63 protein-coding genes and 1 tRNA gene (1 of these 64 only partly in view) are annotated in these 43,589 nt (G+C 36.4%); 17 read left to right on the plus strand and 47 right to left on the minus strand.

The genetic code is table 11. From position 1 onward, the window contains the following. The 7 genes from clpB to ACFX5D_RS13930 form a co-directional block, all read left to right on the plus strand. Positions 1–897, plus strand: partial view of an ATP-dependent chaperone ClpB gene (clpB, locus tag ACFX5D_RS13900; protein ID WP_379858807.1) — the end only. The gene continues 1,707 nt to the left of window position 1, outside the view; only the last 897 of its 2,604 coding nucleotides appear in the window; its start codon lies off the left edge, out of view; the stop codon is at positions 895–897. 527 nt (positions 898–1,424) lie between these two features. Then, a complete protein-coding gene (locus tag ACFX5D_RS13905) occupies positions 1,425–1,628 on the plus strand; it encodes a hypothetical protein (RefSeq protein WP_379858808.1) in 204 nt (67 codons plus the stop codon). A gap of 31 nt (positions 1,629–1,659) precedes the next feature. Then, a complete protein-coding gene (gene tnpA / locus ACFX5D_RS13910; RefSeq protein WP_379858809.1) occupies positions 1,660–2,121 on the plus strand; it encodes an IS200/IS605 family transposase in 462 nt (153 codons plus the stop codon). Positions 2,122–2,277: 156 nt separating this feature from the next. Beyond that, positions 2,278–2,877, plus strand: a complete 600-nt coding sequence (locus ACFX5D_RS13915; protein ID WP_379858810.1) for a nitroreductase family protein — start codon at positions 2,278–2,280, stop codon at positions 2,875–2,877. 245 nt (positions 2,878–3,122) lie between these two features. Beyond that, the gene (locus tag ACFX5D_RS13920; protein ID WP_379858811.1) at positions 3,123–3,368 is read left to right on the plus strand and encodes a hypothetical protein; all 246 of its coding nucleotides are present in this window, start codon (positions 3,123–3,125) and stop codon (positions 3,366–3,368) included. Further along, positions 3,368–3,661 carry a type II toxin-antitoxin system RelE/ParE family toxin gene (locus tag ACFX5D_RS13925; RefSeq protein WP_379858812.1) on the plus strand — a complete coding sequence of 98 codons (294 nt, stop codon included), beginning with the start codon at positions 3,368–3,370 and terminating at the stop codon, positions 3,659–3,661. Before ACFX5D_RS13920 ends, ACFX5D_RS13925 begins: the two co-directional genes overlap by 1 nt. A gap of 178 nt (positions 3,662–3,839) precedes the next feature. Beyond that, on the plus strand, positions 3,840–4,487 hold the full coding sequence (locus ACFX5D_RS13930) for an HAD family hydrolase (RefSeq protein ID WP_379858813.1): 648 nt from the start codon (positions 3,840–3,842) through the stop codon (positions 4,485–4,487). 35 nt (positions 4,488–4,522) lie between these two features. Here ACFX5D_RS13930 and ACFX5D_RS13935 read toward each other — a convergent pair whose 3' ends face one another. Then, on the minus strand, positions 4,523–4,990 hold the full coding sequence (locus ACFX5D_RS13935) for an OsmC family protein (protein WP_379858814.1): 468 nt from the start codon (positions 4,988–4,990) through the stop codon (positions 4,523–4,525). A gap of 201 nt (positions 4,991–5,191) precedes the next feature. Between ACFX5D_RS13935 and ACFX5D_RS13940 the strand changes: the two genes are divergently transcribed. Continuing rightward, positions 5,192–6,070 (plus strand): DUF808 domain-containing protein, encoded by an 879-nt coding sequence (locus ACFX5D_RS13940; RefSeq protein ID WP_379858815.1) that lies wholly within the window; start codon positions 5,192–5,194, stop codon positions 6,068–6,070. A gap of 460 nt (positions 6,071–6,530) precedes the next feature. On the opposite strand, the gene ACFX5D_RS13945 is transcribed toward ACFX5D_RS13940, so the two are convergent. The 22 genes from ACFX5D_RS13945 to ACFX5D_RS14050 all read right to left on the minus strand — a co-directional run bounded on the left by ACFX5D_RS13945 (position 6,531) and on the right by ACFX5D_RS14050 (position 22,915). Next, complete coding sequence (locus tag ACFX5D_RS13945) at positions 6,531–7,169, minus strand: thymidylate synthase (RefSeq protein ID WP_379858816.1); 639 nt, start codon at positions 7,167–7,169, stop codon at positions 6,531–6,533. A gap of 185 nt (positions 7,170–7,354) precedes the next feature. After that, entirely contained in the window at positions 7,355–7,738 is a 384-nt protein-coding gene (locus ACFX5D_RS13950) for a hypothetical protein (RefSeq protein ID WP_379858817.1), read from the minus strand. 77 nt (positions 7,739–7,815) lie between these two features. After that, a complete protein-coding gene (locus tag ACFX5D_RS13955) occupies positions 7,816–8,454 on the minus strand; it encodes a hypothetical protein (RefSeq protein ID WP_379858818.1) in 639 nt (212 codons plus the stop codon). 10 nt (positions 8,455–8,464) lie between these two features. After that, entirely contained in the window at positions 8,465–10,234 is a 1,770-nt protein-coding gene (locus tag ACFX5D_RS13960; RefSeq protein ID WP_379858819.1) for a hypothetical protein, read from the minus strand. 2 nt (positions 10,235–10,236) lie between these two features. Next, positions 10,237–11,046 (minus strand): hypothetical protein, encoded by an 810-nt coding sequence (locus tag ACFX5D_RS13965; protein WP_379858820.1) that lies wholly within the window; start codon positions 11,044–11,046, stop codon positions 10,237–10,239. Continuing rightward, complete coding sequence (locus tag ACFX5D_RS13970; protein ID WP_379858821.1) at positions 11,043–11,507, minus strand: hypothetical protein; 465 nt, start codon at positions 11,505–11,507, stop codon at positions 11,043–11,045. The genes ACFX5D_RS13965 and ACFX5D_RS13970 overlap by 4 nt, the downstream gene beginning before the upstream one ends. After that, complete coding sequence (locus tag ACFX5D_RS13975) at positions 11,497–12,360, minus strand: nucleotidyltransferase (RefSeq protein WP_379858822.1); 864 nt, start codon at positions 12,358–12,360, stop codon at positions 11,497–11,499. The genes ACFX5D_RS13970 and ACFX5D_RS13975 overlap by 11 nt, the downstream gene beginning before the upstream one ends. Then, positions 12,360–12,650: a hypothetical protein gene (locus ACFX5D_RS13980; RefSeq protein WP_379858823.1), complete on the minus strand. Its 291-nt coding sequence runs from the start codon at positions 12,648–12,650 to the stop codon at positions 12,360–12,362. Before ACFX5D_RS13980 ends, ACFX5D_RS13975 begins: the two co-directional genes overlap by 1 nt. Beyond that, on the minus strand, positions 12,643–12,981 hold the full coding sequence (locus ACFX5D_RS13985) for a hypothetical protein (protein ID WP_379858824.1): 339 nt from the start codon (positions 12,979–12,981) through the stop codon (positions 12,643–12,645). The genes ACFX5D_RS13980 and ACFX5D_RS13985 overlap by 8 nt, the downstream gene beginning before the upstream one ends. 2 nt (positions 12,982–12,983) lie before the next feature. Next, positions 12,984–13,490, minus strand: coding sequence for a hypothetical protein (locus ACFX5D_RS13990; protein WP_379858825.1), 507 nt, complete (start codon positions 13,488–13,490; stop codon positions 12,984–12,986). Beyond that, positions 13,491–14,462: a hypothetical protein gene (locus ACFX5D_RS13995; protein ID WP_379858826.1), complete on the minus strand. Its 972-nt coding sequence runs from the start codon at positions 14,460–14,462 to the stop codon at positions 13,491–13,493. It lies immediately after the preceding gene. Beyond that, on the minus strand, positions 14,463–15,125 hold the full coding sequence (locus ACFX5D_RS14000) for a DUF6046 domain-containing protein (protein WP_379858827.1): 663 nt from the start codon (positions 15,123–15,125) through the stop codon (positions 14,463–14,465). It lies immediately after the preceding gene. Next, positions 15,125–17,113, minus strand: a complete 1,989-nt coding sequence (locus tag ACFX5D_RS14005) for a phage tail tape measure protein (protein WP_379858828.1) — start codon at positions 17,111–17,113, stop codon at positions 15,125–15,127. The genes ACFX5D_RS14000 and ACFX5D_RS14005 overlap by 1 nt, the downstream gene beginning before the upstream one ends. A gap of 155 nt (positions 17,114–17,268) precedes the next feature. Then, positions 17,269–17,592 (minus strand): hypothetical protein, encoded by a 324-nt coding sequence (locus tag ACFX5D_RS14010; RefSeq protein ID WP_379858829.1) that lies wholly within the window; start codon positions 17,590–17,592, stop codon positions 17,269–17,271. 56 nt (positions 17,593–17,648) lie between these two features. After that, positions 17,649–18,062, minus strand: a complete 414-nt coding sequence (locus tag ACFX5D_RS14015) for a hypothetical protein (RefSeq protein ID WP_379858830.1) — start codon at positions 18,060–18,062, stop codon at positions 17,649–17,651. A gap of 10 nt (positions 18,063–18,072) precedes the next feature. Continuing rightward, the gene (locus tag ACFX5D_RS14020) at positions 18,073–19,266 is read right to left on the minus strand and encodes a DUF2586 family protein (RefSeq protein ID WP_379858831.1); all 1,194 of its coding nucleotides are present in this window, start codon (positions 19,264–19,266) and stop codon (positions 18,073–18,075) included. After that, positions 19,266–19,688 carry a hypothetical protein gene (locus tag ACFX5D_RS14025; protein ID WP_379858832.1) on the minus strand — a complete coding sequence of 141 codons (423 nt, stop codon included), beginning with the start codon at positions 19,686–19,688 and terminating at the stop codon, positions 19,266–19,268. Before ACFX5D_RS14025 ends, ACFX5D_RS14020 begins: the two co-directional genes overlap by 1 nt. A 5-nt stretch (positions 19,689–19,693) precedes the next feature. Further along, the gene (locus tag ACFX5D_RS14030) at positions 19,694–20,173 is read right to left on the minus strand and encodes a hypothetical protein (protein ID WP_379858833.1); all 480 of its coding nucleotides are present in this window, start codon (positions 20,171–20,173) and stop codon (positions 19,694–19,696) included. Further along, entirely contained in the window at positions 20,170–20,631 is a 462-nt protein-coding gene (locus ACFX5D_RS14035) for a CHAP domain-containing protein (RefSeq protein WP_379858834.1), read from the minus strand. The genes ACFX5D_RS14030 and ACFX5D_RS14035 overlap by 4 nt, the downstream gene beginning before the upstream one ends. After that, the gene (locus ACFX5D_RS14040; RefSeq protein ID WP_379858835.1) at positions 20,628–20,939 is read right to left on the minus strand and encodes a hypothetical protein; all 312 of its coding nucleotides are present in this window, start codon (positions 20,937–20,939) and stop codon (positions 20,628–20,630) included. The genes ACFX5D_RS14035 and ACFX5D_RS14040 overlap by 4 nt, the downstream gene beginning before the upstream one ends. A gap of 74 nt (positions 20,940–21,013) precedes the next feature. Beyond that, positions 21,014–21,910, minus strand: a complete 897-nt coding sequence (locus tag ACFX5D_RS14045) for a phage major capsid protein (protein WP_379858836.1) — start codon at positions 21,908–21,910, stop codon at positions 21,014–21,016. A gap of 6 nt (positions 21,911–21,916) precedes the next feature. Beyond that, positions 21,917–22,915: an HK97 family phage prohead protease gene (locus ACFX5D_RS14050; protein ID WP_379858837.1), complete on the minus strand. Its 999-nt coding sequence runs from the start codon at positions 22,913–22,915 to the stop codon at positions 21,917–21,919. Positions 22,916–23,111: 196 nt separating this feature from the next. Here ACFX5D_RS14050 and ACFX5D_RS14055 point away from each other — a divergent pair, with 196 nt between their 5' ends. The 6 genes from ACFX5D_RS14055 to ACFX5D_RS14080 all read left to right on the plus strand — a co-directional run bounded on the left by ACFX5D_RS14055 (position 23,112) and on the right by ACFX5D_RS14080 (position 28,586). Then, positions 23,112–23,666, plus strand: a complete 555-nt coding sequence (locus ACFX5D_RS14055) for a phage terminase small subunit-related protein (RefSeq protein WP_379858838.1) — start codon at positions 23,112–23,114, stop codon at positions 23,664–23,666. Beyond that, on the plus strand, positions 23,666–25,186 hold the full coding sequence (locus ACFX5D_RS14060; RefSeq protein WP_379858839.1) for a hypothetical protein: 1,521 nt from the start codon (positions 23,666–23,668) through the stop codon (positions 25,184–25,186). The genes ACFX5D_RS14055 and ACFX5D_RS14060 overlap by 1 nt, the downstream gene beginning before the upstream one ends. A gap of 3 nt (positions 25,187–25,189) precedes the next feature. Further along, entirely contained in the window at positions 25,190–25,345 is a 156-nt protein-coding gene (locus ACFX5D_RS14065) for a hypothetical protein (RefSeq protein ID WP_379858840.1), read from the plus strand. A gap of 97 nt (positions 25,346–25,442) precedes the next feature. Then, entirely contained in the window at positions 25,443–25,805 is a 363-nt protein-coding gene (locus ACFX5D_RS14070; protein ID WP_379858841.1) for a hypothetical protein, read from the plus strand. Beyond that, positions 25,738–27,045 (plus strand): phage portal protein family protein, encoded by a 1,308-nt coding sequence (locus tag ACFX5D_RS14075; protein WP_379858842.1) that lies wholly within the window; start codon positions 25,738–25,740, stop codon positions 27,043–27,045. The genes ACFX5D_RS14070 and ACFX5D_RS14075 overlap by 68 nt, the downstream gene beginning before the upstream one ends. Before the next feature lie 185 nt (positions 27,046–27,230). Further along, entirely contained in the window at positions 27,231–28,586 is a 1,356-nt protein-coding gene (locus ACFX5D_RS14080) for a phage head morphogenesis protein (protein ID WP_379858843.1), read from the plus strand. Here ACFX5D_RS14080 and ACFX5D_RS14085 read toward each other — a convergent pair. Next, positions 28,579–28,857, minus strand: a complete 279-nt coding sequence (locus ACFX5D_RS14085; RefSeq protein ID WP_379858844.1) for a hypothetical protein — start codon at positions 28,855–28,857, stop codon at positions 28,579–28,581. The genes ACFX5D_RS14080 and ACFX5D_RS14085 overlap by 8 nt on opposite strands. A gap of 56 nt (positions 28,858–28,913) precedes the next feature. Here ACFX5D_RS14085 and ACFX5D_RS14090 point away from each other — a divergent pair, with 56 nt between their 5' ends. Together ACFX5D_RS14090 and ACFX5D_RS14095 are read left to right on the plus strand one after the other, a co-directional pair. Next, positions 28,914–29,441, plus strand: a complete 528-nt coding sequence (locus ACFX5D_RS14090; protein ID WP_379858845.1) for a hypothetical protein — start codon at positions 28,914–28,916, stop codon at positions 29,439–29,441. Further along, a complete protein-coding gene (locus ACFX5D_RS14095; RefSeq protein ID WP_379858846.1) occupies positions 29,438–29,893 on the plus strand; it encodes a hypothetical protein in 456 nt (151 codons plus the stop codon). Before ACFX5D_RS14090 ends, ACFX5D_RS14095 begins: the two co-directional genes overlap by 4 nt. Here ACFX5D_RS14095 and ACFX5D_RS14100 read toward each other — a convergent pair. The 22 genes from ACFX5D_RS14100 to ACFX5D_RS14205 all read right to left on the minus strand — a co-directional run bounded on the left by ACFX5D_RS14100 (position 29,890) and on the right by ACFX5D_RS14205 (position 41,381). Beyond that, the gene (locus tag ACFX5D_RS14100) at positions 29,890–30,138 is read right to left on the minus strand and encodes a hypothetical protein (protein WP_379858847.1); all 249 of its coding nucleotides are present in this window, start codon (positions 30,136–30,138) and stop codon (positions 29,890–29,892) included. The two genes, ACFX5D_RS14095 and ACFX5D_RS14100, sit on opposite strands and share 4 nt — an antisense overlap. A gap of 107 nt (positions 30,139–30,245) precedes the next feature. After that, complete coding sequence (locus ACFX5D_RS14105) at positions 30,246–30,710, minus strand: hypothetical protein (RefSeq protein WP_379858848.1); 465 nt, start codon at positions 30,708–30,710, stop codon at positions 30,246–30,248. 19 nt (positions 30,711–30,729) lie between these two features. Then, a complete protein-coding gene (locus tag ACFX5D_RS14110) occupies positions 30,730–30,903 on the minus strand; it encodes a hypothetical protein (protein WP_379858849.1) in 174 nt (57 codons plus the stop codon). 167 nt (positions 30,904–31,070) lie between these two features. Next, positions 31,071–31,367 carry a hypothetical protein gene (locus ACFX5D_RS14115; RefSeq protein WP_379858850.1) on the minus strand — a complete coding sequence of 99 codons (297 nt, stop codon included), beginning with the start codon at positions 31,365–31,367 and terminating at the stop codon, positions 31,071–31,073. Then, the gene (locus ACFX5D_RS14120; RefSeq protein WP_379858851.1) at positions 31,354–32,316 is read right to left on the minus strand and encodes a reverse transcriptase domain-containing protein; all 963 of its coding nucleotides are present in this window, start codon (positions 32,314–32,316) and stop codon (positions 31,354–31,356) included. Before ACFX5D_RS14120 ends, ACFX5D_RS14115 begins: the two co-directional genes overlap by 14 nt. Before the next feature lie 214 nt (positions 32,317–32,530). Beyond that, entirely contained in the window at positions 32,531–32,902 is a 372-nt protein-coding gene (locus ACFX5D_RS14125; protein WP_379858852.1) for a hypothetical protein, read from the minus strand. 11 nt (positions 32,903–32,913) lie between these two features. Then, entirely contained in the window at positions 32,914–33,372 is a 459-nt protein-coding gene (locus tag ACFX5D_RS14130) for a hypothetical protein (protein WP_379858853.1), read from the minus strand. Positions 33,373–33,402: 30 nt separating this feature from the next. After that, on the minus strand, positions 33,403–33,849 hold the full coding sequence (locus tag ACFX5D_RS14135) for a hypothetical protein (RefSeq protein WP_379858855.1): 447 nt from the start codon (positions 33,847–33,849) through the stop codon (positions 33,403–33,405). Next, positions 33,846–34,178, minus strand: coding sequence for a hypothetical protein (locus tag ACFX5D_RS14140; RefSeq protein ID WP_379858856.1), 333 nt, complete (start codon positions 34,176–34,178; stop codon positions 33,846–33,848). Before ACFX5D_RS14140 ends, ACFX5D_RS14135 begins: the two co-directional genes overlap by 4 nt. Then, positions 34,175–34,324: a hypothetical protein gene (locus ACFX5D_RS14145; RefSeq protein WP_379858857.1), complete on the minus strand. Its 150-nt coding sequence runs from the start codon at positions 34,322–34,324 to the stop codon at positions 34,175–34,177. Before ACFX5D_RS14145 ends, ACFX5D_RS14140 begins: the two co-directional genes overlap by 4 nt. 317 nt (positions 34,325–34,641) lie before the next feature. Next, positions 34,642–35,001 (minus strand): hypothetical protein, encoded by a 360-nt coding sequence (locus ACFX5D_RS14150; RefSeq protein ID WP_379858858.1) that lies wholly within the window; start codon positions 34,999–35,001, stop codon positions 34,642–34,644. Between the two features lie 2 nt (positions 35,002–35,003). Continuing rightward, on the minus strand, positions 35,004–35,231 hold the full coding sequence (locus ACFX5D_RS14155; protein ID WP_379858859.1) for a hypothetical protein: 228 nt from the start codon (positions 35,229–35,231) through the stop codon (positions 35,004–35,006). 22 nt (positions 35,232–35,253) lie between these two features. Then, positions 35,254–35,323 (minus strand) — tRNA-OTHER (locus tag ACFX5D_RS14160). Positions 35,324–35,340: 17 nt separating this feature from the next. Continuing rightward, positions 35,341–35,550 (minus strand): hypothetical protein, encoded by a 210-nt coding sequence (locus ACFX5D_RS14165; RefSeq protein WP_379858860.1) that lies wholly within the window; start codon positions 35,548–35,550, stop codon positions 35,341–35,343. Positions 35,551–35,663: 113 nt separating this feature from the next. Then, positions 35,664–36,374, minus strand: coding sequence for a DUF3164 family protein (locus ACFX5D_RS14170; protein WP_379858861.1), 711 nt, complete (start codon positions 36,372–36,374; stop codon positions 35,664–35,666). A 27-nt stretch (positions 36,375–36,401) separates the two neighbouring features. After that, positions 36,402–36,698, minus strand: coding sequence for a hypothetical protein (locus tag ACFX5D_RS14175; protein ID WP_379858862.1), 297 nt, complete (start codon positions 36,696–36,698; stop codon positions 36,402–36,404). Positions 36,699–36,832: 134 nt separating this feature from the next. Beyond that, positions 36,833–37,234: a hypothetical protein gene (locus ACFX5D_RS14180; protein ID WP_379858863.1), complete on the minus strand. Its 402-nt coding sequence runs from the start codon at positions 37,232–37,234 to the stop codon at positions 36,833–36,835. Between the two features lie 14 nt (positions 37,235–37,248). After that, complete coding sequence (locus tag ACFX5D_RS14185; RefSeq protein ID WP_379858864.1) at positions 37,249–37,887, minus strand: hypothetical protein; 639 nt, start codon at positions 37,885–37,887, stop codon at positions 37,249–37,251. Beyond that, complete coding sequence (locus tag ACFX5D_RS14190) at positions 37,868–38,326, minus strand: hypothetical protein (RefSeq protein ID WP_379858865.1); 459 nt, start codon at positions 38,324–38,326, stop codon at positions 37,868–37,870. The genes ACFX5D_RS14185 and ACFX5D_RS14190 overlap by 20 nt, the downstream gene beginning before the upstream one ends. Then, positions 38,316–39,170, minus strand: coding sequence for an AAA family ATPase (locus ACFX5D_RS14195; protein WP_379858866.1), 855 nt, complete (start codon positions 39,168–39,170; stop codon positions 38,316–38,318). Before ACFX5D_RS14195 ends, ACFX5D_RS14190 begins: the two co-directional genes overlap by 11 nt. A gap of 52 nt (positions 39,171–39,222) precedes the next feature. Further along, on the minus strand, positions 39,223–40,824 hold the full coding sequence (locus ACFX5D_RS14200; RefSeq protein ID WP_379858867.1) for a hypothetical protein: 1,602 nt from the start codon (positions 40,822–40,824) through the stop codon (positions 39,223–39,225). 383 nt (positions 40,825–41,207) lie between these two features. After that, positions 41,208–41,381 (minus strand): hypothetical protein, encoded by a 174-nt coding sequence (locus ACFX5D_RS14205; RefSeq protein WP_379858868.1) that lies wholly within the window; start codon positions 41,379–41,381, stop codon positions 41,208–41,210. A gap of 108 nt (positions 41,382–41,489) precedes the next feature. Between ACFX5D_RS14205 and ACFX5D_RS14210 the strand changes: the two genes are divergently transcribed. After that, complete coding sequence (locus ACFX5D_RS14210; RefSeq protein WP_379858869.1) at positions 41,490–42,188, plus strand: LexA family transcriptional regulator; 699 nt, start codon at positions 41,490–41,492, stop codon at positions 42,186–42,188. A 923-nt stretch (positions 42,189–43,111) separates the two neighbouring features. On the opposite strand, the gene ACFX5D_RS14215 is transcribed toward ACFX5D_RS14210, so the two are convergent. Continuing rightward, complete coding sequence (locus ACFX5D_RS14215; protein ID WP_379858870.1) at positions 43,112–43,261, minus strand: hypothetical protein; 150 nt, start codon at positions 43,259–43,261, stop codon at positions 43,112–43,114. Positions 43,262–43,589 lie beyond the last annotated feature (328 nt).

The following is a 43,589-nucleotide window of genomic DNA, read 5'->3' on the forward strand; positions in this document are numbered from 1 at the left end:
GGACAGGAAGAAGCCATTCAGGCGGTAAGTGATGCTGTGCGCAGAAGCCGTGCGGGATTGCAGGATATGAAAAAACCAGTGGGAACCTTTCTTTTCCTTGGCACAACGGGTGTTGGTAAAACCGAATTGGCAAAAGCCTTGGCCGAATACCTATTTGACGATGAAAATGCGATGACGCGTATTGACATGAGCGAATACCAAGAACGCCACAGCGTAAGCCGTTTGGTGGGTGCGCCTCCGGGATATGTGGGATATGATGAAGGCGGACAATTGACCGAAGCCGTGCGTAGAAAACCCTATTCCGTGATATTATTGGATGAAATTGAAAAAGCGCATCCGGACACGTTTAATATCTTGCTACAAGTCTTGGATGAAGGACGTTTGACCGATAACAAAGGGCGTTTAGCCGATTTTAAAAACACGATTATCATCATGACTTCTAATATGGGAAGCCAAATTATTCAGGAGAAATTCGAAAATCTAAAAGAAAGTGTGGAAGCCGCAACCGAACTCGCCAAAGTCGAAGTGCTGGGGTTGCTAAAACAAACGGTTCGTCCTGAATTCATCAATCGTATTGATGAAATCGTAATGTTCACGCCATTGACTAATGAAAATATTGCTCAAATTGTAGGGTTGCAACTGAAAAATGTGACCAAAATGTTGGCGCAACAAGGCATTACGATGGATGCTACTCCGGAAGCTATTGCCTACTTATCTGAGAAAGGATACGATCCGCAATTTGGAGCGAGACCCGTGAAAAGAGTGATTCAAAGAGACGTGCTCAATGAATTATCCAAAGAAATTCTATCGGGAAAAATAACTACAGACAGTATCGTTTTGATCGATGCATTTGATGGAAAATTGGTTTTTAGGAATCAAACCGAGTTGGTGGGTTAAAGAGGCCAGTAAAAAGCTTTGCTAAAGTTCAAAACTTTGGTGAAGCTGATAGAAAACATCAGTCGAAAGCTGGTGTTTTTTTTATGTCTTTTTTTAGGAGCAGAACATTTCTAATTTTTCAAGACGTGCTGTCCCGCTGTCCGCAGTATCTTTTTTTAAACGCAACCCTATCGCATTTCAAAACTCTGAAAAGGTTAAAAGCGTTTATAAAAAAGGATACTTGCTTCCATCGGGGCTAAGTGACAACAACCTTTTTCCAGAATAAAATTTTGATAAGCAAACTACTTTGGTAACTATTTAGATCTTTTATTAACCCTTTCCAAATAAACGGTTACGTAATAATTTGTAGTATATTATTTATATCTTAGCAAAACTATAAAAAGGGTAATTTTGGAGGAGTACTGATATGGGCCGAGCCGATGGCTCTTTATGATGCTGGAGTTTCTTTATGTCAACTGGACTAAAGTCCAGCCTTACAAAATGAGTCGAGCCGATGGCTCTGAGACGTATGAAGAAGTTCCATAGGAATGGTACCTATTGTAGCAAGGGATTTTAATCCGTTGGTATTAAAAACAGAACAAAACGCATCCAAAAGCTCCATAGGAACGGCTCATATTGTAGCAACGGATTTTAATTCGTTGATGTTAAAAACAAAACAAAACACATGCAAAAGTTCCATAGGAACGGCTCATATTGTAGCAACGGATTTTAATCCGTTGGTATTAAAATAAAAACGAATAAAGATTCAGCTAAAAATATAAAATGGCAAATACCTATCATCAAGTTTACATTCAAGCAGTTTTTGCAGTAAAGTATCGAGAAGCCGTTATTAGTAAGGAATGGAAATCTATATTAATGGGAGTAATTGGTAATTTGATTAATGAAACTGGGTGCAAAACCATTATTGTTAATGGCGCTGAAGACCACGTGCATTGTTTCTTTGGATTGAAGCCAGTGGTTTCTATTTCAGAATTGATGAAAACCGTTAAAGCAAAATCATCCAAATATATCAATGACCACCAACTGACAAAATCAAGATTTGAATGGCAGGAAGGTTATGGTGTTTTTTCGTATAGTCGTTCCCAAGTTGATACTGTTTATAAATACATTGCCAATCAGGAAGCGCATCATAAGAAACAATCCTTCAAAGAGGAATATTTAGTATTTTTAGATAAGTTTGAAGTGCCGTTTGATGAAAGGTATATTTTTGAACATCTTACATAACTCAGGCTAGGCGAAGTCTCATGTACGAATTCTCAAGACTTCGTACCATTGCAAAATGCAAGTTCACTACCAACTCAATCAAATTACATAACCCTATTATTACCTTAACTTTGCAGCTATACTTAATCCTATTCCAACCATTTAAAAAATAGAGTCATGAATATTTTAGAATTAATAAAAAAAAGATATACAGCAAAGAAGTACAATGCTGACAAAGCAATACCACAAGAAAAAATTGAAGATTTGAAAGAGGTTTTACGCCTCACTCCTTCCTCAATAAATATTCAACCTTGGAAATTTACATTTGTTCAAAATCCAGAAATTAAAGCAAAATTAGCTTCTGTTTCCATGCATAATGAAGAAAAAATAAATCAAGCGCAACTATTAGTTGTATTTAGTGTAGCCGATGATTTGGATGCTTTTCAAAAAGTGGTAGACACCGAATTACCGCAGGCCAGAAGGGATTGGTACAATCAAATGAAAGCAAGTATGCCAGAAGCCGATTTGAAAATATGGTTGTCTAAACAAGTGTACATCGCCTTGGGAGTTGGTTTGACGGCTAGTGTTGCATTAGGTTTGGATTCGACAGCAATGGAAGGTATTGAATCGGATAAATACAGGGACATTCTTAATATGACAGCTTACATAGCACTCTTTGCAATGGCCGTAGGTTACGGTTCGGAAGATGATTTTAACCGAATTGAAATAACACCAAAATCCAGAAGATTACAAGAGAGTGTAATTGAAACTATTTAAACAAAAACGGATTAAACCATATGTATATTCTAAGATAAAAAATAATTCCCCAACTGTTCGAAGTCTCCATACTTCGGACAGTTGGAAAATTTAAAATTCTTATGCTTCGAACTTTTTATATTTAAAAAAAATCCGAGAATTACGGTTTAAAACTACCTCAAAGTAGTTCGAGTTTATTTCGCCTAAAAAACAAAAAAATATACAAACCAAATAACTACCTTTGAGAGACTAAAAACAATGTAATCATGGGAGCTTTAGAGTTAAGAGATAGCATTTTAGAATCTATAAATACTGCAGATGAACGTCTTCTGAAGGTCGTTAAAGCGGTTATAGAAAGCTATCAAGAAGAGGAAATAGTAGCTTTTACAGTTGACGGGGAACCAATAACCCGAGCGATGTATAAATCGGAATTAGCAGAAGCAAAAGCAGAAATAAAACGAGGAGAATATAGTACGCAGGAAGATTTAGAAAAAGAATCTGAGAATTGGTAATGGATAAATTAAAAATTATCTGGACAAAAACAGCCAAAACACAATTAAAAACCATCTTCGATTATTATAATGAAAAATCAGCACAAGGAGCAACGAATGTAAAAGATGAGATTCTAAAAGTAACAAGAGAACTTCGTTATATAGAACAATATCAGAAAGACAAAATAGAACCTGAGTATAGAAGAATCATTGTAAGAGATTATAAATTGCTCTACAAAGAGGAAGAAAAAGGAGTTGTATTTATAGCAAGGATGTTTTGCACTAAACAAAATCCAAATAAACAGTTAGAATAAAAAAGAGTTGAAAGAGACTCTTTTTTTATGAAATAACATCTATGGATTAAAATTATTAATCGAACTTAGGCTATAAATTTGTAATAGAACAAGAGACTAAAACAATATCCTATCTTTGGGCAGGATCTTCAAACAAGAATCGAAATGCTGAATTTTTCGATTCCTATAAAAATATAAAATGAAATTTAAAGGAATTATTTTTGATTTAGACGGAACACTGGTGAATTCTCTGGAAGACATTGCAGATGCGATGAACAGTGTCCTTCAAAGCCTCAACTTCCCTACTCACAGTTATGATGCTTATCAATATTTCATTGGCAGCGGCCTCAGAAATTTGGTCACTAAAGCCTTGCCGGCAACACATAATGAGGAAACACAAATTGATCAGTGTTACCATTTGATGGTTGCAGTATATCGTGATAATTGTACGCGTAAAACAAAAGCCTATGAAGGGATTTTCGAATTATTAGACGAATTAAAATCACGCAATATAAAACTAAGCGTATTCTCGAATAAAGCAGATGACCTGACAAAGGAAATTACAGCAGCCCTATTTCCTGATTATTTTAATCCAATACTAGGTTTGACGACAGAATCACTAAAAAAACCGAATCCATTTAAAACAGTGGAAATAAGTAAACACTTTGGATTAAAAGCCGAAGAAATCATTTTCATAGGGGATTCCGGCATTGATATGCAAACGGCAACGAATGCCAATATGTGTGCCGTAGGGGTTTCATGGGGCTATAGACCAGAAGAAGAATTGATTTCGAATGGCGCAAAATATGTATTAAACCAACCAGCTGATTTAATTGCTATTTTATAATTATTCTCCAAAAAAAGTAAATAGGCACAACCCATTTAATTTGTAGCTGCAATTTCACAAGTTGGAAAGTGTACAATTTGAAAATTACACGAATTGGCTATAAAACAGAGTTGGTTTGCTTTTTTATGCAAGCTAAGTGCCTCCGCTATTTTTTCTTTGTTGCTGATACGCACTTTAGGATTTAGTTTAATTTCAATAAAACGTCCGCTACCGTCGGCCAAGATCTCCAGAGTTGCCTCCGCTTCGTCTGTATAAGACACCACATCGATGCCATTTTGCTTACAAACATATAAATACGACATCATGTGACAGGAAACCACACTGCTCAATAACAAATCTTCAGGATTGTACAAAGCAGGATCTCCTTTGAATGCTTTAGCCGCCGAAACGTTTAAAACAGCCTTACCGTCAATCGTTATGGTATGACTTTTAGTATACGTCGCCGCTTCGTTTTTAGAAAAAAGCCAATCTAATTTGGCTATAAATACATGTTTGAATCCCATAATTTTTTTATTTCAAAAGTAAATATAAACAGTACTGCTAATACCGAAAGGTTTTAGTTTAATATTAACTAAAAATTCACCTGTTTTATAAATAGAGTAAATAAAAAAAGTTTTAGCTTCGCATCAATAAACAATCAAAACGCGTAAATTAAATTTGGGTAAAGCAATACCAAAATCAACGCAGTTTAAAAAACAATTAAAATGGCATCAGGTTTTTTCGCACTATTAGATGATATCGCAGCAATCATGGATGATGTTGCAGTAATGAGTAAAATTGCAGCCAAAAAAACGGCAGGTATTTTAGGCGATGACTTGGCCGTAAATGCCGAAAAAGCTTCCGGATTTATTTCATCAAGAGAACTTCCTGTATTGTGGGCAATTGCAAAAGGTTCTTTCCTTAATAAAGTAATCATTTTACCCATCGCCTTTCTGTTGAGTGCTTTTTTACCTGTGGCTGTTATCATAATCTTAGTGCTAGGCGGACTTTATTTAGCCTACGAAGGTGCCGAAAAAATATACGAGTACTTCTTTCCACACGAGAATGCAAAGCACGAAATTTTAATGGAACCGATGACCGAAGAACAAATATTAGCTTTCGAAAAGGGAAAAATAAAATCAGCCATCGTAACCGATTTTATTTTATCAGTAGAAATCGTAATTATTGCACTGGGTACCGTAATTGGAAAGCCTATTTCATCACAAATACTTGTTGTTTCTATCATTGCAATAATCGCAACAGTTGGTGTTTACGGCATTGTAGCCTTAATTGTCCGAATGGATGAAGCAGGTTTAAAACTGATTCAACTGAGTTCCAAAGAAAAAAGTTTTACAAAAACAATCGGTACTGTTCTGGTACAAGCACTGCCAAAGGTCATCAAAAGTTTATCCGTAATAGGTACTATCGCCTTGATTTTAGTGGCAGGTGGCATATTTGTACACAATATCGATTTCTTACATCATGCATTACCGCAATTACCGGCCATCGCAACCGAATTTATAATCGGACTTCTAATCGGGGGAATTGTTTTGGGAATTGTAACCCTGTTCAAAAAGATCATTGGCAAAGTAAGCAGCAATTGAATACATTTTAGCCGTATATATAATTCAAAAACTAGGAGAACATCAGTCGAAAGGCTAATGTTTTTTTTATGCCTTTTTAGGAGCAGAACTATTCTAATTTTTCAAGACGAGTTGTCCCGCTGTCCGCAGTATCTTTTTATAAACGCAACCCTAACGGGTTACATTATAAAAAGGATACTTGCTCCCATCGGGGCTATTTGACAGCGCGTTTTTTCCAGAATAAAGTTTTCGAAAACAGTGCTTTATTAAAGTTAGATTCTGTTATAAATCATATTGAAATAAAAAAGTTGAATACTAATTTGTAAGAAAATTTTAATATATTTTATAATCGGCACAACGAAAAATACCAATTTACCGAGCGAAAAGTATACAATTGAACATGTCCCCACAATTACTAATCACCCATTTAAACATTGATTAAACACCATTTAAAAAGCCTCATTTGGGGCTTTTATCATTACTATGCCACATTCAGATTAAACTTAGCATCATTACCATCCAGCAAAGCCTTTGTATTGTCTAGGTTATTCTCATAAACATGAACATTGCCCAGAAACAAATTAATACTCTTGAGTGGTATGTCAATCTGTTTACTTATCAAATATAAGTGATAGATGTCTGACGGCAAACCTAGATTAGCATCAGAACTACGTTGATACGCACTCACCACAAGCTTACCATTTTCTATCTGGAACTGTATTAAACTCAAACACGGCTGTTGATTGCTTTCAGTGTTGTTAGACCCTAGAAACAAAACATAATTCTTTGACGTGCGCTTCTCTTTATTGATTTTCTCCAATAGCTTTGGCAATTGCTCAAAGTACGTTGGATAACTATTTACTAAAATAGGGCCGCAATAATCCCACCAAGTAACACCTATATCCCTGTAGGCTTCCGTGGAGCGCTCTCCTGCCATAAATAAACCCAATTCGTCTCTTAACTTCTTTTTTGCAACTGCGTGGCTCTCAAACAAAATCAAGAGGTCCAAAGGTTTGAATTCTAGTGATTGATTTAAAAGATAAGTAATTGAACCTTTTTTGTTTTGTTGTAGCTTACCTTTAGCAAGGATTTTACTAAGCATTCCATGATACTTGTTCATTTTTAATTCGATTTTTGATTGATGATTGATTATATTTGCACCTCTCACGGAATTTATAAAATATAACAAAGCCAGCACTAGAAGACTTATGTCCTCCAACGCTGGCTTTGTGCTAAATATAAATTACCGTGAGAAGTTTTTTTATTTGTTGGAGGACTATTTTTTACGTCCCATCCTCCTGAGAACTACATTAAAATCCGATAATCTTTTTCAAAATTTATCATTTGTTGGCCGGTGATGTTACCCCGTTTATAATTCGCATACATCACATGCAGCGTGCCAATTAATTTCAACAAAAAGAAGTTTACCCAAGACAATTGACCTCTTCCGGTTCGCTCCATTTCTTTAGCGTACAGCCAATCTCCTTTCCATTTAGTGTAATAATCCGCTGCGATGTTGTAAACGACACAATGATAATCGTGAAGCATTGCGTTGATATCCAGTCCGGGTATATGGCACAAATCTTTTACAAATGTTGCACCGTCGTAATCACTTGGATTTTGACAGAAATAATCAAACGCTCTCAAATAAACCTCCCGCTTTACAACATCATATCGCTGTGACTTCATATAGAGCACAAGCTCTATTCTACACTTTTTAAGCGTGTCCGGATGTTGTAAAAAGTAAGTAGATTTTGAGCCTAGCATTACTGTAAATTCATTAAGATTAATTCTCTTACCGTGATATCAGTGCCGAAAACAAGATTATTAAAAACTGCATTAATATCAGGATCAGTTTCTCCATTTATGGCAGTTACTAAATTGGTTTTCTTTCCCGTTTTTAGGTAATAATCATAGTGCTGTGTGTATCTGGCGTAAAGCAGCGCATACAAATTTGGGTTTTTAGCTTGCAAATAATCGTCTGCATTGTATCGCTCTGTTTTCAGTATTTGCCTTTGTTTTTGGCTTGAAAAACCAACAACCGTCTCGGTACCATCACCCACAAACACTGGCTGTAAATCAAAATACTCTGGTTGCTTATTTTTGGTGTAAGCGATTTCACCCGCCCAGTCCAAGTAATGAATGGATTTACCAACGCCTATAAATGTGTTTGGCCATGCAACACCGTTATGTGTGTGAATCCCGTATAATTTATCATACGTTATCCTGATGGCTTCTTTGTCTTTTTCAGCATAATAGGATTTTGAAACCCATTGACCTTTCATGTCGATAATTTTCTCTTTTGTGGTAAAAAAAGAAAGGTTATCAAAATTTAGATCTGTCAAAGTATTACCAAGCGTTTGGAACTTTTCTAAGAAATGATCTAATACTATTTGTGCGCTCATAATTTTATTTTTAGACTAATTCAATGTATTTTATATCAATCATATTTTTACCCTGTACACCGAAAATCAAATAAACGTCGGATGTAAGACTATTAAATGCCCCGCTATGGGTGTGTTTTAAAACACCGTTATAGTACATTGTCCAAACACCTCCTGCATACCTCCATTTTACTTCTTGAAATTGAGTTTGGTTAAAATCAAATGCCGAAATAATATATACATCGTCAACATAAAGGTCATTGTAAGGCCCTGCTGATTTGTTATAAAACATTCTTTTGTTATCTCCTGCCCTCATAATTTGCAGAGTCATGGCGTTACTTGAATTTGCACCCAAAGGGCTAATAACAGGTTTATATCTTATTTCAAAATTCTTTGTACGGTCTAATATTTTATTCCATTGTGCATAGCCAAGTGATCCGTAATTTTTAGTAAGTACAGAACCACTTGCGAAATCAATAGGCTGTGTGATATTGATCCAATCAGTAATTTCAGGCTTGTAAACTGTCCCTAAAACGATCAATAAAGCGTTATTAAAAATAGCTTCGATGCCATTATTTAGAGTGACCGCATAACTTCCTTCAGTTGCCCCTGTGGTTACGTTTACCAAAACTAAATTGTCGCTTTTGAAAGTGATGTAGTTTACAGTTTGTCCTGCAATAGCAACGGTCATGGCCGGTGTAAAAAATGCTCCTTTTAACGTGAAATTTGTGGTCGTACTTGGCATTGTAGAGTCAGGAATCAAAATTTCCAAATACGGAGCCGGTGCCGTTGCGATGGTGTACATTTTCAAGTTTCCGTTTGCATCAGTGCTTAGAACTTTATTAGTTGGCAACTGCCCATCATTTCTTGTGTTTGGGTAGTTACTTAGTTTTAGGTCTTTATTCAAGAACTCAGTAACTTCCAAAACGTCGGCGGCAACAATAGCCGGTTGTCCAACTCCAAAACTTCGACCTCTTAAATTCAATTGAAAAACCCTGCCCGTATCGGTGGTTGTATATTTTACAATTTCACTTCCTCCAACCACAAGAACCGGTGTAAGCGCATTGATGTAAGTTACCATACCCGCCACATTTTGGCTAGCTAATGCCGTTGAGAGAATTGGTTTAACCGTTGTTGCAATACTTCCTAATCCCGCAAGCTTGGTAATTTCAGCGGCATTTATTAGGCGTTCGCCTGCAACTTTATCTACTTTGTTCCCTACAACAGTTGTCAAAGAATCAATCAAACCTTTCAAGATCTTACCCATTTCGGCCGTCAACGCTTTCGTGGTTCCGCCCGTGGTCAAGTCATTAACCAAGATGGTACTTAGCGAAGTTTGCACGGTTTTTATAGCATCAACAAGTTCCTGAACGTTGTCCAGGTTAACATCATTAGAGGTCAATATCGTATTGATGGAATTGATTTGAGTTTTCAGCGTTTTAACCGTTTCAGCACTTGCCAAAGCCGTTGCACCTCCGGTAACTAAATCATTAACAATGTTTAAATACTCACTGGCAAGTTTCGAAAACTCATTCAAAGGAGCATACCCAAGTGCGGAACCTCTTTTGCTTTTATCTTCTTTGCCTAAAAACAAATCAGCGTGAGCCGTTTCATCGGTCAAGTGATGGGCTAACACTTCAGCATCCGCTTTGTCAGCTAGAATATTTTCAATATCATCTATAGCGGTAATCGGTATCTTTTCATCCTTATGAAAATAAGAATCAAACAAAGCCCAGAATTGCGCCTGTGTCGGTTTTAAACCAGTTTTAAACCAGTTTTTAAGTGTGTTTTTATCTGCCATTATTATAGAGGAATTAACATGTATTCGAAAGTTAAATTTTGTACTACTCCGGAAACTTCTCTCAGGGTTAATTTAAAGGAGGTATTTCCTTTTTCACGCACCATCCATATTACGTCATTGTCTGCATCAAAATTGCTTCCGGCAGATACCATGCACCCAACAACCATATAATTGTTAGTTCCTACATCGGCAAACGTTACCGTTCTAATCGAATCAGCCGTTATTGCATCGCCAATATTAAAAGTTCCTTTCGCGAGACAACTTATGGTTGATGGCTTATTTTTAATAAAATCATCTTTAGTATCATCTGCTTGGCTCCAGTTAGGCTGTACGTTTTTCTCCGCACCTTGTTCAATCGTGTTTAACTTTTCAAGCATCAAAGCCACCGCATCGGCAATAGCCGTAACAATGGAATCATCGGCTTTTAATGCGAGAGCTCCTAACAGGTTCTTGGTTTGGTACCCACGTTTAAAATCTACCCAGTTTATCGCACCCACTCCGGTTCCAAAAGTGGCATAGCGGGTTTTGACAACCGGATAAGAGTTTCCGTTTTCAAAAAGTAAACTTTCGGCATCTTCTTTAATGATAACTTTGGTTTGGGCTAAACCGCCTCGAAACTCTAACACTTCACCATTGATATAAACAACACCGTTGCCTACATTGGTTCCTGCAACGTCACATCCTGAAATTATGGTCAATTCTCCAACAATATTGCCCAAAGCATTAAAGAGGCTAAAAGCCGTTTGAAGCTTTGCCAAAATAGTAGTAGAGAGTGGAAACCCGCCAACCTGATTAAAATTTATTGTATTCATATCGCCAATAGTTTATAGCTTTTGCCTGCCAACTTATAGAAGTTGATCGTTGCCGTTATTTCGTTTATTTTATCATTCAATAGTTGTCCCGGTACATTGACAAGAAAGTCAACAATAGAATTACTATAATTAAAATCTTGCTCCAGATACATGATGCCTAAATACACATCGAGATTCTCAGCAGGTGTGTAGATATAATCTTGAGTCGTGTCAAGCGTGCCATCAATAGTGATTCGTCTTAAATCAGGGTCATACTTATCATTCAATGCTTTCCGCAAATAACACCTTTGGCTGTTGTACGATAGCTTTACCAAGTTATCATCCCTCATGCGTGACCACTTATAATGCAAACTGGCAATAGGAGTAATCAATGCCCGGACATAGCCAAACAATACCGGCTTTCGCAAAAAAGTAGGCAGCAGTAAAAGAACCAGTCGGTCAAAATCTACCTTATACCACATAACTCACATTGTCAAAGTTTGGAATTGTAAAATAGCCACTCACCGGAACGGTTTTTACATTTATCGGTTCAGCGTCCAGATACTCATTCGTATTAATATCAATGGCCTGCGATTCTGCATTTATAATGTGCGGTATTACGACCCCTTCTGCTTTTTGAAGCTTATCAATGAAATGTGCAAGAACCAATTCGCCATTAAATGGCAATTCCTTCATATATTCATTGATGGCATCCTGTACAGGATAATTCCCGTTTAAAATACTCATTCCGGTAGAGTCCAAAACCAACGGGTCTCTAAATATTTGCAGATTCAACAATAAAATATCAGGCAAATGATTGACAACAATATACTTGACACCACAATCCGCAATTTCAAGAATGTAAGCATCAAATGAGGCTTTTTGCTCGGGCGTAATGGGTGCCAAAACTCCCGCAGCTTCAGTGGCAATCTTAATCAAGATTTGTCCCGCACTTGGCGTTACCGCCGCATACTTTATAATTTTGGAGTTCAAAACCTGATCATCCGTATAACCGGTATTGTCATAGTTATCGGTGTCCGTTATCAAAGCAAAGCCATATTGGAACGATTTCGCCTTAGTTCGGTACCACGATGGGCGGTGTGGCATTTTTGCCTCAATGATGTCGTCCACTTCTTTTTTATGGGTGTCGAAAAGGTTTTCGATTATAAAAAGAGAAAAGGAAACAATATCAAATAATATGTTTTCTATAGAAACTTTTGAAAACTCACTTTCAAACAACGCTCCATCTGTAAATCCGTAAGCATCCTGAATAATAGCATTACTCATAAAAGAGGACGTAATTTCTTGTTTTATAACTGTTGTTGCTCTTGCCATTATCCTACTATAAAAGTTGTTCCTATTCTCATGTGTCCTATTCCTTTATTCTCAATCTCTGTCAATTGTTCTTGAGTCAATGCAGTTGCAGGCTTATTAAATTCATTAAAAAAAGAAGCCGTATTTGGCTTATTAACTTCCGATAATTTTAAATTAACACCGATTACTACATCTTCAGTAATTGACAATCCGTTTAATAATGCCATTTCAAAAGCATTATTAACATCTCCTGTACATTCAAGCACTTTATCCAAAAATGATTGACCGCCTATAACTATTTTTTTATTCATAAACAGCATCTATTAATAATGGTTTCCCTTCTGACAATTGCAGTGACTTAATTACTAAGCCATCTTTTGTAAAATGTTCTCGAATTCGGTGTCTAAATCGCAAATAGTCATCATCCAAAATCAATTCATCTATAGCCACTCCTATGGTTGGCGAAAAATGAAACTCACCCGGATTAGCAACTAATATCAAAGCCTGATTTTGATTCATAGTATTACCCACAACTATTCCTTGCGTTATTAATCCATTAGCATCACGCACAACTTCTATTTTCAAGTCAATGCTTTGAATCCCACCGTTTCCATCAGTTAATTGAATTGCTCTATCTTTCATGTTTAATCACTATTTAAAATAGTATTAAAGGCTGTTTTTATTTGTGCTAATTGACCTTGTGTAATCGGGTTAATTGTTCCTGGACCACTAGAGGTAATAATTTGAGCGGAACTTATCGTATCAATCAGACTATTTATTAAAGTCCCAAAATTGGCAGATCCTTTTTTTAAGGTTACTTTTCCAAGTGTGCCATCAACTTCAAATTCAAAAACTCCTTTTTTATATTGTATATTCTCGACACTATCAACCTTAATAACCATCAAACCCGAAAGCTCTCCCGTTTGACTCATTAATATAACTTCGCTATTCACTTTTGGAATAATCAAAAAGCCGTCAGAGTCGTCAGAAATTGTGGCTTTAAGTCTCACATCAGATAGAACCAACTCACTCAATAATTTTACAGTACAAGTGTCATTTTCAACTGAAAGTACTGTGGCGGTTATAGGTAAGTTTGGATTTACTCCCAAAGCTTTAATTAATGCCCTCTTTATTTCTGCAGCTGTATCCATTTATACACTTAGTTTTACTCCTAATTTTACAGTGCGTTTTGCACCACTTTCATTAATTGCAGTTGTTACCCCGGTTACGTAATATTTACCGTCCTTTTCAGGGTAATCCTCATCTTTAATTTTTGCTGAGTAAGTGGGTTGCACAAATGGAACTAACCACGTGTCAATACTTCCCTCGTACATATCAGCACTATGGCGCAATAATTCGGCATTGGCTATTGTTGATAAATCCTTTGCACTAACAGAACCCACCTTTAACGTTATCTTTTCACCTCCAGTTGTTCCAGCTGTGAAGCTTTCAACTTTACCTTTTACGTTAGTACTTTCAACCGTTACTTCAACTTTTCTATCGATAGCTTTTTTGTACTCTAATGAACTTTTTTCAATATTTACTTGCATCGAATAAATTACTTCACCACCTTTTTCTAAATAAGGAGCATGGACGTGAAGCTCTTTTTTATTTGTATTGAAATAAATATTAGCTTTCGTTTCTTCAGCTAGTTTTTTCAAAACATCGTAGCCCGTTGCTTGATGGATGACAAACTTTTCATAAGCAATGTCATAATCGCATACTAACTTAAATGTTGGGTCAATTTGGTCGATTAATGTTTGAGCAATTTTAGCTAATGATGTTGGTTTTAACTCTACATTTTTCACGCCTTTTCTAAACAGAAACAAAGCATCTTCACATAGAATTTTCAACGAACTATCATTTGTAACGATATCCTGGACAAAACCTACAAACTCCGTTTCGAGCTTGTAATCATATCCTGATTTAATAATTACTTCAGAACCTCTTTTTACTTCATTGCCAATATTCAAAACCTGATTCATAACCGCCTCAGGCAATGTAATCGTTGCTGTATCTGCAAGATTATCAACCGAGCAGTCAACATCAATACTAGCAACCGTTTGTAGGCTGTAAGTGACACCCGCTGTTTTAAATTTTATATCCCAAATAATATTATACATCTAGAATTCTTCTTTTATCAACAGGTTATAGGAGAAGTCACTACATAATTTTAAATCATAAGCCTGTACATTTTCTCCTTTTGTAAAAGGAAAACTGTAATCATCCACAACCACTTTTGTAACACCCATTATTTCCAAAGGAGCACAATAGATATAGAATTCTTTATTGTATTTCAAAAATTCAAATAGGGATTCCATTTGCTTTTTAGGAAAACAGTCTGCAACGGATCCTTTCAGTAAGCTACCTATCAAAACACCAGTAACTGAAAATTCAAAATCTTTTCTACTCCATCGCTCTTTGATCGTTCCAATCAGTTTATCACCCTGTTTAGCAACATTCCGTTTAACAATGTTATTACCAGAACCAATATTAATCATCGGCTCATAGGGGAATAACCATTTTTGACCGCCTTCAGTAAAACTAAAAGACAAAGGAAAAAACTGTTGTTCTTCAGGTGTTGGAGCATCCGCCTGGTTCAATCTAAAACTAGGATTTACAGCTGTGTAATCAATTTGTTCCTCATTATGCAATGGTAAAAAAGGAATTTTAGGCAAAACGTGTTTGCTTAATTCATCTTGAACCAATTGGGTACGTTGATAAGTAGCAACTGAATTGCTACCCATTAAACTCGCAAAAATTATATCTTTATTTGTTAAATCCATTATCCGGTTGCTGTTGTTGCCATGGCTAAAACTCTCAATAATTCATCAGCCACTTCGCTTCCTGCCTTATTACTGGCATCTTTTCCACCGCTGATACTTTCTGTTTTAATGCCTATTAATTCTTTTAAGTTTATCGTGATATAGGTATGTTTCGTTCCTCCGGTCGCAACGGCTTCATTTGATTTTTTTGCACTGGCAGAACCTCCACCGGCTCCAGAACCACTTGCGCCACCCTGACCAAAATCAGTTCCGGCAATGGCGGGATCAGCGATGCCGTCTTTTACTCCTTTTTTAGCTTCTTTTTTCCATTTTACCGAATCATAAGCGGCCTTAAACTCCATTGCAGCACCTGAGGCACTTGCACCGGCTTTTTTATATCCGGCACTTATTGATTGTTTACGAGCTTCAACCTCTGCATTAAGCTTGGCTATTTCTGAATTATTAGCTGATTTATCTCCTAAACCAACTACATTTTTAAATTTATACCATGCAATTTGAATCTTGTTTATTCCTATCATAAAACCGTTAACTACGGTATTAAACTGAGCTTTTATCGTGTCAACATAAGCTGTAAACAATAACTTTGCACCGGTCACTGTATGCTTCCATGCATTACCCCATCCTTCTGTTTTAGAAACTACCCAAGTTATTGCTGCCGCCAAAGCTAAAACACCTAATACAACCCATATAACTGGATTCATAGCCATAACAACATTAAATGCGGCTTGAACGCCAGTCCATAGACTAGTTGCACCGGAAACAATTCCCGTCCAAAGAGCTTGCATTTTAGTTGCGCTGGTTAACGTTTTAAAAACCGTTCCGGCTCCGCTAAATATTGGCATTAGATTTCCAAAATCTCTGGCGGTATTACCCGCTACATTTGCATAACCCAACCAACCCGATGTAGAGTTAAAAAGAGTTATTTTGAAATCTTCAACCTGAGCCTGTAGTCTTTTGTTTTTTTCTAATGGAGACTCCATTATTGTTGCCGCTTGCTCGTAAGCCGTTTTAGTATTTTGTACTGCTCCGGTCAAACGTCCCATTTCAGTTGTGCCAGAAATAAGAGCGATTGCAGCTGCATTATTTTCTTTTCCAAATAATTTGGTAACAAGTGCTTGATCGTTCATTATTTTCTTTAAAGGCTCTAATCGTTCCTTTAAAGTCTTAGTGCGATCACCAAGCGCATTAATATCAATTCCCGCAGATGTCAATTCTTTTTTAACATCTTTCGGTAAAAACCGACCCTCTGAAAGTGTGGCCAATACGTTACGTAAAGCAACACCGCCTTCAGCTCCTTTTTTACCATTCTTATCAAGCACCTGAATAGCGGCATTAGTTTCCGCAAAACTTACATTTGCCGTTTTCGCTGCTAAACCGGATTGCTCTAATGCTGATTTTATTTGTGGTAATTCCGCAGAACCTTCTTTAGCAGAGGCCGCCATGATATTCATCATAGAGGACATGTCTTTTGAAGCTTTCAAAGGATCAACTAATGAAACCTGATATTGATTCATGGCAGTTGTCAGAACCTCAGTTGCTGCAACTGTATCACCTCCCATTGTTTTTGACAATGTAGAAACTGAATTACCCATTGCTTCTAATGCTTTGGGTTGTTTTGCGATTTCAGGAGTAAGCTGTGAAAGAATCAATTTATACGCTTCTACACCTTCTGCAGCAGAACCTCCAAAAGTTTTTGCGTTTTGGCGGGCATAGCCTTCAATCTCTTTTAGTTTATCTCCAGTAGCTCCGGTTATAGCCGATAAGTCGGCAAGGTTAGAACTTAGTTTTAAACCTGGTTCATTTAATGAGGTTAAACCATCGGCTGCTGAACTAATGTTTTGGATTAAATTATTTAATCGCAAGCCATTTAATTGTTTTTGAACTTTATCTATACCTGTATATACGTTACCCTGAAACTTATTAAATGAGGAATTTACCTTATCAAAGTTGTCATTAATCTGTATGATATAGGATAAGGTATTGCTCATTTAAGTGTTTTCTTTTTTTCTTAGGAATTCAAGTTCTTTGTATCGCTGTCCCCACTCTTCATCTGATAAGTCATCAGGATTGGCTATATGAAAATAATAGCGCAATTGGGCATTTGTGATGCGAAACCAGTCGTTTTCATCAACTACCGATGACTCTAGTACTTTACTAGCTCTGCTTTTTTAAACTCAATAACTTGGTCAAGTTTTGAAGAGGCTGCAAGAAACAAACTGTCGTCTGTTAATATTTCAGGGTCGCCGCCAAGCCAACAGTTTTTAAGAATTACTTCATTAAATTTCATTGGGTCAGAACCTACCTGCGAGGCAAAGCTTAAAGCCTTGCGGTCTGGTTTCTTTAAATAGCAAACTTTGTCCTCAATTACAATTCCGAAAAATTCGCCATGTTGTGCTTTCCATTCTGCGATTTGCTCTGGTGAAGCCGTGTGTGTTGATGTTGCTGTTGTGTTTTCTTCTGTAATCATTTGATTGTTGTTTTATTAAAATAATCCCGATTGCTCGGGATTATTTGATTTTAACTTTATACGTTTTTCTTAAATCCAGTTGCTAAAAATGGCAATGTAACCGGCATGAATTTATCACCTTGTTTGGCGGCCTCTTCGGATTCACCTACTGAAATATTCAAAATTTTATTAGTTCTTATAACATCCCCATTTGCAGGATTACCATAAGAAACTAGAATATCAAATCTAGCAGTGGTTATATCGCCTCCGGCTGCATCTTCCAAAGCATCGAAGCCTGACTTTAAAAGCTCTAATTCTCCTTCGTATGAAGAATTACCCTTTTGAATAGCATAAGGTTCTCCTCCTTTAGCATAAATAGGTTCTTGCTCTACTTTCTTTTTACACTTTACCGCTCTGATAGTCAATAAATCTATCCCTCCCGCAATAACAGTTATATCTGACCACTCGTATTCTCTACTATTGAAACTCATATCTTTTTAATTAAGAGTTAAGATTATAGCCAATGGTAAACTCTAAGAATCTGCCGTAGCCTTTTGGTTTTACGCTAATTTTACCTTTAATAATTCCGGTTGATGCCACATTATTTGTAATGTCAACCAGAACTTTTACACCTGTATCATTAGCTTTAGTAACATCAATGGAAAGCTCGCCTTTAACACTCATTTCCTGAGCAATCGTTCTTTCAATTGCTGCCTCAATAGTTCGGGCATCAATTGGAGAAAGCTTACCGCCATCAACTAAATTAAAGTCATCCAGAATATAATTTGTCAAAGTTGAATTTGCTAAAACAAAAGCTTTGTCAATTACACGTCTGCGAGTGATAAAGTGGTAATCATCTTCAACCGTACAGGCTAAGTGGTCATCTACAATGTAATACCCTGATTTACCCACATGCGTACAAGTAGTAATAAATCCTTTGTCATATAAAGCATCGATATTGACTTGCTCAACTGGTGTGTCCAGGATAAAGAATTGAAGCGCTTTTAACGCACCGTCTTTTACACGTCCTGCGTTTACATGGACTTGATTTTTTGCCAATCTACCTCCAAGAACTCCAACCGCTGCACCTTTTGATGCTGTAGCTCCCGTTCTAGTTTCGGTATCGCCAATCATTACTGCAACACGGTTATAAGTAGTGATTCCAAAACCAATAAGATCTTGTGCAATGCCTGTATAATTATAACCTTCAATAATAAAAATAACTGGATGGATTTTGTTTTCCGTGAAGTCATCGGCAATTGCTTGAGCCGCTGCTAATGTGGCAGGTAATCCCGTTCTTATTCCTGCTGCTACAACTACTTCAGCAACCGAGGGTGCATATTTGCAAATCACAAAACGAATACGTCTATTTGAAGCCATTAACACGGCTTCGCTCTCCGCAATTAACTCATCTAGCGTAAGTGTCTTTGCAACACCATAAATCCAAAGCTCAGTGCCTTCTCCAGCTTCTGCGTAAAATTCCTTGATGGTTTTATGCAATTCATAGTTGGCAATACCGGCAATGATGCCTAAAGTTTCTGCCTCTTTCAAACTAAATACCGTATAAGGAGTATCTAGAGCAAAAGAACCGTTAGCTGTTGCACTAGCAACAATTACGGAAATTCCGTCAGGACTTGTAGCGACAACCCCAAGGTTGCCGTTTTCAAATCCTATATTTACTTTTGGTCTAGACATTATTTACCTTTTTTAGCAGTGGTTGTTTTTGCGAATAAATTCTTTGCCGCTTCTTTTTCGGCTGCTTCTTTTTCAGCTGCTTCTTTTTCGGCTACTTCTTTTTCAGCTGCTTCTTTTTCGGCTGCTTCTTTTTCGGCTGCTTCTTTTTCAGCTGCTTCTTTTTCGGCTGCTTCTTTTTCAGCCGCTTCTTTTTCAGCTGCTTCTTTTTCGGCTGCTTCAAATTCTGCTAATCCATTTACATCAGCTGAAACATCTTCTGCGTCGTTCACTTCTAAAAAAGCTTCATTATAAACCGTTTCTACCGATTTATCTTTTAAAGTTCTTCCGTGATTTTTAGCGTCATTTTCTTGGTAGAAAGCTTCACCATCAGAAGTAACAAAACACTTTTGTAAGTGTGGGTTGGTTTTAAAAATGTGGTTCATATCTTTTAAAGTTTAGATTTTATAAATACCCATGCGCCAAACAACAAGGTTAAAACGGCATAGATCCTAAAGATGTTAATTTGTGCTTTTTGCCAATCTGTTAGCTTATTTACTTCAACAGGTGGCGGTATTTCCTTTATATAATTAGACTCGTAAGTATCTTTCCATCTAGCGAATAACTCTTGAGCTCTTGCCTCACAATCTACTTTGAGCAGATTGTCTGCAAGGCGAACCTTCGGGATTTTTAATATGCTCCCCGGTTCGCTTTGGACAATACTTTTAATAACAACTTTACCGTTTTGACATTCTAATAATGCCTGGTACGAACTGCTGTCTTTTTCAATTCTAAAAACAGTATCGTGTACCGTTTCAAGTTTGGTAATAATTTGTGTTTTGCTTTCGGTCATGGCGGGCTTCGAACTTCCGCAGGAAGCCAGTACCATGAGAGAAAAAAACAACAACACAATGTGTTTTAAATTTTTCATACTCTTAAAAATGCTTTTATCGTGTTTGTTTTTCTTCCATTTGGTTTTCGGCACACTTCATAACCTTCACGACTTCCATCGTCGTTAGAGTTGCCTTCCACCGTTTGTATTGTATTAACTTCTGCTTCATTTACAAATCCAATATGTCCTTGGCCTCCGCCAAAATCCATAATAAATAAATCTCCTTTTTGTGGAGTTTTAACGACGTATTTTTTACTATTATTCAACTGATCTAATACACCGGCTGTTTTCTTCAATGGATTTACAACTCCTAGTTCTTTACCGGCTTCACTATAACACCAATAAACAAATGCTTCACACCAAGCGTACCCTTTTCCAAGTCCAACAGACTTTAAGTACTTTTCAACAGCAGGACCAGCATTAGAACCTCGTGGAATTTCTTGAACTCCAAGTTGTTTTATTGCTATTTCTAGCGCTTTTAATGATAATGGGCTCATTCTTGCTTACCGTTAAGTTGCTTGTATTTTCTTAATTCACCAGTCAGGATTTCCATTTCTTCAATCAAATGCTCAATTCTGTCATCCCTTTCTTTAATTCTAAGATCACGCTTTTCAATAGCGACAATAGACTCTTCGAGTCGTTTACTCATATCATCCAAAAGGTTTTGATAAAAAGTAGCCGATTTGATTTCATTATCTATCTCGGTCGACTTGATAGTTGCTTTATCTTTATTCCACTCAAGAATTTTCATTCCAAGTGCAGTAAAAAAAGAGGCAATGACAGGAAATAATAGGGTTTCTAACATGATGGGATTTTTATAAAAAAGGCTACTGACTAATGTCGCAGTAGCCTTTTTTTATTTTCTAGTTCAATATATTTCTAGTAGATTGCTGCAATGAATCTGCTTTCAAATGGTATCGCCATAAAGTAATGACGGTAGTTTAAAAGGTTCGCTTGGTTTGCAGTGTCAGAGCTTGCAGGCTCAAAATACTGTTTTGTCAAACCTGTTTTTTTGGCAATTCCACCAGTCCAGAAAGCAACAGAACCTTCACGGTCTCCTGCAGCTACAACAGCTCCAAAAGCTTTTTTAACTCCGGCACTTGTAAACAATGGGTTTCCATTGTACTGGAACAATTCAAATCCTGCAATCATTGGCGCAGGCATCCCCGTGTTATAATTGACTAATTTGTCTCCAAAGTTTTTACGGTCAATAAGCAAGTCGTTCCAATGCTTAGTTGAAAGCACGATACGTCTTCCCGATGGATCAACTTCATCAGCGTCTAATCTGCCTTTTAAGGCAACTAAATCCTCATAAGTCAAAGTGGCTACACCATTAACTACCGGTCCCGTTGCTGCAATTACCGGAGTAGCAGCTGCGTCAGAAGTTGGAGCAATAGAGTGAATTGCTTTTTTGAATTTTTTAGTCAAGATTGCTCTTGTATGGCTACGAGTTGTAGCATCGATTTTATCGTATGCAGAACCAATGATTTGGTCATCTGATACTGAAGTGGCTTTTGTTTGGTATTTGTCTAATGACAAAACAACACTATCGTCTGTGTACGCTTGCACTGGAATAGGATACACGCTATTGTTTACCAATACATCGGGATTAAAATTCGCACGTGGAATATTAATAACGGTTAGTTCTGATGCGGAACCTGCCTCAAGCACGGTTACATCTGCATCAAGTTCTGGAATTCCGTCTAACCAAGGAGCAACGCTCTGATTGGTTAAGTTCTGAATTACTCTGGCTACCCAAATTTCTGGAAAGTTCATATACTTTTATTTAATTGATTCTACAATTTTTTTGTACTCCTCTGGGTTGTCATTTTTGAATGACAATTGAACGGCAACGCTCAATTTTTGAAATTCCTCCATTGTTTTCACTTCAACTCCTCCATTTCCACCTTGGGGTGTAATACCCAATCCGTGAACTGTTTTTGCAGGGATGGCGTTTAAAGTTGTTTCCAATACTTCTGGAGAAGTAATTCCAAGTTGCACGAAGGCATCTTTTTTGTCTGCAGGGATTTTACCTTGTGTAATTGCTAAATCTACTTTTTGAGTAGCAGCTAATTTTACAGAGGTCTCCTGAGCTTCTTTGGCTGTTTGCGCAGCCAACTTCAAGCCTTCATTTTCAGAAGTCAAAGAGGTTAGTTTACCGGATAGCTCCAATACTTTGGCTTCAACATCTTGAGTATCCATACCGTCAGCCGGTTGGTCCTTAAAACCTAATGCCATAAGTGTAGCTACACTTAAAATGATTTTTTTCATAGTTGTATTAATATTTAAATTTTCTGGAATTGAGTTCAGTTTTTCTGAAACCGAAAGACAAAGCGACTTCACATCCTCTTCTTTTAAGACTTCGCTACCATCAGCACTATAAATAGCTATGGCGCCTTTGTTGGATGGTACCGGAATAATTGAACCTTCAGCAAGTTCACACTCCATCATAATTAAGCGGTCACCTACTTTTTGGATAGAGTCCCAGTTGGGAATAATTCCCATACTGCAACCTTTCAAATAGCCACGATCTACTTTGCCGGCAACGTCTTTGCCTAGATTAGTTTCTTCATCGAAGTGTGGTTTTAGTTTTAATAAACCTGCTTCTTTAAGAGGCTCCGACCAATTACCAATGACATTTTCATTGCTATTAATGTGATTGTTCAACATGACAGGATTGTCCTTGAAGCGATCCATATTAATGCCTAATGTGTTAATGTGAAACCCGTATGAGTTTCTAACATTTTCATCATTAAATACAAAATATTCAGGTTTAGCCATTACTTAACTTTGAGGTTTACTTTTGGCAGTTATTGCCTTTTGAGGTGACAAATATTGGTTGAAAGCAATTCTTAAAAAAATAATTGCAAAGCACTTGAACACTTGTGTACCAAGACTTGACACAGTTGTAAAGCAAGTAAACAGGATTTTTTTTTGTAGAATCTAATACTTCAAATTTGCTCTAAACATTTGAAGTATGGCCGTTAGAAAACAGGTAGAAAGAGACTTTGCCAAGATTCTTTTTGTGAATGAAAACATCTCACAAAAGGAAATTGCATCCCGTTTAAAAGTGACTGAAAAAACAGTCGGAAAATGGATTAAGGAAGACAACTGGGAAAGTCTAAAAGTGTCTATGTTGGTTACTAAGGACAATCAACTGACGTCCTTATATAAACAATTGGAGACTCTAAATAATGAGATTACAAACCGTCCTATTGTTTATGATATTCCAACGTTTTTATTGAAGCCAATAAAATTAAAAGACAGTCACGGAGATGAGTATTTAGAATTTCCAAAAATAAATCCTAAAGATTATCCTATTAAGATTGGAAACGTTGCCACTTCGAAGGATGCAGATATTATATCGAAAATCACATCTTCTATCAAAAAACTGGAGACTGAAACTAATATTGGTGAAACGGTAGAAGTTGCCAAGCAACTCATCCAGTTCATCCGGTCGCAAGATGTGTCTTTTGCAAATCAGTTAACTAAATATTGTGACGGCTTCATTACTCAAAAAATGAAAAAATAATGAGTTTAAGAAGCGACAAAGCATACTTAGCCCAATGGCAGGAATTTAGGGACAACACGCTAAAAGCAACGCCTGTTGATTTAAACGAAACGACTTTAGATAAAGCTAAAAGGATTAAACACCTTGAAGCTAATCCCGAACAATGGTTTAAATATTACTTTCCGAACTTCTATACTTCTGAAGCTGCCCCATTTCACATCAAGGGCACCAAACGAGTTCTAGATAATTTAGAATGGTTTGAGGTGCGTTCCTGGGCGCGCGAATTATCCAAGTCCGGTAGAACTATGTTTGAGCAATTATATAATGCTTTAACCCGGAAAAAGAAAAATATTATTATGTCATCGTCAACTTATGACAATGCTTGCCGACTGCTATTACCATACAAATCAATTTTAGAAGCAAATAACCGAATCATTAATGATTATGGGGAACAAGAGAGCATTGGCAATTGGGAAGCGGGAGAGTTTACTACTCGCGAAGGCGTTAGCTTTAGAGCAATTGGTGCGGGGCAAAGTCCCCGTGGTACTCGTAAAGATGAAGTCCGTCCTGATGTTATCCTTATCGATGACATCGATACAGATGAAGAATGTAGGAATCCGGAACGTATCAAACAAAAAGTCAAATGGATTGAGGAGGCACTCATACCTACACGTTCTATCTCCGGGCATTTGCAAATCATTGTTTGCGGGAACATCATTGCAAAATATTGCTGTGTAACCGAGTTGGCAAAAAAAGCCGATTACCACGATATTGTAAACATTAGAGATAAGGAAGGTAAAAGTACTTGGCCAAACAAAAACACAGAGGCATCAATTGATAGAGTTTTAAGAACTATTTCATTCAATTCAGCTCAAAAAGAATACTTCAATAATCCAATATCTGAAGGTGATATTTTCAAAGAGTTGACTTATGGTAAATGTCCACCACTTTCTTATTGTGAGGATGTTGTTGTTTATGCTGACCCCTCAACATCAAACAAGGATAAGGGAAACGCATCTACAAAAGCAATTGCGATCATAGGCTATCGACAACAAAAATACTATGTCTATAAAATGTGGGTGGACACTATGAGTAATTCAAAATTTGTGGATTGCCTGTACGAAGCTTACAAACATCTGACACTAAACAAAGTTGATACTAAACGAATATATATAGAAAACAACTCGCTACAAGATCCTTTTTATGAGCAAGTATTATTGCCGTTGATTTACCAACGTTCCAGAGATAACGGTTTTACTATTCCAATTACCCCTGACGCAAGACGCAAACCCGATAAGTTTTTTAGAATCGAGGGAACGCTAGAACCACATAACCGCTTAGGAAGATTAATTTTTAATGTGGATCAAAAAGAAGAGCCAAATATGGTACGAACGCATGACCAAATGCTTGCCGTTTCTCCGACCACTAAAATAATGGATGCGCCGGATGCAATAGAAGGTGCGTGTTGGTTAATTCAAAATAGAGTAGTAAAAAAGAATAGTGGCTTTTCCTACGGAGAGCGCAGTAACCGTAAATATTAAATTATGATAAAAGCAACGTACCAAATTGGTGTTGACATTTTAGGCTTTCCAATTTATGTAGAGCATGAAGTTTACAGAGGCGAAGAGGAAGTAAACAAATTCAATCCAGTTAAGTCTTTTTGGGTTAAAGTAATTGAAAAAATAGTAAAACAACATTAATATGTTTTTAGAAAAAATAGACTTAGGCAGTGTTATTTATGCCTACCAAATAGATCAGATAACCGAAGGCAATGACGATCTAGTTTTACAGGCTCTCATGGCAGCAGAAGAAGAGGCAAAAAGTTATTTGACTCCCAACACTAATAAACTGGAAACTCTTGACGGCAGAATCCTATACGATACTGCAACAATATTTAGTGCTACCGCATTAGATAGAAATTCATTGATTTTGCAACATTGTTTAACCTTAGCTAAGTTTCACATTGCCACACTTTGTAATGCTGATTTTATCTATGAGCAAGCTAAAGAGCGATACGACAGAGCCATCGATTGGTTTAACAAATTAGCAAAAGGGACGGTTGTACTTACTTCATTACCTAGAATAATATTAGATGACACTAATAGCGACAGACAGCCTTTTAGTTCCGGTTCACGCACAAAATTTAATCACGACTATTAACATGGGAATTAAACAAAATATTGGTAGTTTTTTTGGTTTCAAACCTGAAACAGTTGATTTAGCAGCAACGCCACAGACAATTACAAAAAAGGGAAATAGTTACGTTCCTACGATTGCGCCAAAAACAATTTCCCGCACCCGACAGGATATTAAGAACTGGAATGACGCTTTGAACTTGGCCAACAATGTTGACCAACCCAAACGCTACCCATTGTATAACCTTTACGATAACATTTTAGTTGATTTACATTTGCAAAGTCAGCTCAATAATAGAATGTTAAAGAGTTTGTCTCAGCCTTTTATCATGAAAGATTTGAGTGGTAAATTAAACCAGGACTTAACTGATTTAATGCAAAATAAAAGGTGGGTATATCAAATCAATAAAGCCATTTTAGAAACTCGTTTCTATGGTCATTCACTGGGGGAATTTGATTATGTAAACAACGAATTAGTATATAATTTAATCCCAAGACAAAACATTGATCCTGTAGGTGGATTTATCTATAAAGATTATGCCGATGATAAAAAAATAATCTACCGGGAACAAAAAGAATACGGTTCTTGGTTGATTGAGTTTGGAGACAACAAAGACTTTGGATTATTAAATGGATGCGTGCCTCATGTCCTTTTCAAACGTTTTGCTCAAAGTTGTTATAGTGAGCTTTGCGAGATTTACGGAATACCTCCAAGAGTTTTAAAAACTAATACTCAAGACAGAACTATGGTTACTCGTGGCGAAAAGATGTTGAAAGACATGGGTTCGGCTGCATGGTTTATTATTGATGAAAATGAAAGCTTTGAATTCGCTCAAGGAGTTTCTACTAATGGCGATGTGTATAAAGGATTACTTAGCGTTTGCAATAACGAGATATCAATGGGTATCTCTGGAACTGTAGTAGGTCAGGATACTAAAAACGGATCTAACTCCAAAGAAAAAACATCTATTGGTATTCTACAAGATTTAGTTGACAGCGACTTATCATTAATTGAGCAAGCATGGAACTCAACTGTTATACCCGCTTTAAAATTGTTAGGTATCATTACCGGTGATGCGGTGTTTGCTTATCCTCCAGCGGAAGATTTAGAAAAGCTTTGGAAAATGACTGTTGAAGCGGCTGCATTTCTTGAAGTCGACCCTGTTTGGGTAAATGACACATTTGGAGTAAAAATATTAGGAGCCAAGAAAATTGCAGCTCCAACTAAATTATCGCTAAATGTAGGTGAAGATTTTTTCGTGTAAGCCCTGAATATTTTGGGGCGTTACATTTGCGAATTGGCAACTTGTATAATTGCGGTTGTGAAGACTGTAAGGGCAAAATCACTCAATTAAATTTATCTATTGACAATAAATTTAAACAGTTATTAAACACCGGTGAAAATGCATTTAAACGTCTGCATGAAAAAGGGAGTTATAACCCTAAAGATTTGCAGAGCGAAAAAGCATACAAGGATTTGATAAATCAAACTTTCGATGCTTTCAACTTTGCTATTACTGACAATGACATGCCCGAAACAATGCGTAATGCATTACAGGATGATGCTAGATTATTTGGTGGACTAAAAACAAATGCTCAACTATTTGAAGCTTCAAAATTGTTGTTGGATGACAAAGGAAATTTAAAACCGTTCAATCAATTGTCTCATGAATACGATAAGCTAAATATTGCCTATAATAAAAACTATCTGGAGGCAGAATATGAGTTTGCCGTTGGTTCCTCACAAATGGCTTCTAAATGGTCTGAGTTTTTAGATAATGACCGCTACGAATTGCAATATAGAACTGCAGGCGACAACCGAGTACGGGAAGAACACGCTTCTTTAAATGGAGTTACTTTACCTAAGTCAGACCCTTTTTGGAGTTCTTATACACCGCCTAACGGGTGGAACTGCCGTTGTACCGTTGTGGAAGTTTTAAAAGATAAATTTCCAACAAGTGATAGCGACAAAGCAATTAAATCAGGCGAAGCCGCAACTTACCAAGTAGGTAAGGACGGAAAGAACCGGCTTGAGATATTTAGGTTTAATCCTGGTGCGCAAAAAGTGGTTTTCCCACCGGCACATCCTTATAATAAAGTAGCGGGAGCAAAAACAGTAGAAAAGCAATTTAAAAAAGAAAGCGCTGTAAATCTCACTAATTATATCAAAGGAGAATTTCCAACAAATAAAGAGATTAAAAACATCTTGAAAAAATATGCTGAACTTTCTCCGGAAGATTTTAGAAACGGCTTAGATGATGTTAAGTTTTTAAAATCAAAATCGTACATGATGCAACACTCCATGCAATATAATCCGGCAAATGGTAATTGGGTTGGAGGTTCTAAAATATCATTGAGCAGCCATGAGTTTTCAAGTATAAAATTCAATCCTTTAGAAGAATTTAGAGGCGGTTTGTCTGCTATCAAAAAAGGGGAGAAAATGACTTTTAACCAGGAGTATTCTTTTGAGTCAATGTGGCATGAGATTCTACACGCAAAAACAAAAACAGCACCAATTAGATTGTCTCAGATAGGCACTAAAAACATGGAGGTTGTAAATCAGTTTTGTGCTAGACATACATACCCGGACTTTATTAAGAAATTTGGAGGCGAAGCCATACATCAAAATGATATACTTGACAAAGGGTATGGATACCAAGGATGGATTAATGATTTTAGAACAAAGCTAAAAAGCTTTGAAATAGATGAGAAAAAGGCAGTAAAAGATTTGATGCCAAGTTTAATGGAAGATTACAGCAGTATAGGAAGAAAGATCAATGAGTTTTTTATCACTAATACTAAATAGCAATGTTGGCACAATCATAACCTAACCCATTCAATTGTGTTGATTCAGGGAGTTTGCTCCAATATTCGTCCGCTTTGGTTTGATTGTCTCTAAATTCAAAAAGACAGGCTAAATCATAATAGGCATTGTCTTGAGATACTACCTTTTTATAGAGTTCTGGCGTTAGTTTTTCAGTGGTTTCGACACCAAATTTAAGGCACAACGAAAGAGCATCAAAACGAATATCGTTAAGCTCTTGAGGGGTTGGGTTGTGATCAAAAATGGTTTCCATAAAAACAAAATTAGTAAATGTTATTTGAATAACAACGATTTAAACATAAAATCTACATGAAAGACTTTATAAAAAATATTTTATCTGACTTGCGTGTTGACTTAACAGATGAGTTTGATAAGAACTTCGAACGTAAAGCATTCTTTGATAAGGCATGGGAAAGCACCGCAATACCCAATAGACGAGGCAGTATATTAATGCGTACGGGAAAGCTTCGCCGTTCAATACGATCCAGACAAACAAAAAATGATTTATCCTGGACAAGTTCTTTACCCTATGCCAGTTTACAAAACGAAGGCGGTGAAATTATTGTAACGGAACGGATGAAACGTTTTTTTTGGGCAATGTTTTACAAGGCAAACGGTGCTGTTACAAAATCAGGAAAAGGTGAGCGAAACAAAAAGCTTTCTGAAGAAGCTGCAATGTGGCGCAATTTAGCCCTACAAAAAGTAGGGGCAAAAATGAAAATAAAACAACGTCAGTTTATTGGCGACCATCCACAAGTTAGGCAGCGTATTGAACATGTAGTTGACCTTAACATGAAAGAATTAGAAAAAGAAATTTTTAATAAACTAAAACGATGAGCAAAATAGTTTTACAAAGCATTCAAACCATTTTAGACACCATTCCGGCAATAAAATACATTGATGAGGATTGGGGACAACTGGACGATTATTCGCCAAATCCACCTACTCAATTTCCATTGACATTAATTGATATTGGAAATTTAGTATTTAGTGATATTGGAAAAGATAGAAGTGCAACACCACAAAACCGCCAAATGGCTACTGGTACAATTGTACTGAGTATTGCTAATTTGAAATTGAGTAACACAAGTGCCAGAGCTCCACAACCACAAAAAAACAACTCTTGGTCAATCTGGGATATTATAGAAAGTATTCACGGGAAATTACACGGCGTCAAAGTAGATGGTTCTGCCGGAGCTATGATGCGTACGGCCATGAGAAAGGTAAAACGTGATGATGGCATTCAGGAGTATGAAGTTACTTATACTATAGGAATGAGCAACGTTTAATCAAATAGTTTTACTTGACTATTGATAGCATCCTCAATTTTTTTAAGTTCTGAAGTTACTGGAGTACAAAGCACTTCATATAGTGTAGTTCGTGATATTGGGTAAATAGGACAAATGTATTTACGCCACACTACAGTTGTCGGGATATCTTCTGTCTTATGTTTTTGGTACAATTCTTTTATAAGCCTGTAACGCAACAGCTTATTCCTTTGAATACCAAGACTACGATTTAGGGATACAGACATATAGGCAAATATAGATAACTTACATATTATAACCAAATCGATTTTTTTTGTTATAAATCGAAATGTAAATGCATAAAAAAACCCACTTTAAAAAAGTGGGTTTTGAATTAATATGATTTTACAATACTGGAAGACGTTTCGTTTTTAACAAACTTATACTTTAGTTCCTTAGATACTCGATACTCCTTATCTGATGCAAAAGTTATTTTCCAAAAAGGGAGAAGGTTTTTATCCTGGTTACTTACTTCGAAAAAAGAGTAACTATTTCCTTTGTCTGACCAGACTACTATTAAACAACTATCTTTCTCCTCTTGAGTAAATTCCTTTTTATCCTCATCGGTCATTGATGCAGGTGCATAAATAATGGTTTTGTATTTTTCGTCTCTCAGGGTTCGATTTCCTGTTTTATAGTAAACATATTTCTCTGGAGACAAAACCGCAATTTTATCAGACACCCATTTTATATCCTCCAATGAATTGGATTGAACCATTAAATCAATGGTTTGCAAATCTTGTGCCTGAGCAAATGACAGAGCCAATAAGGCGACGGTGAGTAATAATAGTTTTTTCATAATTTAAAAATTCTTTAAGTTATTTACAAACTCCACAAGTTCCGCCTTGTTTTGCACAATACTTGCAATATTTACAATTTTTACAAGCATGACATCCTTTTGAGCCGGTGCATTTTTTGCCGTAATAATCATACGCAAATGCTGATCCTGCAAGCATGAGTCCAAGGGTACTCATAATGATAATTTTTTTCATTGTTTTTTAATTAAAGGTTGATCAAATCTAGTTAATATTTATACAATAAAAATGCGAATAGAAATAAAATTAATCCTACAACAATAAATAGCCGTTTCAAATTGCGTTTATACTTCCGGTCTATTTCTCTGATTTGGCGGTGGTGATCGTTCCAGATTTCTTGCATATTAAGTGAATTCTAAATGTTCGGATTCTTTAATTATTGTTGTTGTAAAAGGAAATTTGTCTTTTGGTACTTTCAGTATCATTTGCATCAGGATTGTAGAGCCGGTAAATAAAACATGCTTTGTTCCTGATTTTACTAATTGCAGGATTAATAGTTTTGTCCCTGCCTTAACTTTTGAATCTTCAATCTTATAATCTAAAACGGATATCTCAGCGTTTAATAATTTGTCAATTTTTATTTTGTCACCGGTGAAAGTGGATAGTTCTGCTTTTATGCCTAAATCTTTAAATGCTGTCATTGGGTAATAATTTTTTTAATAAGTGTTTTGTGTTTGCGTGTTTTGCCCAGCCATTGTATGCGGCTATTGTGGCTTTGTTTTTTGTTTTGGATACTGCTTTTGCAAATCGTTTTTTGATTGATTTTCGAAGTAAGGTGTGCGTGTGATAGAACTTGTACCCTACAAAATCAATCCCACGAGCTTCAACCGGGAATACTTGATAATTTCCTTTAACTTCCAGTTTTAAATTATCGTTTAAATACTGTTTAATCGCTTCTAAAATTTCGTGTAAGTGGGGTTTGTTGTTGGATAGAATTACAATGTCATCGGCATACCTGAAGTAATATTTTATTTCTTTTTGCTCTTTGATCCAATGATCAAAATAAGTGAGGTAGAAGTTAGCGAAATACTGGCTTAAATAGTTGCCAATTGGTAAACCGTCGGCACTGTCTATAATTTCATCCAATAACCAAAGTAGGTCATTGTCCTTGAACTTTTTTCGAAGTAACGCTTTTAGTATATCGTGATCCACATTAGGGTAGAACTTCACAATGTCCAACTTCAAACAGTATTTTGTATTCTCCTGGTCCTGCAACGCTGTTTTGATATTATTGGCCGCTGCATGTATTCCTTTTCCTTTTATGCAGGCATAGCTGTCATTGGTAAAAACTTTTACAAATATTGGCTCTAAAACATTCATTACGGCGTGATGGGTGATTCTGTCAGGGAAGTAAGGAAGGCGAAAAACAAGCCTTTCTTTTGGTTCAAAAACCGTGAAGGTTGTATATTCTGAGGTTTTATAATCTTTATTTAAAAGCATTTCATGAAGATTCAAAATGTAAGTTTCTGGATCTTTGTCAAAAATTTTTACGCCGTATTGATTGGCTTTGCCTTTTCGGGCTTTTGATTCAGCAATCCTTAGATTGTCAATCGATGTAATTTGACTGTATATATTATTGAGTCGTTTCATTTCTTTGCTTTGATTGGCTCGCTTTCGATTGCTCTACTAACGAACCTATTAAGAATGTGATTTTTTGCCGTGTTGGCAAGGCCTGCGGTGTTTAATATTTTAAGCTCAGGTGCGAGCTGACATTCGAATTCGTGTTCCAGTTATCGTAGTCGTTGTACGAAAAACTGCCACCTGAAGGAGAACTACAGCAACGACACCACACAACCTCAATTTTTTATGCTTTTACAAAATAGCTTTTGTACAAGTCTTCAAATTGCTTTCCTGCATATTTGGCTTGCTCTCTAGTTTCAAAGCAAAGGCGCGAGCCGACACTCGAATGCGAGTACCAGCTAACGAAGTCGTAGTACGAAAAACCGCCACCCGAAGGAGAACCCATCTCGAACCAAGGATAGTATTTATATTGATCCCAGTTATTCCAGTCTGGCACCCAGTCGCCATTTATGGCTTTGGCTATGATTACTAATTTAGCGTGGTCTATCATTGCCTGTCTGTCTGATTCAGGAAACAATGAAAAATCTGGAATAATAGTAGGCTCTACATTAATAGCCTTGCAAGCGTCTTCGAATGTTTTAATTTCTGTGTACATTTTTTGTTGTTTTAAACTGTTAAAAAATCTTTATAAATACTCTCAAACAATTGTCCGGCATGTTTTGCTAAATCAGCCGATTTAAAGCAAAGGCGCGAGCCGACAATCGAATACGTGCGCCAGTAAGCGTAGCCGTCGTACGACAAACCCCCACCCGAAGGAGAACCCATCTTGAACCAAGGATAATACTTACCTTCATTTGAATTTGTCCAGTCTGGTACCCAACCTTCATTGAATGCTTTCACGATTTCCTTAATCATTTTATAAGCCACTTCATCGGGCTCGAGACCCTCACATGATTCTCTAAATTCTTCTTCTGTCTTGCCATTTTCTCTAATCACATCATTAAGATTTGTGATTCTCTCTTTGATGTCTTTTGGTATTTCCACCAAGTTAATAGCTCCTGACGATTGGTCAACTGATTGAAATTTGAATCCTTGTGGCGGATTGATTTGCATTGTTTTACTCATTTTTATTGTTGTTTGATTAATTACTTGTTTTTACGCTGCTTTACTCCATTCGTCATTATAATACTGCCGGTGAATAAATGTGGCTAAATGTGCCGTTCCGGTGCCCTTTTTGGCTAAATACTTTTTGTATCCTGGTACTGCTAGGAAACATTTAATTTTATCTGCGTCCGAAAGTTTATTAAAGGCTTTCTCCGCATCAAACTTGGATACTTTATTGTCGTACAAATTCCATAATGCTTTAAAAGAAAAATCAGGTTCTCCTATTTCTAGTTTAATGCTTTTGTACTTTTTTGGCCAATCTTTAATGTGATCTTCTTTCCATGGAAACTTCCCGTTGACGTACAGAAACTGCTCCTGCTTATCACTCAAATCGCCTTCCATGACATTAAAGAATACTAAAACACCTTTTAAATTATATTTAAACTGCCAGATGTCGCCATTTTCCATCTTGACGGTGTAGGTCGTAATAATGCTCATGCTAATTTCTGGTTAAGTCCGTTTTTAATAAATCGCAATACGTTTTTATCATATTCACACATTGGGAAGTCATCCATTATTGAGACAAAGCTTTCCAGATAGTGTGCCTCATAATATTCAAGTGTGAATTTGATTGGCTTTTTTTTACTAAAAAGTGTCATCATTTGTTCCGTCTCCAAATGCTTTTTTCTAAATTTCAATATCACTTTATCAAGTACACTGCGAGCTACTTTTATTTCACGGTTGTTCACCGGTATTGTGTTAATTGATTTGAACGAAAACACGAGTGCTCCAAGTTGTTGATGCGAAAGTTTTAGATCTATTTTCATGTGCAGTCCGTTTTAGGTTTTTCTAATTCTTCGCCGCACTCGGTACAAACCAATACGGTTGTTTCGCAGGTGGCAACACTTTCAATTACTCTTATTTCGGCTATGTCGTGAGGACAAATTACCGTGATGCTATATTTTTCCATCATTGAAATCTTCATTAAAAGCTACTTTAGCATAGCACCGTTTGTCGCACTGGTTAAAATCTGAGCAATCACATTTTGGTAATTTTGATTTTCTTTTTTTCTTCTTTTTCTTTTGCGTGATACTCAAAAAACAAGAACAAGCCATATAACCCGAACTAAAACACCAAAACATTAGCCAATACACGTCGTGCATTATTTCTTCTTTCATTATCTCCATGTTGTTACGTCCGGAGCACATTTTTTGCCACCATATAATTTGAATGATATTCTATCATATATTCTCTCTAAAAATTGACTTGATTTTCTTAATGCCTTTTTCATTATTTATATTTTGATTTTACGATTCCTTTGAATGCTTCTATTATTTTCGAAACCTCCGCAGGTTCCATCTTTTTGAGTGGCTTGTTAATTGGTGAATTATCACTCTTAAGAAAATCACTCAATCTATTGATGTCTGGAACTTCGCCCCATTTGCCATTGGGTACCACCCATTGAGCCTGACGGAGTAGTGATAGGATTGTTTTGTGCTGTTGGTTATTTTTATCAAATAATCCCCAGTTGCTTTTGCCTTTGGTTCTGCCGCCTTGCACTATAGCTTGCAACTGCTTTTTTGGGCTATTATAGTTGTCTATTGCGGAACCGCTTCCCTCGTACACGTATGGCTTTTTAGTTGTTATCATATCTATTCTTTTATTAACTCTAACTGTTCGCACCAAACTTTATTAATTTCTACTCCGTTAGATGATTTAATATTTAATGAAATATTGCAATCACTAGATTTACACATGATTTCTACCACTTCGCCTTTTTCAATTTCATCACCCCCGATGTTTCTTTGTTTGACTAAAACTTTGGCTTTTTTACCTTCGAAAAACGACTTTGATTTTGTTTTTAAGAATGTTGATGTCATATTATTATTGTTTTAAAATTTGCTCCCGATGCAGGATTCGAACCTGCGTTTCTCTCATTCAAGAGAGATCTTAACCGCTAAAGGAATCGGGAAACCGAATTAACCAAACCTATTTACTTTGATATGTTGCTTTAGTGTGGCGGACGAATGCGGGATTATCAATTACCAAATTTTCATACTTTTTGAAAGCCCGCCACTCTTTTTCTGACAGATCCGTTTTGCTATCATAATGCCCTTTTGGGTTCTTGTTAACGGTGTGGCCGTTTACGTTATAGCTTTCGTTATCCGTGAGTGGTATTATTGTTATTGTGATGCTCATTTTCCATTTGTTTGAAAGTGGTTCTTATCTTAAATCGCAGCCATATCAGATAGTTTAGTATGGCTTTTCCGTTAAGCACTATTAGCAGGATTGCCAATAGTGCGCTTACTAAATTACTCGGAGGCATCTTGATGAGCAATTGACTCATTGTAAAACTCAAACTTGTATCCTTTTGAAAAATCAACAGATGACATAGACAATGGTATTGGCGTTTTGTTTTTGTTTTCGTCAATTAAGGCGGCTTCAACAAACCAAACAGAGCGCACAGGTTTGTATGCTTTTGAAATAATATCAACACCGTCGGTAAACTCTTCATTACTGAATTTGGAGGTTAATTTTTGCAGCTCTAAAACTCGGGAGCCTTTCAAATTTCCTTTGGCGTCTTTTTTCAAAAGGTTAAAAACCATATCAACCAAGGCAGCCGTTTCCATATCTTTTGCTAGGGAGCTGATGTATTTTTCTACTTTGGCAATTCCTGCGTTTACCGTATCATCCCAACCGTCAGTAATTCGGTAGCCTATTTGCACTTCACCACCATCGAAGGAGAAAGTGTGTGACTGCTGTTTTTCTTTTACTCCAAAAACTTCTGATTTTAGTTTGAGGATATCCTCGAAATACTGAAACGCTTCTGTTTTAGCATTAGACAGCACCTCAGACGCTAATGCTAGTTTAAAAATGGCTTTTGGTACTGTTTGTTCTACTAATTCCTTGTAAGCGATTCTATCGGCTTCTTTTTTAGAGTCCTGAGCTGCTAATGCTGCTTTTAGTTGTGCCGGTGAAAATTGTGTTAAATCTACTGGTGGTGTTACTGTTTCTGTGTTCATGATTATTGTTGTATTATTAAGATTATTTTATTTTAAAATTTTATCGTTTGAAAACCCTCCCCATCCGGTGGCTTGTATCTTTTCGATTGTGAACTTGATTTTGGCTTCAATTGCTACCGGTGTTTTATACTCCCGGACTTGGTGGCTAAATGTTTCGTTGTTCGAGTGGCTCAATTGTGATAGCAGTGCGCCACGTTCTTGATTGATGCAAATGCGTTCTCCTACTTTGAACACGTGAATTCTGCCTTGTGTTTGCACATCCGAACAATACACGAGCACGTTGTGTAAATCTTCTAGACGTTGGTGGATTTCTTCGTTACTCATAGTCTTCATATTCTAGTCGTTGGCGTAAATTGCGCAGGTCCGTTTCAATATCTACACGGTTGGGATGGTGTGGGTGTGTTTCAAGCGCATTTTCTAGCTCTTGGATTCTTAATTTAATTTCGCTTTCTGTCATGCTAGTTTTGGTTAATAATTGAAAATTCTATTTTATGTCCGGCAACTCTTGTGGTTTGTGTTTTTACCTCCCGCTTTTTAGCTTGTTGCAAAAGTGCCAGTGGGAACCTTGAAAAGAGATTATAAATACATTTGATATACAGTTTGTTTCTATCATCTTGGGAAGCATCTTTATATTCCAACAGTACTATTGAACATTCCTTTTCCTCTTTTTTTAACTCGGTCAAAAACCAATTATTTACACTTCGATTCGCTAACACTTGTTGGAATTCTATAGAGTTTAGTGTTACACTTTCGCACCATAACTCCCATAACGAAAACATAAAAGAGTCTACATCCGGTGCTTTATTGAACAATTGTTCTAAAGTTTCAATTTTTGATTGTTTTGTGATAGTTGTTTTCATTTTGCTGTTGTTTTTTAAATGATTTCTTTCCAATATCTTGCAGCTCTTTGAGCCCATATAACGAATGGCTCACCGCCACCGTTTAACCGTCCGTCAGGGAATAATTTGAATCCCTCAACCCATAATTTCAAATCAACATCATACCATACATCATCAGCTAAAGCACCTTTTGGCAAACTTCCTTTGGCCTGCGATACCCAAATGATTCCTTTTCCTTTTTTAAGCATCAACTCCTTGAGTTGATAATATTGAGACTTAGTAATCCTTGTGTACTGGACGGAATCTATAAAAAGGAAATCGGGCGATTTTGGTTTACTCATCCTTACAATCAAGTCATCAAATGGTTCTCGATCTAGGAGTATGAATGAGTTGCCGCAAGTATCCATGTGATTCCTTATCAATGCAGCTTGAATAGTTGCTGAAAATCCTTGCTCTAAAGAGTTGTAAGCCACTTTTCCAAAATTGGTCAGGTATTTGGCAAACTTCATGGCAGCTTCTGTTTTTCCGTTACTAGTATTTCCAAAGATGATCGCAGAAAAAGCTTTATCAGGCTTTCCAAGTGTCGCTTCCCATTCGCCTGAGAAGTCTAAAGGGTTGAATTTTTTTGAAAGAACGTTTGATACTGAATAAGCCCTATTTATCTTTTTCGACATGCTTTTTTCGATATTGGTAGAATCTGTTTTCGGATATATCCAATTCTTTTAAAATGGCTCTTATTGATTCCTTTTTACTTCGATTCATTACATTAGCATATACTTCAGGGGTCATTTTCAACGTGGGTTGAACCACTCCTTTTGCACTACTTAATGTCATTCCTTTTTTACCCCAAAATAAATTACTGTAATGATCCCCTTTTGCTTCGTCAACTCTTCTGGCTGCATGTTCACCGGTTGGTGCTATTCCATGCCATGCTTCACAAACTAATCTAATGACGGTGACATTTTTTTTACCAAAACGCACTAACTTTCTTGGATTTCTCATGTGAGCAGGATGGTCGCTTGCAATTATCACCAGTTGTGCATTCAAAGTAATTATGGAACCATCCTCACTAACTTTAAGATTTTCTATAATTGGATGGTATCTAAATTCCATTGTTGGCTCTTTTATTGGCAAATACTAATCTCTTTACTCTCCTGATGTCGCTATCACAATCTTTTGAAATAGCTCTTATGGTTTGTTCGTCTGTCAATGAATTGGCTAGGCAAACCGCCTTAACATCGGCGTAAGTTGTAGGCTCTAGTTCTATAAATCGAAGTCCCACACGGCTGTATATTTCACGGTACCCTTTCTTTTGCTGTGCTATTCCTCGACGGATGCGTTTTTCAAGGTATTGAGTTGCCATAATGATGATTCCACAATGTCCTTCTAGCTCGTTGTACAGTGTGATAAAAAACAGTAGTACCGCATCAGCTAGCTTGTCCGCTTCATCCAATATGATTAAAGGGTTTGCTGATGATTTTAATGTAAGCACTGCCTTGTGCATCATTTCAGGCATTGTCATACCGTCAGTTTCTTTTCCCATTTTAGAAAGCAGCTCACGCAAAAACCATTTTCTATCCCAATACTCATTACAAGACAGACGGAACACATTTTGGTTTTCTGACTCGTATTTTTTTGCGGTTGCTGTTTTACCACTTCCCGCATTACCTGTAATAGCTAATACAAGAGCATCCGATTGAGCATCTTTGAAAAACTCCAATAATTCAGTGCTGTTTTTAGTTTCGGCAAACTGCCATTCTTTGGTTCCTACACCAAGGAAAGCCCCAACTTTACGCCACATTTCGAGAGCTATATTATCCCAGTTGTGGTTACGCATTTGTGAAAGTGTGGCGGCTGATACCGATTTCATTTCGGCAGCAACTTTATTTTGAGACCCTTTTTGAGCGATATACAGCTCTAAATTTTCTACTATTGTTAATTTGTCTTGTTGTGTCATTTTTGTATATTTAATTGGGGGTTAAACAGTTTTTAAATGCTTTTAAATGCTTTTAGTATTTGTTAAAGCGAGAGTGAAATGCGCTTGAGTCAGTTTCCATTTGTTCCTCTTTAGGCAGATGCCCTTGAAACTTAACCATGAGCTCCTGCTCTTCGATTAGGCTTTCTCTTGATATGCCCGTTCTATTAATTAATCGTTCGTAAGCTTCTTGGTCACGTTTTAACTCAGCATCACGAACGGCAACATCTTGAAGCAGTAGTGCTTTTGAATTATCTTTCATTAGTACTGGAATCGACTCGTGCATACGTTTAGATTGTGCATAGGCAACAAATCGTTTCTCTCCTGATGGTGTTAGCTCATATAATCCTATGAAGTCATCTAGTCGCTCAGGATCATACCGTACAATTAGACTTTCGCCAACAAACTTTCTTCTGAAATCCAAATCAACTTGATTGTTTTCATCGTAAACTTCATAGATGTAATCTTTTCCTTCAACAGTAAGAGGCATTCCGTGTGCGTAGTATTTCTTAACTTTCGTTTCATCAATCCAGAATATTGATAATTGGTCCATGATGTCAATTTCTTCTCTATGCTCCGTTTCTTGGTTGTACATTTCGATTCTATTGTACTCCCAATCTTCTTGCTTGCCTGAGTTCCATTTGTTAACCAGGGCTTGAAATATTTTATTGAATTGATCTACTGTTGGTAGGGCGGTTTTGTACTCTACAATGAAATCCGTGTTAGGCTTATTGGTAGCGGTTCTTACTTTGATCCCTTGTTTGTCAGAGAACCACATTTTTGATATTACTTGCTGTTGCAAACGGTTAAATATTTGTTCCGCTGGTGACGATTTACGCCCAACTTTATGGCTATAATGATGTCCATTCACCGGCAGTCTATCGTACAAATTTTGCATTTTGCCTGAAGTATGACCTGATTGCTTATCATAAGTGAATAAGAATGGTCTGCATCCTGATTCTCCTACAGCCATTTTAACCGCTCTAAAATGCGAAGCATGATTTTCAGAGTATGCAATGTCCCAACCAATGATCTTCTCGCTGTAAACATCAAAAACAACGTTTATTTTAAGTTCAGCAGCCATCTTTTGTTTGTTGTTTGCAAAGTGTACTAAATCCAGTTTAGTACCATCAATCGCCCACCATGCGTTGGGGAACCATTGAGAGCGGTTACGAGTTACGGTGTGACCAAAATGCTTCATGTATTCGTCCTTACCGTCACGAGCTAACATCCAAATTCGTTTTTGCTCTGTTTTATCAAGCCATGCACCTACAGCACGCTCGCTTAAACTTTTCCATCCTTTAGCTTCCCGTACTGATTCGTAAATTTTTAGTACTTCTGAAATCGTGTACTTAACAGGAAGACAGTACTGTGACAAAACGAAATCGGCAACTTCATCCACAATTTTTGAAGGGTTGGAGTTCATCCATTTTCCTGAAACGATTGAACTGTAACCTTCCTCTTCGTATTTATGGATAGCTCGCTTGAAGGAAATAACATTTTTGTAGCGAGTGTGTAACCAAGTTTCAGGTAAGTTTCCAATAGCTTCAAGCATTCGGTCCCACATTTGTTTCTTACCGCCAAATCGCTTTTGCACTACGACATTGTTGGCGATATGCTTAACAGTGTTAAACATCACAGCTTGATGTGTGTACTCCTTTTGTTTTTCTTCAGGAAGATGGGAACCGTTGTCCAGGAGATAATCTCTAAAATAGTGTTCGGCTGAGTGATCCCATTCCATATAGTCACCAAAAACAATGTTTTTCACACTTGCATAAGGATCCCCAACTTTTTCACGAATAGCTTTTTTAAATCGGTCAGGTATTGACTCATAAGCCACTAATGATTTACGACCATTACCACCAATTGTTAGTTTTTTTATTTTTCCAATGGAGCATAATTTTTTATAATTACCCTCTGTCATTATATCAGCAGACCACAGCCAACTGCTAGCCACGCAAAGAGTATTTTGTTGATATTCAAACATAATTTTATTCGTTGGTTACTTTAGTCAGGGGATTACTCAATTTTATTTGCCTCTTCAATAAGCAGTTCTTTAGCGCGCTGCCTGATAGCAATTGCTTTTTCTGAAGTAAACACACCATCTATACTCATAGTTACGGTTACGTAGCTTACTTTGAACTCTTTTTGCAATTGCTTCTTTAAATCTGGGTGAACTAATATTTTTTTCATTACTTTGTTTTATTAATTGTTCCTTTTAAATGAACAATGCAAATATATAAACACTTTGTGTAATTTAACAAGTGTTTTACACAAAATGTTTAAAATATTTTTATAATTATGGATAAAACTTTGATGTTAAATATGTTGCAAAATTACTATGGCCTTAATAAAGACATTGACTTTGCTAGTTTACTAGGTATATCGTCTCAAGTTTTATCAAATTGGAAGAAAAGAAACACATTCGACGCTGAGTTAATTTACACAAAGTGTTTAAATATTAATCCTGAATGGCTTTTAACTGGTAATGGAGATATGTTTAAAAAAAATATATCAAATCAAGCACATGAACCAGGTGAAGTTTATACTTTAAAGACAGACCGAGTACTAAAAGAGCAATCGATCCCACTCTATGATTTGGAAGCAACCGCAGGACTAGTAGAGCTTTTCGGTAATAAAAATGGAGTTAATAAACCTATTGATTATATATCCATTCCTAACCTTCCTAAATGCGACGGAGCTATATATGTTACCGGAGATAGTATGTATCCGTTATTAAAAAGTGGAGATATTATCATATACAAGAAAGTAGAAAATACTATTGATAATATTTTCTTTGGTGAAATGTATCTCGTTTCAATTGATTTGGACGGAGATGAGTTTGTTACTGCAAAATGGATTCATAAATCAGAGAAAGGAGAGGAATTTATAAAGATTGTTTCGCAAAATTCACACCACCAACCAAAAGACATTCATTTGTCTAATGTTAAAGCAATGGCACTGATAAAAGCCTCTATTAGAATAAATTCTATGTCTTAATAGCACAAATTACTGAAAATCAATACTTAAAACACTAAAAACCCTTTATTTAGATAGCATTATCCCTGTCTCTATAAGGTTATTTTATGCTTTTTAGCTATCTTTTTCAGTGGTTATCCCTAATTATATAATTATTTTTTTTACTACTTTAGTAACCCCAACTGTAACCCCAACTGTAACCCCAAAACAAAGTATTCACTAAATTTAAAAATAGATCCTTTGCTCATTTCAGGGCATAAAAAAACCGTTTAAATAGTATTTTAAACGGTGATTTATATAAAGAAAAACGCTATTTTTAAGGCTTTAACGGTAGTATGTGGTTGTCACACTAGAGATAATGGTAGTTGTAGTATTTAAAGTGTTTAAAATGGTTTATTAAATGGTACTTAAATGGTAGTAAATGTACTTTTCGTTTACAGTTGCTTTTTCGACCTTTTTATTGTTAACCCTTGATTTTATTGGCTTTTTCGACCTTTTTTGTATTAAGTATATTGATACTTTTGGTTATACCCCCTATAATTTGTTTACTATGTGGCTATAAAGTAGCGACAATCTACCCAATTACGGTTGTATAGTCGCTACTTTATATCGAGTATATACAAGTTGTAGGTAATTGTAAAAGAGCCGAAGCGTTAAAAAACAACTAACGTATAAACTTTTTAACATCTTTGTAAAATTTCCATTTGTAATCTAGTTTTGTCATTTTTTGCTTATTATTAAAGGTTAAATTAAGTTCTTTGAAATTGTGTGTTTGAGGTCAATACGAAAAAAGTTTTACAAAAACAATAGACCTAACTAAAAATATGTTTTTATCTTTGTAGTGTTGTAAAAGGATAATTATGGGAGTTGTCACCGACTAAGACAACAACTCACCAAGTTAAGCATTCAGAATTTGTCCTTACGACTAAAAGTTAATAGACAGACTATCTCATTGTGTTGTAGCCAAAGAAAACCGAAACAGATATTGATGCAATCGCCAAGATTATCATAATTACTGCTTCAGGTTTTTCTTCCCACATTTTAAGGAATTTTGTCATATAGACGGTATTGGTTAATAAAAATTTGTCACTCATAGGCATAAGATTTTAAAATTAGACAATAAAAAAATCAGCCCTCTTAAAAGAGCTGTAAAGGCTCCGAATACTTATTCGGACGATATTTCACAAAAGTACTCCAAAATTTTAACATTTCAAATCTTTTTAGTAAGAATTTTTCTGTTTATTTTGTAATTTTAACAATTAAAAACTTCCAAACACACAATTACAAAAGAATAACAACTACCTACAACAGCTAGGGTTTCGTTGTGTGCGCAGCACGAACAATGAAGCCCGTGTTGAACGGAACCGAGTACCTGCCGTCAACACTATGGAGTTATCGTAAAGATTGTAGAGGTATTTTCAA

The sequence above is a fragment of the Flavobacterium fructosi genome (assembly GCF_042787335.1).
Taxonomy (GTDB): domain Bacteria; phylum Bacteroidota; class Bacteroidia; order Flavobacteriales; family Flavobacteriaceae; genus Flavobacterium; species Flavobacterium fructosi.

Coding starts and splice junctions, on each gene's coding strand:
- ACFX5D_RS13905 (WP_379858808.1), top strand. CDS start 1,425: ATGGTACCTATTGTAGCAAGGGATTTTAATCCGTTGGTATTAAAAACA.
- tnpA (WP_379858809.1), top strand. CDS start 1,660: ATGGCAAATACCTATCATCAAGTTTACATTCAAGCAGTTTTTGCAGTA.
- ACFX5D_RS13915 (WP_379858810.1), top strand. CDS start 2,278: ATGAATATTTTAGAATTAATAAAAAAAAGATATACAGCAAAGAAGTAC.
- ACFX5D_RS13920 (WP_379858811.1), top strand. CDS start 3,123: ATGGGAGCTTTAGAGTTAAGAGATAGCATTTTAGAATCTATAAATACT.
- ACFX5D_RS13925 (WP_379858812.1), top strand. CDS start 3,368: ATGGATAAATTAAAAATTATCTGGACAAAAACAGCCAAAACACAATTA.
- ACFX5D_RS13930 (WP_379858813.1), top strand. CDS start 3,840: ATGAAATTTAAAGGAATTATTTTTGATTTAGACGGAACACTGGTGAAT.
- ACFX5D_RS13935 (WP_379858814.1), bottom strand. CDS start 4,990: ATGGGATTCAAACATGTATTTATAGCCAAATTAGATTGGCTTTTTTCT.
- ACFX5D_RS13940 (WP_379858815.1), top strand. CDS start 5,192: ATGGCATCAGGTTTTTTCGCACTATTAGATGATATCGCAGCAATCATG.
- ACFX5D_RS13945 (WP_379858816.1), bottom strand. CDS start 7,169: ATGAACAAGTATCATGGAATGCTTAGTAAAATCCTTGCTAAAGGTAAG.
- ACFX5D_RS13950 (WP_379858817.1), bottom strand. CDS start 7,738: ATGAAGTCACAGCGATATGATGTTGTAAAGCGGGAGGTTTATTTGAGA.
- ACFX5D_RS13955 (WP_379858818.1), bottom strand. CDS start 8,454: ATGAGCGCACAAATAGTATTAGATCATTTCTTAGAAAAGTTCCAAACG.
- ACFX5D_RS13960 (WP_379858819.1), bottom strand. CDS start 10,234: ATGGCAGATAAAAACACACTTAAAAACTGGTTTAAAACTGGTTTAAAA.
- ACFX5D_RS13965 (WP_379858820.1), bottom strand. CDS start 11,046: ATGAATACAATAAATTTTAATCAGGTTGGCGGGTTTCCACTCTCTACT.
- ACFX5D_RS13970 (WP_379858821.1), bottom strand. CDS start 11,507: ATGTGGTATAAGGTAGATTTTGACCGACTGGTTCTTTTACTGCTGCCT.
- ACFX5D_RS13975 (WP_379858822.1), bottom strand. CDS start 12,360: ATGGCAAGAGCAACAACAGTTATAAAACAAGAAATTACGTCCTCTTTT.
- ACFX5D_RS13980 (WP_379858823.1), bottom strand. CDS start 12,650: ATGAATAAAAAAATAGTTATAGGCGGTCAATCATTTTTGGATAAAGTG.
- ACFX5D_RS13985 (WP_379858824.1), bottom strand. CDS start 12,981: ATGAAAGATAGAGCAATTCAATTAACTGATGGAAACGGTGGGATTCAA.
- ACFX5D_RS13990 (WP_379858825.1), bottom strand. CDS start 13,490: ATGGATACAGCTGCAGAAATAAAGAGGGCATTAATTAAAGCTTTGGGA.
- ACFX5D_RS13995 (WP_379858826.1), bottom strand. CDS start 14,462: ATGTATAATATTATTTGGGATATAAAATTTAAAACAGCGGGTGTCACT.
- ACFX5D_RS14000 (WP_379858827.1), bottom strand. CDS start 15,125: ATGGATTTAACAAATAAAGATATAATTTTTGCGAGTTTAATGGGTAGC.
- ACFX5D_RS14005 (WP_379858828.1), bottom strand. CDS start 17,113: ATGAGCAATACCTTATCCTATATCATACAGATTAATGACAACTTTGAT.
- ACFX5D_RS14010 (WP_379858829.1), bottom strand. CDS start 17,592: ATGATTACAGAAGAAAACACAACAGCAACATCAACACACACGGCTTCA.
- ACFX5D_RS14015 (WP_379858830.1), bottom strand. CDS start 18,062: ATGAGTTTCAATAGTAGAGAATACGAGTGGTCAGATATAACTGTTATT.
- ACFX5D_RS14020 (WP_379858831.1), bottom strand. CDS start 19,266: ATGTCTAGACCAAAAGTAAATATAGGATTTGAAAACGGCAACCTTGGG.
- ACFX5D_RS14025 (WP_379858832.1), bottom strand. CDS start 19,688: ATGAACCACATTTTTAAAACCAACCCACACTTACAAAAGTGTTTTGTT.
- ACFX5D_RS14030 (WP_379858833.1), bottom strand. CDS start 20,173: ATGAAAAATTTAAAACACATTGTGTTGTTGTTTTTTTCTCTCATGGTA.
- ACFX5D_RS14035 (WP_379858834.1), bottom strand. CDS start 20,631: ATGAGCCCATTATCATTAAAAGCGCTAGAAATAGCAATAAAACAACTT.
- ACFX5D_RS14040 (WP_379858835.1), bottom strand. CDS start 20,939: ATGTTAGAAACCCTATTATTTCCTGTCATTGCCTCTTTTTTTACTGCA.
- ACFX5D_RS14045 (WP_379858836.1), bottom strand. CDS start 21,910: ATGAACTTTCCAGAAATTTGGGTAGCCAGAGTAATTCAGAACTTAACC.
- ACFX5D_RS14050 (WP_379858837.1), bottom strand. CDS start 22,915: ATGGCTAAACCTGAATATTTTGTATTTAATGATGAAAATGTTAGAAAC.
- ACFX5D_RS14055 (WP_379858838.1), top strand. CDS start 23,112: ATGGCCGTTAGAAAACAGGTAGAAAGAGACTTTGCCAAGATTCTTTTT.
- ACFX5D_RS14060 (WP_379858839.1), top strand. CDS start 23,666: ATGAGTTTAAGAAGCGACAAAGCATACTTAGCCCAATGGCAGGAATTT.
- ACFX5D_RS14065 (WP_379858840.1), top strand. CDS start 25,190: ATGATAAAAGCAACGTACCAAATTGGTGTTGACATTTTAGGCTTTCCA.
- ACFX5D_RS14070 (WP_379858841.1), top strand. CDS start 25,443: ATGGCAGCAGAAGAAGAGGCAAAAAGTTATTTGACTCCCAACACTAAT.
- ACFX5D_RS14075 (WP_379858842.1), top strand. CDS start 25,738: ATGACACTAATAGCGACAGACAGCCTTTTAGTTCCGGTTCACGCACAA.
- ACFX5D_RS14085 (WP_379858844.1), bottom strand. CDS start 28,857: ATGGAAACCATTTTTGATCACAACCCAACCCCTCAAGAGCTTAACGAT.
- ACFX5D_RS14090 (WP_379858845.1), top strand. CDS start 28,914: ATGAAAGACTTTATAAAAAATATTTTATCTGACTTGCGTGTTGACTTA.
- ACFX5D_RS14095 (WP_379858846.1), top strand. CDS start 29,438: ATGAGCAAAATAGTTTTACAAAGCATTCAAACCATTTTAGACACCATT.
- ACFX5D_RS14100 (WP_379858847.1), bottom strand. CDS start 30,138: ATGTCTGTATCCCTAAATCGTAGTCTTGGTATTCAAAGGAATAAGCTG.
- ACFX5D_RS14105 (WP_379858848.1), bottom strand. CDS start 30,710: ATGAAAAAACTATTATTACTCACCGTCGCCTTATTGGCTCTGTCATTT.
- ACFX5D_RS14110 (WP_379858849.1), bottom strand. CDS start 30,903: ATGAAAAAAATTATCATTATGAGTACCCTTGGACTCATGCTTGCAGGA.
- ACFX5D_RS14115 (WP_379858850.1), bottom strand. CDS start 31,367: ATGACAGCATTTAAAGATTTAGGCATAAAAGCAGAACTATCCACTTTC.
- ACFX5D_RS14120 (WP_379858851.1), bottom strand. CDS start 32,316: ATGAAACGACTCAATAATATATACAGTCAAATTACATCGATTGACAAT.
- ACFX5D_RS14125 (WP_379858852.1), bottom strand. CDS start 32,902: ATGTACACAGAAATTAAAACATTCGAAGACGCTTGCAAGGCTATTAAT.
- ACFX5D_RS14130 (WP_379858853.1), bottom strand. CDS start 33,372: ATGAGTAAAACAATGCAAATCAATCCGCCACAAGGATTCAAATTTCAA.
- ACFX5D_RS14135 (WP_379858855.1), bottom strand. CDS start 33,849: ATGAGCATTATTACGACCTACACCGTCAAGATGGAAAATGGCGACATC.
- ACFX5D_RS14140 (WP_379858856.1), bottom strand. CDS start 34,178: ATGAAAATAGATCTAAAACTTTCGCATCAACAACTTGGAGCACTCGTG.
- ACFX5D_RS14145 (WP_379858857.1), bottom strand. CDS start 34,324: ATGATGGAAAAATATAGCATCACGGTAATTTGTCCTCACGACATAGCC.
- ACFX5D_RS14150 (WP_379858858.1), bottom strand. CDS start 35,001: ATGATAACAACTAAAAAGCCATACGTGTACGAGGGAAGCGGTTCCGCA.
- ACFX5D_RS14155 (WP_379858859.1), bottom strand. CDS start 35,231: ATGACATCAACATTCTTAAAAACAAAATCAAAGTCGTTTTTCGAAGGT.
- ACFX5D_RS14165 (WP_379858860.1), bottom strand. CDS start 35,550: ATGAGCATCACAATAACAATAATACCACTCACGGATAACGAAAGCTAT.
- ACFX5D_RS14170 (WP_379858861.1), bottom strand. CDS start 36,374: ATGAACACAGAAACAGTAACACCACCAGTAGATTTAACACAATTTTCA.
- ACFX5D_RS14175 (WP_379858862.1), bottom strand. CDS start 36,698: ATGAGTAACGAAGAAATCCACCAACGTCTAGAAGATTTACACAACGTG.
- ACFX5D_RS14180 (WP_379858863.1), bottom strand. CDS start 37,234: ATGAAAACAACTATCACAAAACAATCAAAAATTGAAACTTTAGAACAA.
- ACFX5D_RS14185 (WP_379858864.1), bottom strand. CDS start 37,887: ATGTCGAAAAAGATAAATAGGGCTTATTCAGTATCAAACGTTCTTTCA.
- ACFX5D_RS14190 (WP_379858865.1), bottom strand. CDS start 38,326: ATGGAATTTAGATACCATCCAATTATAGAAAATCTTAAAGTTAGTGAG.
- ACFX5D_RS14195 (WP_379858866.1), bottom strand. CDS start 39,170: ATGACACAACAAGACAAATTAACAATAGTAGAAAATTTAGAGCTGTAT.
- ACFX5D_RS14200 (WP_379858867.1), bottom strand. CDS start 40,824: ATGTTTAACACTGTTAAGCATATCGCCAACAATGTCGTAGTGCAAAAG.
- ACFX5D_RS14205 (WP_379858868.1), bottom strand. CDS start 41,381: ATGAAAAAAATATTAGTTCACCCAGATTTAAAGAAGCAATTGCAAAAA.
- ACFX5D_RS14210 (WP_379858869.1), top strand. CDS start 41,490: ATGGATAAAACTTTGATGTTAAATATGTTGCAAAATTACTATGGCCTT.
- ACFX5D_RS14215 (WP_379858870.1), bottom strand. CDS start 43,261: ATGAGTGACAAATTTTTATTAACCAATACCGTCTATATGACAAAATTC.